At 71.1% G+C, this 50,373-nt stretch carries 35 protein-coding genes; 24 read left to right on the top strand and 11 right to left on the bottom strand.

Features of this window, described 5'->3' with window-relative positions:
• Window positions 1–504: 504 nt before the first annotated feature.
• Together EU555_RS31870 and EU555_RS31865 are read right to left on the bottom strand one after the other, a co-directional pair.
• Entirely contained in the window at window positions 505–2,247 is a 1,743-nt protein-coding gene (locus EU555_RS31870) for a class I adenylate-forming enzyme family protein (protein ID WP_135419354.1), read from the bottom strand.
• A 64-nt stretch (window positions 2,248–2,311) separates the two neighbouring features.
• Window positions 2,312–3,085, bottom strand: a complete 774-nt coding sequence (locus tag EU555_RS31865) for an SDR family oxidoreductase (protein WP_135419353.1) — start codon at window positions 3,083–3,085, stop codon at window positions 2,312–2,314.
• A 245-nt stretch (window positions 3,086–3,330) separates the two neighbouring features.
• Here EU555_RS31865 and EU555_RS31860 point away from each other — a divergent pair, with 245 nt between their 5' ends.
• From EU555_RS31860 to EU555_RS31830, 7 genes are all read left to right on the top strand, one after another.
• Complete coding sequence (locus tag EU555_RS31860) at window positions 3,331–4,533, top strand: acetyl-CoA C-acyltransferase (RefSeq protein ID WP_135419352.1); 1,203 nt, start codon at window positions 3,331–3,333, stop codon at window positions 4,531–4,533.
• Between the two features lie 76 nt (window positions 4,534–4,609).
• Window positions 4,610–6,694 carry a 3-hydroxyacyl-CoA dehydrogenase NAD-binding domain-containing protein gene (locus tag EU555_RS31855; RefSeq protein WP_135419351.1) on the top strand — a complete coding sequence of 695 codons (2,085 nt, stop codon included), beginning with the start codon at window positions 4,610–4,612 and terminating at the stop codon, window positions 6,692–6,694.
• Between the two features lie 233 nt (window positions 6,695–6,927).
• A complete protein-coding gene (gene pimC, locus EU555_RS31850) occupies window positions 6,928–8,136 on the top strand; it encodes a pimeloyl-CoA dehydrogenase large subunit (RefSeq protein ID WP_135419350.1) in 1,209 nt (402 codons plus the stop codon).
• A 243-nt stretch (window positions 8,137–8,379) separates the two neighbouring features.
• The gene (locus EU555_RS31845) at window positions 8,380–9,528 is read left to right on the top strand and encodes an acyl-CoA dehydrogenase family protein (protein ID WP_135419349.1); all 1,149 of its coding nucleotides are present in this window, start codon (window positions 8,380–8,382) and stop codon (window positions 9,526–9,528) included.
• A gap of 118 nt (window positions 9,529–9,646) precedes the next feature.
• On the top strand, window positions 9,647–11,623 hold the full coding sequence (locus tag EU555_RS31840) for a transketolase family protein (protein WP_135419348.1): 1,977 nt from the start codon (window positions 9,647–9,649) through the stop codon (window positions 11,621–11,623).
• A 767-nt stretch (window positions 11,624–12,390) separates the two neighbouring features.
• Window positions 12,391–13,365 carry a CgeB family protein gene (locus EU555_RS31835; RefSeq protein ID WP_135419347.1) on the top strand — a complete coding sequence of 325 codons (975 nt, stop codon included), beginning with the start codon at window positions 12,391–12,393 and terminating at the stop codon, window positions 13,363–13,365.
• On the top strand, window positions 13,362–17,024 hold the full coding sequence (locus EU555_RS31830; protein ID WP_135419346.1) for a glycosyltransferase family protein: 3,663 nt from the start codon (window positions 13,362–13,364) through the stop codon (window positions 17,022–17,024). The genes EU555_RS31835 and EU555_RS31830 overlap by 4 nt, the downstream gene beginning before the upstream one ends.
• 8 nt (window positions 17,025–17,032) lie before the next feature.
• Here the strand turns inward: EU555_RS31830 and EU555_RS31825 are convergent, their stop codons facing one another.
• Window positions 17,033–19,288, bottom strand: a complete 2,256-nt coding sequence (locus EU555_RS31825; RefSeq protein WP_135419345.1) for a TonB-dependent siderophore receptor — start codon at window positions 19,286–19,288, stop codon at window positions 17,033–17,035.
• A gap of 1,177 nt (window positions 19,289–20,465) precedes the next feature.
• On the opposite strand from EU555_RS31825, the gene EU555_RS31820 reads away from it, so the two are divergent.
• On the top strand, window positions 20,466–23,441 hold the full coding sequence (locus tag EU555_RS31820) for a glycosyltransferase (RefSeq protein WP_135419344.1): 2,976 nt from the start codon (window positions 20,466–20,468) through the stop codon (window positions 23,439–23,441).
• 43 nt (window positions 23,442–23,484) lie between these two features.
• Here EU555_RS31820 and EU555_RS31815 read toward each other — a convergent pair whose 3' ends face one another.
• Window positions 23,485–24,438: a class I SAM-dependent methyltransferase gene (locus EU555_RS31815; protein ID WP_135419343.1), complete on the bottom strand. Its 954-nt coding sequence runs from the start codon at window positions 24,436–24,438 to the stop codon at window positions 23,485–23,487.
• A 102-nt stretch (window positions 24,439–24,540) separates the two neighbouring features.
• On the opposite strand from EU555_RS31815, the gene EU555_RS31810 reads away from it, so the two are divergent.
• The 3 genes from EU555_RS31810 to garD all read left to right on the top strand — a co-directional run bounded on the left by EU555_RS31810 (window position 24,541) and on the right by garD (window position 28,159).
• A complete protein-coding gene (locus EU555_RS31810) occupies window positions 24,541–25,434 on the top strand; it encodes a LysR family transcriptional regulator (protein WP_135419342.1) in 894 nt (297 codons plus the stop codon).
• A 99-nt stretch (window positions 25,435–25,533) separates the two neighbouring features.
• A complete protein-coding gene (gene kdgD / locus EU555_RS31805) occupies window positions 25,534–26,481 on the top strand; it encodes a 5-dehydro-4-deoxyglucarate dehydratase (protein ID WP_135419341.1) in 948 nt (315 codons plus the stop codon).
• A 94-nt stretch (window positions 26,482–26,575) separates the two neighbouring features.
• Entirely contained in the window at window positions 26,576–28,159 is a 1,584-nt protein-coding gene (gene garD / locus EU555_RS31800; RefSeq protein WP_245524592.1) for a galactarate dehydratase, read from the top strand.
• 229 nt (window positions 28,160–28,388) lie between these two features.
• Here garD and EU555_RS31795 read toward each other — a convergent pair whose 3' ends face one another.
• Together EU555_RS31795 and EU555_RS31790 are read right to left on the bottom strand one after the other, a co-directional pair.
• Entirely contained in the window at window positions 28,389–29,909 is a 1,521-nt protein-coding gene (locus tag EU555_RS31795) for an HlyD family type I secretion periplasmic adaptor subunit (protein WP_135419340.1), read from the bottom strand.
• Window positions 29,906–32,101 (bottom strand): type I secretion system permease/ATPase, encoded by a 2,196-nt coding sequence (locus EU555_RS31790; protein WP_135419339.1) that lies wholly within the window; start codon window positions 32,099–32,101, stop codon window positions 29,906–29,908. Before EU555_RS31790 ends, EU555_RS31795 begins: the two co-directional genes overlap by 4 nt.
• Window positions 32,102–32,633: 532 nt before the next feature.
• Between EU555_RS31790 and EU555_RS31785 the strand changes: the two genes are divergently transcribed.
• The 8 genes from EU555_RS31785 to EU555_RS31750 all read left to right on the top strand — a co-directional run bounded on the left by EU555_RS31785 (window position 32,634) and on the right by EU555_RS31750 (window position 42,298).
• Window positions 32,634–33,644: an NAD-dependent epimerase/dehydratase family protein gene (locus EU555_RS31785; RefSeq protein ID WP_135419338.1), complete on the top strand. Its 1,011-nt coding sequence runs from the start codon at window positions 32,634–32,636 to the stop codon at window positions 33,642–33,644.
• Window positions 33,641–34,387, top strand: coding sequence for an SDR family oxidoreductase (locus tag EU555_RS31780; protein WP_135419337.1), 747 nt, complete (start codon window positions 33,641–33,643; stop codon window positions 34,385–34,387). The genes EU555_RS31785 and EU555_RS31780 overlap by 4 nt, the downstream gene beginning before the upstream one ends.
• Before the next feature lie 9 nt (window positions 34,388–34,396).
• Complete coding sequence (locus tag EU555_RS31775) at window positions 34,397–35,785, top strand: NAD(P)-binding domain-containing protein (protein WP_135419336.1); 1,389 nt, start codon at window positions 34,397–34,399, stop codon at window positions 35,783–35,785.
• 165 nt (window positions 35,786–35,950) lie between these two features.
• Complete coding sequence (locus tag EU555_RS31770; RefSeq protein WP_245524593.1) at window positions 35,951–37,543, top strand: ABC transporter substrate-binding protein; 1,593 nt, start codon at window positions 35,951–35,953, stop codon at window positions 37,541–37,543.
• Between the two features lie 6 nt (window positions 37,544–37,549).
• Window positions 37,550–38,581, top strand: a complete 1,032-nt coding sequence (locus EU555_RS31765) for an ABC transporter permease (RefSeq protein ID WP_135419334.1) — start codon at window positions 37,550–37,552, stop codon at window positions 38,579–38,581.
• A gap of 5 nt (window positions 38,582–38,586) precedes the next feature.
• Complete coding sequence (locus EU555_RS31760) at window positions 38,587–39,462, top strand: ABC transporter permease (protein WP_135419333.1); 876 nt, start codon at window positions 38,587–38,589, stop codon at window positions 39,460–39,462.
• A complete protein-coding gene (gene nikE, locus EU555_RS31755) occupies window positions 39,462–41,126 on the top strand; it encodes a nickel ABC transporter ATP-binding protein NikE (RefSeq protein WP_135419332.1) in 1,665 nt (554 codons plus the stop codon). The genes EU555_RS31760 and nikE overlap by 1 nt, the downstream gene beginning before the upstream one ends.
• Before the next feature lie 245 nt (window positions 41,127–41,371).
• The gene (locus EU555_RS31750) at window positions 41,372–42,298 is read left to right on the top strand and encodes an N-carbamoyl-D-amino-acid hydrolase (protein WP_135419331.1); all 927 of its coding nucleotides are present in this window, start codon (window positions 41,372–41,374) and stop codon (window positions 42,296–42,298) included.
• A gap of 2 nt (window positions 42,299–42,300) precedes the next feature.
• Here EU555_RS31750 and EU555_RS31745 read toward each other — a convergent pair whose 3' ends face one another.
• The 3 genes from EU555_RS31745 to EU555_RS31735 are packed head-to-tail and all read right to left on the bottom strand — an operon-like array spanning window position 42,301 to window position 43,640.
• Window positions 42,301–42,954, bottom strand: a complete 654-nt coding sequence (locus EU555_RS31745) for an aspartate/glutamate racemase family protein (protein ID WP_135419330.1) — start codon at window positions 42,952–42,954, stop codon at window positions 42,301–42,303.
• A gap of 56 nt (window positions 42,955–43,010) precedes the next feature.
• Window positions 43,011–43,415 (bottom strand): type II toxin-antitoxin system HicB family antitoxin, encoded by a 405-nt coding sequence (locus tag EU555_RS31740; RefSeq protein WP_135419329.1) that lies wholly within the window; start codon window positions 43,413–43,415, stop codon window positions 43,011–43,013.
• A 36-nt stretch (window positions 43,416–43,451) separates the two neighbouring features.
• Window positions 43,452–43,640, bottom strand: coding sequence for a type II toxin-antitoxin system HicA family toxin (locus EU555_RS31735; protein ID WP_135419328.1), 189 nt, complete (start codon window positions 43,638–43,640; stop codon window positions 43,452–43,454).
• A 107-nt stretch (window positions 43,641–43,747) separates the two neighbouring features.
• Here EU555_RS31735 and hydA point away from each other — a divergent pair, with 107 nt between their 5' ends.
• Window positions 43,748–45,154, top strand: a complete 1,407-nt coding sequence (gene hydA / locus EU555_RS31730) for a dihydropyrimidinase (protein ID WP_135419327.1) — start codon at window positions 43,748–43,750, stop codon at window positions 45,152–45,154.
• 68 nt (window positions 45,155–45,222) lie between these two features.
• Window positions 45,223–46,212: an SDR family oxidoreductase gene (locus tag EU555_RS31725; protein WP_135419326.1), complete on the top strand. Its 990-nt coding sequence runs from the start codon at window positions 45,223–45,225 to the stop codon at window positions 46,210–46,212.
• A gap of 16 nt (window positions 46,213–46,228) precedes the next feature.
• Here the strand turns inward: EU555_RS31725 and EU555_RS31720 are convergent, their stop codons facing one another.
• Window positions 46,229–46,627: an MAPEG family protein gene (locus EU555_RS31720; RefSeq protein ID WP_135419325.1), complete on the bottom strand. Its 399-nt coding sequence runs from the start codon at window positions 46,625–46,627 to the stop codon at window positions 46,229–46,231.
• 75 nt (window positions 46,628–46,702) lie between these two features.
• Between EU555_RS31720 and EU555_RS36465 the strand changes: the two genes are divergently transcribed.
• The 3 genes from EU555_RS36465 to EU555_RS36460 all read left to right on the top strand — a co-directional run bounded on the left by EU555_RS36465 (window position 46,703) and on the right by EU555_RS36460 (window position 48,438).
• Complete coding sequence (locus tag EU555_RS36465; protein WP_167858728.1) at window positions 46,703–46,876, top strand: hypothetical protein; 174 nt, start codon at window positions 46,703–46,705, stop codon at window positions 46,874–46,876.
• A 10-nt stretch (window positions 46,877–46,886) separates the two neighbouring features.
• Window positions 46,887–48,056, top strand: a complete 1,170-nt coding sequence (locus tag EU555_RS31715) for a Gfo/Idh/MocA family protein (protein WP_135419324.1) — start codon at window positions 46,887–46,889, stop codon at window positions 48,054–48,056.
• Window positions 48,057–48,294: 238 nt separating this feature from the next.
• Complete coding sequence (locus tag EU555_RS36460; protein ID WP_167858727.1) at window positions 48,295–48,438, top strand: hypothetical protein; 144 nt, start codon at window positions 48,295–48,297, stop codon at window positions 48,436–48,438.
• Window positions 48,439–48,615: 177 nt separating this feature from the next.
• On the opposite strand, the gene EU555_RS31710 is transcribed toward EU555_RS36460, so the two are convergent.
• Complete coding sequence (locus tag EU555_RS31710; RefSeq protein WP_135419323.1) at window positions 48,616–49,836, bottom strand: lytic murein transglycosylase; 1,221 nt, start codon at window positions 49,834–49,836, stop codon at window positions 48,616–48,618.
• Window positions 49,837–50,373 lie beyond the last annotated feature (537 nt).

Genomic DNA, 50,373 nt, shown 5'->3' with positions numbered 1-50,373 from the left:
AGCATCATCCTACTCACAGCCGGCCCTCCCAAGAAGGCCGACCCGCAGGGACGACGCCGTCCACGCTTCTCTTTCTCGTATGCACTTGTCAAAGAGCTGATCGGGCCAGGGGCCAGATCTCGTTCCCGAGAGAACAGACAACAGCGCCAGGTTTGTCCGGCCTCTGCTTGCTCGTCTGTCGGGTAGTGCCTCGGGGCCGAGCCGTTCGTCTCGGCGCCCCGTCGGTGAGCGGTCGTTTAAGGGGAGCCGGCTCGCCTGTCAACACGCCCGAACCGGGTCGGTGTGCGATCGAACCGACTGCCTCGCCGGGGACCTTCCGGTCCCCCTGCACGACCGTCACCGGTGTCGGGAGCCGGCGGGCCGTGAAACGGCCTGCCGGCTGAGCCTATCTGGGGATGGCCGCGCAGGATTCAAGTCTCATGACCGACGACGTTCCTGGTCCGTGCCGGCGGCACCGCCATCGATCGCGCACCAATGGAGGCGTCGGTTCGGCCGAACCGAACCTCAGAACAGCCGCTTCAGCTCATTCTTCAGGATCTTGCCGTTCGGGTTGCGGGGCAGGATCTCGTCATGGAGCAGGATCCGCACCGGCACCTTGAACGCCGCGAGCCGCCCGGCCACGAAGGCGCGCAACTCCTCCTCGCTCGCCTCCTGGCCGCGGGCGATCGCCACCACGGCGCCGGGCTCCTCGCCGAGGGTCGGGTGCGGGAGGCCGACCACGGCCGCGTCGACCACGGCCGGGTGCTCGTGGAGGACGCTCTCGACCTCGGCGCAGTAGATGTTCTCGCCGCCGCGGATCAGCATGTCCTTCACCCGGTCGACGATGGTGATGAAGCCTTCCGCGTCGATGCGTGCCAGGTCGCCGGTGCGCAGCCAGCCGTCGCGAAACACCTCGGCATTGGCGTCGGGCCGGTTCCAGTAGCCGGCGACCACGACCGGCCCCTTGACCCACAATTCACCGACCTCGCCGGGGGGGAGGGGCACTTCTTCCGGGTCCATCACCTTCGCCTCGCAGACAGGCAGGGGAGGGCCGCAGCTGTCGGGGCGGTGGACGTAATCCTCGCCCTGGTGGTGGGTGAAGGTGGCGGTGGTCTCGGTCATGCCCCAGCCGGTCGCCGGCTGCGCTTGCGGGAAGGCGGTGCGCAGGCGGCGCACCAGCTCGGCCGGGGCGGGGGCGCCGCCGTAGCTGATCGTTTCGAGGGAGGAGAGGTCGTGGGTGCCAGCCGCCATCCCGTCGAGGAGCTGGAACGCGATCGTCGGCACGCCACCGGCGCTGGTGCAGCGCTCGCGCTCGATCAGCACCATCGCCCGGGCGAGGTCCCAGCGGCGCATCATCACCAGCCGCCCGCCGCGATAGAGGTTGGTCACCAGCGTGGCGAAGCAGCCGGTGACGTGGAAAAGCGGGATCGAGAGCAGCGCGACCTTCTGGGGCGCCGCCGGGTCCGGCACCGGCACCGCTTCGCCCCGGCGCAGGAAGGCGCGGGCGGCGGAGAAGGGGTGCGCCATCACCCCGCTGGCGCCGGCGCGCTGCGTGCCGATCGCCCCCTTGGAGCGGCCGGTGGTGCCGGAGGTGTAGAACAGGGTGGCGATGTCCTCAGGATCGATGGGCAGGTCGGGCACGCGGCCTTCCGGCAGGGCGCCCCAATCCGCGACGGCACCGATGATGTCGGTCAGGCTCTCGGTGCCGGGCGCCGCCGGCGCGCGGGCGATCAGCACCCGCTCGAGCGCCGGGTAGCCGCCGCGGCGCTCATTGATGCGCGCCCAGCGCTCCTCGTCGACGATGGCGACGCAGGCGCCGGAATCGGTGAAGCCGTGGTCGAGCTCGGGGCCGGTCCACCAGGCGTTGAGCGGGGTCGCGATCGCCCCGGCCAGGATCGCGGCGAAGAACGCCACCGGCCATTCCGGCAGGTTGCGCATCGCGACCGCCACCCGGTCCCCGGGCTTGACGCCGCCGCGGATCAGGTCCTGGGCCAGCGCCAGCGTGGCGCGGCTGAAGGCCTCGAAGCTCGCCCGGTCGTCCTCGTAGACCAGGAAGGTCTTGTCCCCATGCGCCCGCCCGGCCAGGAAGACGTCCCGCAGGGTCGCCGGCGCACTGGCCCAGATCCGGGTCGGCACGCCGCGGATCGGGATCTCCGCGACCGCGAAGGGCGAGCCCGGCGCGGTCAGCCGCGCGGTCGCCTCGGCGAGGGAGAGGGCGGGCCAGGTTTTCTCGGAGTCGGGCTGCGTCGCGGCGGACGGCTCGGTCATCGGCGGACTCGTGACTGAAGGGGGCTTTCCGAGGCGGGCAGGGGAGGCGGTCGGGTGCAGGATCTCACGTGATGGTCTGGCCGCCGTCGATCACGATGCTCTGGCCCGTCATGAAGGCGCCGGCCGGGCTCGCGAGGAACACCGCGGCCCCGGCGATCTCGTCGGGCTGGCCGATGCGGGCGAGCGGCGTGCGCGCCGTGTAGGCGGCCCGCGACTTGGGGTCCTCCCACAGGGCGCGGGCGAAGTCGGTCTGGATCAGGCCCGGCGCGATGCAGTTGACCCGCACGTTGTGGGGCCCGAGCTCGACCGCGAGGTTGCGGGCGAGCTGGAAGTCCGCCGCCTTCGAGACGTTGTAGGCGCCGATGACCCCCGAGCCCTTCAGCCCGCCGACCGACGACACGAGGATGATCGACCCGTCCTTGCGGGCGATCATGCCCGGCGCGCAGAAGCCGATCAGCCAGTGGCTGGCAATGACGTTGTTGTCGAGGATCTTCCGGAACTGCTCGTCGGAGATGCCGCTCATCGGCCCGTAATAGGGGTTCGAGGCAGCGTTGCAGACCACCACGTCGATGCGGCCGAAGCGGTCCTCGGTGCCCCTCGCCAGGCGCTCGAGGTCGGATTTCGACGAGATGCTGGCCGGGATCACATGAGCCCGCTCCTCGCCGTGGCGGGCGTTGATCGCCTCGGCCACGGGCACGCAGGCCTCCGCCTTGCGCGACGAGATGACGACCTTGGCGCCGTGCTCCGCCAGCCGCTCGGCGATGGCCCGGCCGATGCCGCGGGACGAGCCGGTGACGATGGCGACGCGGCCGGTGAGGTCGAAGAGCGGCGTCTGCATGGGGCATCCTCCCTGTCGGCTTCAGCCAAAACAGGCCTTGCTTTTGGGGCGACCTTAGCCCTGTATGGCGATTAAGCAAGCCGTGTTTTCGAAAACGCGGCCGTAGGGAGGGTGGAGCGGGGGCATTGCCCCTCATCCGGACCCGGGTTTTCGGGGCCTTGCGGCTCCATACCCAATCCCCGATAATGCGGCAGAACCCCGCCCCGCCCGAGAGCGGCGGACGGGGCGTTCGGAGGAAACCTGAGATGCGGGAAGCCGTCATCGTCGCCACCGCGCGCACCCCTATCGGCAAGGCCTACCGGGGCGCGTTCAACGATACCCAGGCCCAGGCGCTCGGCGGCCACGCCATCGCGCACGCGGTCCAGCGCGCCGGCATCGATCCGGCCGAGATCGGCGACGTGGTGATGGGGGCGGCGCTCCAGCAGGGCGCGACCGGCAGCAACATCGCCCGCCAGGCGGCCCTGCGCGCCGGGCTGCCCGAGACGGTCGCCGGCATGAGCCTCGACCGGCAATGCGCCTCCGGCCTGATGGCGATCGCCACCGCGGCGAAGGAGATCATCACCGACGGGCTCGACATCGCGGTCGGCGGCGGGCTCGAGTCGATCTCGCTCGTCCAGAACGACAAGATCAACCGCTTCCGCGGCCAGGATCCGTGGCTCGTCGAGCACGTGCCGGCGATCTACATGACGATGATCGAGACCGCCGAGAATGTGGCGGAGCGCTACGGCATCAGCCGCGAGGCGCAGGACGCCTACGCCCTGCGCTCGCAGCAGAGGACCGCGCAGGCGCAAAGCGAGAACCGGTTCGCCGACGAGATCGTGCCGATGACCGCCCGCATGGCGGTGGCCGACAAGGCGACCGGCGCGGTCTCGCACAAGGAGATCACCCTCTCGCAGGACGAGGGCAACCGGCCGCAGACCCGCCTGGAGGACCTGCAGGGCCTCAAGCCCGTCTTCAAGGACGGCCAGCGCATCCAGGAAGGGCAGTTCATCACCGCCGGCAACGCGAGCCAGCTCTCGGACGGTGCGGCGGCGGTCGTGCTGATGGAGGCGCGCGAGGCCGAGCGCCGCGGTTTGAAGCCGCTCGGCGCCTATCGGGGCATGGCGGTCGCCGGCTGCAACCCGGACGAGATGGGCATCGGCCCGGTCTTCGCGGTGCCGAAGCTCCTCGCGCAGCACGGGCTGAAGGTCGAGGATATCGACCTGTGGGAGCTGAACGAGGCCTTCGCCAGCCAGGTGCTCTACTGCCGCGACAGACTCGGCATCCCGGACGAGCGCCTGAACGTCAATGGCGGAGCGATCTCGATCGGGCACCCCTACGGCATGTCGGGCGCGCGGATGACCGGTCACATCCTGCTGGAAGGCCGCCGCCGCGGCGCCAGGTACGGCGTCGTGACGATGTGCGTCGGCGGCGGCATGGGCGCCGCGGGCCTGTTCGAGATCTACTGAACCTGCCACAAATCCGGCTCGCGACGGCGCCCGGCAAGAGGCGCCCGGAGGACGCCGGCAGAGGGACGAAGCCGACATGGCTCAAGAGGTGAAAGACAACCCCGTCTCGACCGCCCGCGAGGGGGCGGTCGCGGTGCTGACGCTGCAATCGGGGCCCGTGAACGCGCTGGGCTCGGGGCTCCGCCAGGGCATCCTGACGGCGTTCGAGGCCGCGGAGGCCGATCCCGCCGTGAAGGCGATCGTGCTGATCGGCGGCGGCCGGATGTTCTCGGCCGGGGCCGATATCAGCGAGTTCGGCAAGCCGCAGAGCGGCATCAGCCTGCCCGACCTCCTCAACCGCGTCGAGGCCTCGACCAAGCCCGTCGTCGCGGCGATCCACGGCAACGCGCTGGGCGGCGGGCTCGAGACCGCGCTCGCCTGCCACTACCGGGTGGCGGTGCCGTCCGCCAAGGTCGGCCTGCCGGAGGTCAAGCTCGGCATCCTGCCGGGGGCGGGCGGTACGCAGCGCCTGCCGCGGGTGGTCGGGCCCCGCAAGGCCCTCGAGGTGATCGTCGGCGGCTCGCCGATCGGCGCCAAGGCGGCGGCCGGCATGGGCTTGATCGACGAGCTGGCCCCGGAGGATTCTCTTCGCGCCCACGCGGTCGCCTTCGCCGAGCGGGTGATCGCGGAAGGCCGGCCGCTCACCAAGATCCGCGACCGAAACGACAAGATCGCGGAAGGCCGCGAGAGCCCAGGCCTGTTCGCGGCGTTCCGCGAGGAGAATGCCCGCAAGACCCGCGGCTTCGAGGCGCCGGAGGCCTGCATCGCCTGCATCGAGGCCGCCTGCCGGCTGCCCTTCGACGAGGGCCTGGCCTTCGAGCGCGCGGAATTCCAGAAGCTCGTCTCCGGCACCCAGTCGGCGGCGCAGCGCTACGTGTTCTTCGCCGAGCGCCAAGCGGCCAAGATCCCGGACGTGCCGGACGACACGCCCGCCCGCCCCATCGCCCGGGTCGGCGTCATCGGCGCCGGCACGATGGGCGGCGGCATCTCGATGAACTTCCTGAACGCCGGCATCCCGGTGACGATCGTCGAGACGAAGCGCGAGGCGCTGGACCGCGGCCTCAAGACCATCCGCACCAACTACGAGAACACCGCCAAGAAGGGGCGCCTCAGGCCGGAGGACGTCGAGACCCGGATGGGCCTGCTCTCCGACACCCTGGAGCTGGAGAAGCTCGCCGAGTGCGACCTCATCATCGAGGCCGTGTTCGAGGACATGGGCATCAAGAAGGAGATCTTTTCGAAGCTCGACCGGATCGCCAAGCCCGGCGCGATCCTGGCCTCCAACACCTCCTACCTCGACATCGACGCGATCGCCGCGATGACCAATCGCCCGGCCGACGTGATCGGCATGCACTTCTTCTCGCCGGCCAACGTCATGCGGCTCCTGGAGGTCGTGCGGGGCGAGAAGACCGCGAAGGACGTCATCGCCACCGCGATGCAGATCGGCCGGAAGGTCGGCAAGATCCCGGTGCTGGTCGGTGTCTGCCACGGCTTCGTCGGCAACCGGATGCTGGCCGAGCGCCAGCGCGAGGCGAACCGCCTGATCCTCGAAGGCGTCACCCCCTGGGACGTCGATCGGGTGATCTACGAGTTCGGCCTGCCGATGGGCCCGTTCACGATGAGCGACCTCGCCGGCCTCGACATCGGCTGGAGCCGGGAGACCAACAAGTCGGAGAGCGTCCGCGACCTCCTCTGCGAGCAGGACCGCCGCGGCCAGAAGACCGGCGCCGGCTTCTACGACTACGACGCCAGGCGCAAGGCGACGCCCTCCAAGGTCACCGAGGAGATCATCGCCAAGGTCGCCGAGCGCCAGGGCGTCAAGCGCCGGGACGCGACCGACCAGGAGATCCTGGAGCGCACCCTCTACCCGATGGTCAACGAGGGCGCGAAGATCCTCGAGGAGGGCAAGGCGATCCGGGCCTCCGACATCGATATCGTGTGGATCAACGGCTACGGCTGGCCGGTCTACCGGGGTGGCCCGATGTTCTGGGCCGACACGGTCGGGCTGCCGAAGGTGCTGGAGCGCCTGCGCGCCTACCAGGCCGAGTACGGCGACGCGTTCAAGCCGTCGGCGCTGCTGGAGCGGCTGGCGGCGGAAGGCAAGGGCTTCAAGGACCTGTAGGCGCGACACCGCCGTAACCCTCCCCCCTCTGCGGGGGAGGCTGCCCCACGGATGCGGGGCGGGAGAGGGGCAGCGCGACGATGCTTCAGGTGGCGCCCTTCAACAAGCGCGCGACCTCTCCGGACACGGCGTCCCCTCTCCCGCCCGGCTCCGCCGGGCACCCTCCCCCGCAGAGGGGGGAGGGGGCGGGCGTCGAGCTTATTCGAGATAATACACGATCTAGGAGGCATCCCATGGACCTTCGCTTCACACCCGAGGAGCGCGCCTTCCGGCAGGAAGTCCGCACCTTCTTCCAGGAGAACCTGCCGCAGGAGATCCGCCAGAAGATGATCGACGGGCGTCATCCGTCGAAGGACGACATCGTCACCTGGCAGAAGATCCTCAACAAGAAGGGCTGGGCGGTGCCGAGCTGGCCCGTCGAGTGGGGCGGGACCGGCTGGGATCCGGTGCGCCAGTACATCTTCCTCGACGAGCTCCAGAGCTTCCCGGCCCCGTCGCCGCTGCAATTCGGCGTCTACATGGTCGGGCCGGTGATCGCGCAGTTCGGCAACGACGCGCAGAAGAAGCACTTCCTGCCCCGCATCGCCAACCTCGACGACTGGTGGTGCCAGGGCTTCTCCGAGCCGGGCTCCGGCTCCGACCTTGCCTCGCTCAAGACCAAGGCGGTCCGCGACGGTGACCACTACGTCGTCAACGGCCAGAAGACCTGGACCACGCTCGGCCAGCACGCCGACTGGATCTTCTGCCTCGTGCGCACCGACGCATCCGTGAAGAAGCAGGAGGGGATCAGCTTCCTTCTCATCGACATGAAGACGCCGGGCATCACCGTGCGGCCGATCCAGACCATCGACGGCGGGCACGAGGTCAACGAGGTCTTCTTCGACGACGTCGAGGTGCCGGTCGAGAACCTGGTCGGCCAGGAGAACAAGGGCTGGGACTACGCCAAGTTCCTGCTCGGCAACGAGCGCACCAACATCGCCCGCGTCGGGGTCTCCAAGCAGCGCATCCGGCGCCTGAAGGAGCTGGCGGCGCTCGAGCGGGTCGGCGACACGCCGATCCTCGAGAATCCGCGCTTCCGCGAGAAGCTGGCGGCGCTGGAGATCGAGCTGAAGGCGCTCGAGATGACGCAGCTGCGTGTCGTCGCCGCCGAGCGCACCCGCGAGAAGGGCAAGCCGGACCCGGCCTCCTCGATCCTCAAGATCAAGGGCTCGGAGATCCAGCAGGCGACGACCGAGCTGCTGCTCGAGGTCGTCGGCCCCTACGCGCTGCCGTTCGTGCCGGAGGACGAGGACGACGGGTCCTTGAGCAACGAGCCGCCGGTCGGCCCGGACTGGGCGGGACCCGCGGCGCCGACCTACTTCAACTGGCGCAAGATCTCGATCTACGGCGGCTCGAACGAGATCCAGAAGAACATCATCGCGAAGGCGATCCTGGGGCTTTGAGGCGCGGTCGAGGCATGGAAGCAAAGCCGACGAACAGGACGACTCGGCCTCTCCAATGCGAGACCTCATCCTGAGGCGTCAGTCGATCCATGATCGACTGACCTCGAAGGAGGGCTCCAGGGGTCTCCGTGATCCCTGGAGCCCTCCTTCGAGGCTCCCCTGGGTCGCACCTCAGGATGAGGTCGCGAGTGGGACAATCGAACAGAGCCGCCATTCGAGACCGGCGAGAACGGAAACGACCCGATGGATTTCGATCTGAGCGAGGAGCAGCGCCTCCTCAAGGACAGCGTCGAGCGGCTGCTGGCCGACCGCTACGACTTCGAGGCCCGCAAGCGCCACGGGAAGGAGCCGGAGGGCTTCTCGAAGGCGATGTGGGCGGCTTACGCCGAGCAGGGCCTGCTCGCGGTGCCGTTCTCCGAGGAGGATGGCGGCATCGGCGGCGGGCCGGTCGAGACGATGATCGTCATGGAGGCGTTCGGCGGCGCGCTCGCCCTCGAACCCTACCTCGCCACCGTGGTGCTCGCCGGCGGCGTGCTGCGCCATGCGGCGAGTGCGGAGCAGCGGGCCGAGTGGCTGCCCGGCCTCATCGCCGGCGAGACCCGCTACGCCCTCGCGCATAGCGAGCGCCAGGCCCGCTACGACCTCAACGACGTCGGCGTCACCGCGCGCCGCGACGGCGATGCTTGGGTCCTGGAGGGGGAGAAGTCCCTGGTCCTGCACGGCGACAGCGCCGACCGGCTCATCGTCTCGGCCCGGACTTCCGGCTCGCGGCGCGACCGCGACGGGATCGGCCTGTTCCTGGTGGAGGCCAACGCCGAGGGCGTCTCGCGCCGCGGCTACCCGACCCAGGACGGGATGCGGGCGGCGGAAGTCTCGCTGTCCTCGGTCCGGGTCGGGGCGGCCGCCGTGATCGGCGATCCGGCCGGCGGCCTGCCGGTGATCGAGCGGGTGACCGACGAGGCGATCGCCGCGCTCTGCGCCGAGGCGGTCGGTGCCATGGACCGGATGCACCGGCTGACGGTCGAGTACCTGAAGACCCGCAAGCAGTTCGGCGTGACGATCGGCTCGTTCCAGGTGCTGCAGCACCGGGCCGCCGACATGTTCATCGCCCTGGAACAGGCCCGCTCGATGGCGTTTCTCGCCACCATGATGGCGGGCGAGGAGGACGCCGAGGAGCGCGCTCGGGCGATCGCCGGCGCCAAGGTGCAGATCGGCCGCTCCGGCCGCATCGTCGGCCAGGGCGCGGTGCAGCTCCATGGCGGCGTCGGCGTGACGATGGAGTACAGCGTCGGCCACTACTTCAAGCGGGTCACGATGATCGACCAGCTGTTCGGCGACGCCGACCACCATCTCGGCCGGGTCGCACGGATGGGCGGGCTGATCGCCGCCTGACGCGCGAGGTGAATCGCGCTCATCTCAGCGCGAGAAAACCTCGTTTGAGTTCCGCCCCGGGGGGCGGTTGGGTGATCGCGCCTCGAGAGCACCCAGCATTCCCCGGGAGGGACCCCTGATGACCGGCACCGATCCGCGCGCCCTCGCGGATGCGATCCGCTTCCTGTCCATCGACGCGATCGAGCGGGTGGGCGAGGGGCATCCGGGCACGCCGCTCGGCGCCGCCGACACGGTGACGGCGCTCTTCACCCGCCACCTCAAGTTCCTGGCCCGCGAGCCCCTGTGGTTCGACCGCGACCGCTTCGTCCTGTCGAACGGCCACGGCTCGATGCTGCTCTATGCGCTGCTGCATCTCAGCGGCTACGAGGGTATCGGGCTTGACGACATCAAGCGATTCCGCGAGCTCGGCTCGCCCTGCGAGGGCCACCCGGAATACGCCCCGGCCCACGGCATCGAGACCACCACCGGGCCGCTCGGCCAGGGCATCGCCAACGCCGCCGGCATGGCGCTGGCGGAGGCCTATCTCAACCGCTGGCTCGGTCCCGATCTCGTCGACCATCGCACCTACGCGCTGGTCGGCGACGGCTGCCTGCAGGAGGGCGTCGGCCAGGAGGTGATCTCCCTCGCCGGGCACCTGCGTTTGGGCAAGCTCACGTTTCTCTGGGACGACAACCGGATGACCGACGACGGCGCGATCGACCTCGCGCTGAGCGACGACATGGCGGCGCGGTTCCTGCTGAGCCACTGGCACGTCCAGGAGGTCGACGGCCACGACAGCGAGGCTGTCTCGGCGGCCCTGCTCCTCGCCAAGGCCGATCCGCGCCCCTCGATGATCCGCTGCACCACCGTGATCGGCCGCGGCCTGCCCGGCGTCGAAGGCACCCGGGCGGCCCATTCCGCCCGCATTCCGGCCTCGTTGAGCGCCGCCGCCCGCGCGGCCCTGAACTGGACCCACCCCGCCTTCGCGATCCCGGACGAGATCCGCGCCGCCTGGCGGGCGGCGGGGGAGCGGAACGCGCCGGCCTTCGAGTCCTGGACGCGCCGGGTCGCCGCTTTGCCGCCGGAGCGCCGGCGCCTGCTCGACCGCCTGCGCGAGGGCCGGCTGCCGGAGGGATGGGAAGCCCCCTTGCACGCCTTCCGCGACGAGGCCGTGCGGTCGGGCCAGGCGCAATCCGGCATCGCCCTGTCGGGCGCGCTGGTCGACCGCCTCGCGGACGCCATCCCCGAACTCCTGTCCGGCGCGCCGGACCTCGAGGGCGCGACCCAGCACAAGCGCAGCCTGAAAGCCTTCACGGCCGAGGACCAGGGCGGGCGCTACGTCCATTACGGCATCCGCGAGCACGCCATGGGGGCGATGATGAACGGCATGGCCGCCCATGGCGGGGTCGTGCCGGTCGGCGTCACCTACCTGGTCTTCTCCGACTACCTGCGCCCGACTTTACGCCTCGCCGCCATGATGGGGCTGCCGGTGCCGTTCGTGTTCAGCCACGATTCGGTCCATATCGGCCGCAATGGGCCGACGCACCAGCCGGTGGAATACCTGGCGTCGCTGCGCGCCATCCCCAACATGCTGGTCCTGCGCCCGGCCGATGCCGTCGAGGCGGCGGAGTGCTGGGAGATCGCACTCCGGAACCGCGAAGGACCGTCCTCGCTGATCTTCGCCCGCCAGGCGCTGCCCGCAATGCGGCGCGACGCGGGCTCGGAGAACCGCTCGGCACGCGGCGCCTACGTGCTGGAGGAGGCGTCCGCCGCCCGGCGGGTCACGCTGCTCGCCACCGGTTCCGAGGTGGCGCTCGCCGTCGAGGCCCGCCGCCGGCTCGAGCAGGAGGGTGTCCCGACGGCGGTCGTCTCGATGCCGTCCTGGGAGCTGTTCGAGCGCCAGGACGCCGCGTACCGCCGCGCCACGCTCGGCCCCGGCACCGTCCGGGTCGGGATCGAGGCCGCGGTGCGCCTCGGCTGGGACCGCTACCTCGGCGAGGAGGGCGGCTTCGTCGGCATGAGCGGCTACGGCGCCTCTGGAGCGGAGGCCGACCTCGCCCGGCATTTCGGCTTCACGTCGGAGCGGGTGGTGGAGGAGGTGCGGGCAAGGCTGTAGGGTCCCGACGTCTCAGGCTGTCGTTCGTCCGGGACGTCGGTCGCGCCCGCATCGAGGTTCCTCCGCACAGGACATCGCTCGCCGGCGCCGCTCTCCGGCGCGACGAGGTGTGCCGTTTCGTCTCGGCTCAGGAGGGACACTTTAACTTTGCGCCGACAGACGCAATTCGCATAAGCAACATTATGGAATGTTCGCGCCGGTCAAGGCCTCCAGGCCGCAACCTCGTGGATCGCGGCCACCGGACGGGGCAAGGCTGCCGGGCCGACGTGATGCCGCGCCGTCCGTTGCGAGCGCTGGCGTGCCGATGCGGGTCCGCGTAAGTCAGCGCCCGGACGCGCCGGGGCCTGCCCAGGCGGCAAAAGACGATGCGCGGCGGCGGGACGACGCAGCTTTCCGGTCAAGGCCGTCACGCGGGGCGATGTCGGCGGCCTGACCCGCGGCCGGGCGGCCTGCCGGGCGTGCCGCCGATCGGGCTTCACGAACGCGCCGCATCCGCTGTTCGATCCCGGCAGTCACCGGGCGCGCTACGACGACGTCACCGAGCGGGTGCGAGACGCCTGGCACCACGACGTCGAGCACGGCGCGGCCGAGCGACGCCCGATCCACCCGCTGCTCGCGCGGCGGCGCCCGTCGAGCCGCGTCCGGGACCGTGGCAGGTCCCTCGGGAAAATGCTGTCGGCGGATTCGCGAGCCGCGCGGCACGCCTTGATCTCGGCGGCTTTTGCGTGTTCGGGATCCGCCGCTCCCTCCACCAGCAGCGGGTCCGCATGGTTCTGAAAGGCGTGTCTCCCGCGAAGGTCCTGGTGGTGAGCACAAGCCCGGACGCGGTGAACCACAACGCGACGATCCGCGACGCCCTGCGCGGCGGCTTCGAGGATGTGCTCGGCGCGCCGGCGGTGCGAGCGAGCCCGCTGGAGCTCGCCGAGGACGCCGTCGCGGAGTTCGGCCCGAGTCTCGTCGTGGCGCTCGGCAGCGTCGCGGTCGATGCGGCCGACCTGCGCGCCCTGGCACGTGGCGTTCGCCGGGCCGGGGCGCGCCTCGCCTTCTGGCTGCACGACGACCCCTACGAGTTCGACTACGCCCCCCGGGCGGAGGATCTCGCCGACCACGTCTTCACCAACGACCGCTGGGCCCTGCCGCATTACCGGCATTCCTCGGTCTCGCACCTGCCGCTCGCCGCCTGCCGGCGGACCCACGACAGGCCGGTGCGGCCGATGGCGCAGCGCGCCCTCGACCTGTTCTTCTGCGGCGCCGCCTTCCCCAACCGGATCGCCCTCCTGGAGCGCGCCCAGGCGAGCCTGGCGGCGCGCCGGGTCGAGGTTCGCGGCGCGGGCTGGCCGGCCTCCCTCCCCTTCGCCGAGAACACCCGCCTCACTCCCTCCGGTATGGCCGACCGGGCGAGCGCGGCGCGCCTCACCCTCGCGATCGGCCGCGACCTCGACATCGCCAACCGGCGCTTCCGGCTGCCCGCCTCGACCCCGGGGCCGCGGGTCTTCGAGGCGGCCCTGGCCGGGGCGCCGCAGCTCTGCTTCGCCGCCGGCCTCGAGATCCTGGACTATTTCGAGGAGGGCCGCGAGATCCTGCTCTTCGACGACGTCCTCGAAATCGATGACGCCATCGCGCGCTCCCATCGCGAGCCCGCCGCCTTCGAGGCGATGGCGGAGCGCGCCCGGGCCCGGGCGCTCGACGCCCACACCTATGCCCACCGCGCACGGACCATCCTGGCGGTGATGGCCGCATGACCGGACCCGTGCCGCACTCCGTGCTCCTCCTCGACACGGAGCCGAGTACCAGCAACGCCTACATCGCCCTCGCGGTCGCGGACGCCCTCCGGCGGCACCCGGCCGTCGGGCGGGTGGTGCGCGCGACCCACGCCGACGCGGCGACGCTGGCCCAGGCAGCGCTGGCGCGAGGCGAACGCTTCGATCTCTTCCTCGCTCTGGGCGGCGCGAGCCGGCACCACGCGCTCCTGGCCCGTCTCTGCGCGCTCGCGCGCGCCAGCGCGCTCTGGACCACCGAGGATCCCTACCTGAGCGCCGCGAATGCCCGCCTCTCGGGTTGCTTCGACCTCGTCTTCACCAACGACCGCGGCTCGCTCGCCCGCTACGGCGCCCATGCCCGGCACCTGCCCCTCGCGGCGACCACGCTGTTCCAAGACCTGCCCGTCCGGCCGGACGACGCGGAGTACCGCTACGACCTTCTCTTCGTCGGCACCGCTTGGCCGAATCGCGTCGCGACGCTCAACCGGATCCTGTCGGCCTTTCCCCGCGACCTGCGGGTGAAGGTCGCGCTTCCGGCGAACGCCTACCTGCCTCGGCCGGTACTGGTGCGCGACGACCTGATCGTCGACTGGCGCTGCGGCAACGCGGATTTCGCCCGGTTCGCCAACCGCAGCCGGGTGGTGCTGACCCTGCCCCGGATCTTCACCGCCGGTGCCGACGAGACGCCCTCGGGCACGACGCCGCCGCCGCGGCTGTTCGAGGTCGCGCTCGCCGGCGGGGCGCAACTCGTCGTCGGCGCCGACCCCGAGACCTTCACCTACTACGAGGCCGACCGCGAGGTCCGCGCCTGCGCCGAGGACGACGTCGTTCCCGCCGTGACCGCCATGCTGGCCGATCCCGAAGGCCGCATCGTCATGGCCGAGCGCGCCCGCGCCCGCACCCGTGCCGAGCACCTCTACGACCACCGGGTCGACGTCATCCTGCGGGCGGTGCGGGAGCTGCAGGCTCCTGCTCCGTCGAGTCGCATCGCGGAGGACGGGACGTGGCGCGGGGCCCGCTCCCCCACGCGCAGGATCTCGCCCGGACCCGCCAAGCCCCGCCTGCTCTTCGTCGCCCACAACCGGGTCGGGAGACGCCAGGGCGGCGGGGTGGAGTTCTACCAGGAGCAGCTCGCCGCGGCGCTCGACGGCTTCGACTGCCTCTTCCTCTACCCCTCCTTCGAGGACGGGGCTTGGATGATGCGCCTCGACGAGGGCGTCGCCTCGGAGGCGCTGCCGATCCCGCCGGCGGAGCGGCTGCTTGCGAGCCCCGAGATCGAGGTCCTGTTCGAGCGCATCCTGGTCGAGCGCCGCATCGACCTCATCCACGTCCACCACCTGCTCGGTCTGCCGCTGAGCCTGCCGACGATCGCCCGGGCCCACGGCGTGCCCGTGGTGATGCAGTTGCACGACTTCTTCCTGATCTGCAGCCGCTACACGTTGATGAACCAGCACGGCGTGTTCTGCGACGTCGTTCATCGCGGCAGCCGGCAATGCGACGGCTGCCTGTCCACCGCCGAGCAACTGCCCGCCGGCGCCAAGGCGCGGCGCGACGGCTTCGTGGCGCGGATGCTCGCGAGTGTCGACGCCTTCGTGACGAGCACGCCGGCGACCGCAGCCTATGTTCGGGCCTTCTACCCCGAGGCGACGGCCCGGGTCGCCGTCATCGAGATGGTGGATGCCGGACCGGCCGACCTGCCGCCGCCAGCGCCCGAGGCCAGGACGCCCGGCCCCCTGCGGGTGGCGGTGCTCGGCAATGTCGTCGACCACAAGGGCGCCAAGACCCTGATCGAACTCGTCCGCATCATGGCGGGGGACGACGTGGTGTTCGAGGTGCTGGGCTACGTGGAGGCCTACCTCGTCGCCGCCTTCGAGGCGCTGGCGGGAGAGCGCCTGCGCCTGCGCGGCGGCTACACCCGGGACGAGGTGCCGGCGCTGCTCGCGGAATGCGATGCGTCGCTCCACCTCTCGCTGTGGCCCGAGACCTACATGATCTCGCTCACCGAGGCGTGGCGGGCGGGCCTGATCCCGATCGTCGCTGATCTCGGCGCGCCGGGCGAGCGGGTCACCGACGGCGTCGACGGGCTCAAGGTGCCGCCCGGCGATTCGGGCGCGGTGCGCCAGGCCCTTCGGCGCCTCGCGCACGACCCCGCCCTCGTCGCCCGCCTGCGTGGCGCGATCCGCCAGAAGACCTTGCCGACGCTGGCCGAGCACGCCGCGGCGGTGTCCGACCTCTACCGCGACCTCATCGCCGCCCACCCCGCACCCCATGCCGCTCCGGGCGATCCGGCGGCACCGTGCACCCTTTCGGCCTTCGATCTGGGCTTTCGTGTCAACCATCCCGATTGGACCAACCCGGCCATGGTCTGGGACGGGGCAACCGAGGCGAGCGTCGCCGTCGACGCCCTGCCGGCGTCGGATGCGGTTCTGCCCGAGCGGACGCTGGCGCCGAGCGATCCCGGCCTGTCCTGGGAGATCGCCGACCTCGTCGCCGACGGCCAGCGCCTGCCCGGCCGCATCGGCGCCATCGCGGCCGTCGAGAGTCTCTCCTTGCGCGGCTGGCTCTGGCGGCCGGAGGCCGGCCGGCCGGCCCGGACATGGCTGCGGCTGCGCTCGGGCCCGGCCACGCGCTACGTCAGCGCCTCCCCCGAGCGCCGCCCCGAACTCGCCGGCCGATTCGGCACCGGCCGGGCCGAGCAGGCCGGCTTCTCGGTGCAGGTCCGTACCGCCGGGCTGCCCGGCGGCTCCTACGCGCTCGACCTGCTCCAGGTCTTCCCCGACCACGTTGCCGTCGCCGCCGACGTCGCGCGCTTCACGGCCCCGGGTTTCGACGCGCCGGGCCCCGTCACGCCGTGGCGGGCCGGCTTGCCGGTTCCGGAGGCCGGTCTACGCCGCATTGCGGAGCGGGCGAGTGTCGCGGCGCACGGGCTGCAACTCATCGAGGGCGTGCCGGTGGCGCGGCAGGGAGGCCTCACCCGCATCGAGGTCCGGCTTCCGGACGGGGCGCGACGCGGCCGGCCCTACCTCGTCCTCGAGGGTGAGCCCGGCACCGCCTGGACCCACGCGGCGTGGCACGACCAGGACGAAGCGCCGCGGGTCGGTGCCGAGGCGCAGGTCCGCGATCTTCCGCCAGGCGATCACCGCCTCCTGGTCCTCGTCGAGCATGACGATGGGGCGGAACTCCGCGAGACAGGCACCACGCTCTTCGTCGCGCCCACCGCCCGCCCCTGCCTCGTCGGCGCCGAGCCGCCGCTCGCCCTGCGCCGGCCCTGGATCCCACGGGCGCGCAGCCGCCCGAGCCTCGACGCAGTCGCGGTCGCGGAGGAGGCGTCGTCCCTGCTCGGTACCCTCGTCACGGTCTCGGGCTGGTGCTTCGTGCCCGGGCGCGGCCGGCCGCTCGCCTGGATCAGCCGCTGGGGGGCAAGGGGCCAGCGCCGGTTCATGGTCGTGGAGAGCGTCACCCGGCAGGACGTGGCCGCGCATCTGAGGGAGGCCGACGCCCTGACCGCCGGCTTCGAGTTCCAGGTGCCGCTCGCCGCGATCCAGGACGGAACGCTGCGGGTCTTCCAGATCTCCGAGCGTGGCGCGATCGCCCTGTCGGGCTTCGTGCGTCACCTTGCGGAGAAGCTCCCGCCGGCCTGAATCCCGCCTCACCACTTGTAGCTGAGGCTCGCGGTGATGCGGCGCTGCTCGCCGTAGAAGCAGGCGGTGACCGACTGGCACGACGAGACGAACCGCTTGTCGGTGAGGTTGGCGGCATTGATCGCGAAGCGCCAGTTGTCGCGGGTGTAGTGCACCACGGCGTCGATCAGCGCGCGCTCGGGCACCCTCAGGGTGTTGTCGACGTCGGCGAACGAGCGGCCGACATAGCGCACCCCGGCGCCGAAGCCGAAGCCGGCCCAGTCGCCGGTCGGGATGGTGTAGTCGGCGAAGACCGAGGCCAGGGTCTCGGGCGTGTTGGTCGGGGTCTTGCCGATCGTGCCGACGTCGCCCTTGGTGATCGCGAGGTTGTAGCTCGTGAACGACGCGACGACGTTGAAGTCCTTGGTGATGTTGGCCACCAACTGTGCCTCGAAGCCGCGCGAGCGAGTCTCGCCGAGCTGGAGCTGGTTGAGAGGGTTGGTCGGGTCGGCCGTGAGGGTGTTGGCGAGGGCGAGGTCGAAGGCGGCGAGCGTCAGGAAGGCGTTCGCGCCCGGGATCTCGTACTTGACGCCGACCTCGTACTGGTCGCCGGTGGTCGGCTTGAAAGGCTGGCTGAAGAAATTCGTGCCCACCTGCGGGTTGAAGAAGGTCGCGTAGCTGACATACGGCGCCAGGCCGAAGTCGAAGTTGTAGATCAGCCCGTAACGCTGCGTGTAGGCGTTGGCCGACTGGCGCGTCGTCGTGCTCGCGAGCCGGTTGTTGACCTCGTTCGAGGTGAAGTCGCCGCGACCCGACACGACCAGGGTCAGCTCAGGCGTGAGCTTGACCTGATCCTGGAAGTACAGGCCGAGCTGCTGGAACACATCGTCATTGACGAGGTAGGGCGCGACCGGGACGCTCGGGCTGCCGTAATTCGGCGTGATGATGTTGAAGTTCGCGACCGGCGTCCCCGCGAAGCCGCCGGTGGCCTGGTTGTCGTTGAGCTGGAAGTTCTTGTAGTCGAGGCCGATCAGGACCGTGTGCTTGAACAGGCCGTCGTCGAACCGGGCCACCGCCTGGTTGTCGACGTTGAACAGGCGCGCCCGCGAGGCCGCCCGGAAGCGGTAGCGCGCGATCTGCGTCTGGTTCGGGTCGGCGTAGCCGAGGCCGCCCAGGAACGCGTCGTCGAGCGAGTCGCTGAAGGCATAGCGCAGGTTCTGGCGAAACGTCCAGGTATCGTTGAAGACGTGCTCGAACTCGTAGCCGATATTCGCTTGGGTACGCCGATAGGTGTTGTTGAACGGATCCGAGACGTTGTCATTCTGCCGGATGCGCAGGCCGAGCACCGTCGGCCGCACCGTCCCGTAATAGGGCAGGAACGCGTTGAGGCGGCCGGTATCGTCGTACTGGACGCTCGACAACAGCGTGAAGGTGGTGGCGCCGTCCGGCCGGTAGGTGAAGGTCGGAGCGATGTAGCCGCGGTTCTCGTCGAGGCGATCGACCTGGGTGCCGCCCTGCCGCCCTATGCCGGTCAGGCGGTAGAACCAGTGGCCCTCCTCGTCGGCCGGACCGCCGACATCGAAGGCGAGGTATTTCTGGCCGAACGAGCCGCCGCCGACCTCGACAGTGTTCAGCGGCGCGACGGGCGGCTTCTTGCTGATGAGGTTGACGAGGCCGCCGGGTCCGCCCTGGCCGAACAGCACCGCGGCCGGGCCGCGCAGCACGTCGATGCGCTCGAGGCCGAACGGATCGACCTTGTAGGAGGCGAAGCCGTAATTGAAGAGCTGCAGCCCGTCCCGGTACAGGCCGGTGTCGTTCGCCGTGAAGCCGCGGATCAGGAAGAAGTCGACGCGCGGGTCGGGCCCGAAGACATTGCCGTAGACGCCGGCCGAGTAGCTGATCGCCTCGCCCACCTGCTGCGGCTTCAAGGCATCGAGCTGCTCGCGCCCGATCACGGTGATCGATTGAGGGGTCTCGATCAGCGGCGTGTCGGTCTTGGTCGAGGTCAGCGTGCGCTTGGCGACGTAGCCCTCGATCGGGCCGCGCGGATCCTCCTGCCGGCGGGCCGTCGCGACCGTGCCCCCGGCGGGCGCACCGTTGCCGGCCACGTCGATCGCCTCGAGCTGGATCGTGCCGCCGGCGGCCGCGCCCTGGCGGGGCGGCGTCGCCTCCTGGGCGGCGGCGCCGGTCAGGGAAGCCAGGGAGACGCCAGCGGCAAGGGCCGCACCGAAGGCGGCGCGGCGGCCGTGGCGACGCAGGGCGGCGAGGTCGGGATGCGAACGCATGTCGGAACCTTCGGGCACGAGTCGGCCTGTCCCGGACGAGGCTCGCCCGGGATGACGCGGCTCTTTAGAATGATACTAAGTTGTTGTTCTGATTAGCTTTTTAGCACGGCGGAGCGAACGGTGGATCCGGAATCCCCCTCTGGGCGGCCGTTGTTAGCGCACGTGGCATATCGGCAACGCCCGTTCGCGACGCTCCGGCGCCACAGGGCCGAGGGGCGACCCGGTCCCTCGCGCCGTGCCGACGCGGCCGACGCATCCCGCCTCCGGCTCCGTTGCACCGACACAGTCGCTTCAAGACTCCGCTCGATTTCAGCTTGAACTCGCATGATTGATATCGTGCTTCGACGTGCCGTATTGTTCTGTAAGTGACACTCGACAATTCCCTCCTTGACAGGTCTGGAAGAGGAAGGCATTGAGCACCGCACGATCCGCCGGTGCATGCAGGGTGACTCAAACTCCGACCCGGTATCGCCAGCGAGTTTGTTTCTTTCCATCGACCGCGTCAGCGACACGCGAGAGAGGCGACGAGCCTAGACGATGCTGTGGAACGACCTCACGCCGCAGATCGGCGGTCTTCGCCGCGGCGGCGTTAAACGCGGTCTGATCGCGAAAAGTCCTATCCGCGCATCGCGGAAACGGGCGCTCGTCCAGGTTCATCATGCCGGCAGTGGAGAACCCGGCCGGTCGGCAGGGCTGCGCACAGACCGCAGCCGTAAGCGGTCGCGGCAAGTCATGTCGCGGCAAGTCACCTGGCGGCAGGTCACTTGCCGGCAGGTTCCCACGGGGCGGATGACGACGAGACGGTCTGCCGCCGCGGTGGCGCGGAGACGAGACCCGTCGGGCGCCCCTCTTGCGCCCCGTTACGCCGCAGAGCGCGATGGGGAAATACAACTTATAGTTTTATCACGCTGGATGGTACGCCTCTTGCCTGCTTCGGCAGCCTCACTGCCGTGCGGCAGTCATATTCTTGAGCCAAGCCCGTGACAGGGTCCTTTCTGGAATCGGCGGGCGGGGACGTCGAGTCCGGCCTCGCCTGTGGGAGATGCCAGCGGAACGACCTGCCATACAGCCGAGAATCGACGAAGCGGCACCGTCTCCGCCAGAGCGGGCATGGTGCCGCACAGAACGCGCCGCTCACGCGCTTCGGGGCCAACGTAATTGAGTGGTTATTTTGACAATGATTAAGAAGTCCTTCCGCAAATGGCTGCCCATCGGCGGAGCCGCCTCCCTCTTCGACGATCAGTTCTATCTCAGGATGAACCCCGACGTCGCCGCGAGCGGACAGAATCCCTTCGACCACTACATGGCGAGCGGCTGGCGGGAGGGGCGCGATCCGTCGGCGACCTTCTCGACCCTGTTCTACAAGGACAAGTACCTCGATCCGGCGGAGCCGCCGGTCAACCCGCTCCAGCATTACGGGGCCTTGCCGGCCCACCAGCGCCGCACCATGCCCACCCACGCGCCGGCGGAGTTCCTCGAGATCCAGCGCCGCGTCGTTCGCGACTACTTCGACGAGGACTTCTATGTCCGGACCTACGACCTCAGATTCGTCGAGGACCCTCTCGGCCACTACCTCGTCAGCGGCTGGCGGCAGGGCTACGAGCCCAATGCCGACTTCGTCACGCAGGACCACATCAGGCGCAACCAGCACCTGAGCTACAGCGACATCCAGCCGTTCTACCACTACGTCTCGACCTATCCCCTGCTCGGGGGGGCCGGCCCGCTCGTGAAGGTCGATCAGCGGGCGCCGGCCGAGCCGGGTCCGCTCGTCAGCGATCTCGACGACGTGGCCGAGGCGATCGCCCCGCATTTCGACGAGAACTATTACCTGTCGAGCTACTCCGACGTGCGCGCCGCAGGCGTCGACGCCCTGCTCCACTACGCCGAGTACGGCTGGAAGGAGGGGCGCAACCCGTCCGAGATATTCTGGAGCGAGTATTATCGGGACCAGTATCGTGACGTGGTCCCGGACGACGTCAATCCGCTCTACCACTACGTCACGACGGGGCGTGACCTCGGTCTGAAGCCCAACCCGTTCGGCGCCGCGCTGTGGCCGGCGGCAACCGCGCCGACGGAGGCCGAATGGGCGGCGGTGAGCCCGGCGACCGACATGGACGCCGCCGAGGTCGTCGTGGTGATCCCGGTCTACAAGGGCTACGAGGAGACCCTGCGCGCCGTGCACGCGGTGCTGGCGCACCCCCAGACGAGCCGCTTCGCGCTCCTCGTCATCAACGATTGCGGGCCGCAGGCGGAGCTCAACCAGGCACTCGCCAGGCTCGCCGGGCAGAGGCTCTTCGTCTACCTCGAGAACGAGACGAATCTCGGCTTCGTCGCCTCCGTCAACCGGTCGCTCGCCGTCTGCAAGGGCAAGGACGTCATCCTGCTCAACTCGGACGCGATCCCGTTCGGCGACTGGATCGACCGGATGCTGTGGCACGCCCGGGCTCATCCGGATGCCGCGACCCTCACGCCGCTCTCCAACAACGCGACGATCGCCAGCTACCCGCAGTTCAACTTCAACAACCGCATCCACCTCGAGCTGACCCTGCCGGAACTCGACGCCTGCGCCCGCGAGAGCAACCGCCATCTCTCGTCGGAGGTGCCGACCGGCATCGGCTTCTGCTTCTACATGCGGCGCTCGATCATCGACGCGATCGGCGACTTCGACGCCGAGACGTTCGGCCGCGGCTACGGCGAGGAGAACGACTTCTGCCTGCGGGCCCAGAAGGCGGGCTATCGCAACCTGCTCGTCCACGACGTCTTCGTCTACCATTCCGGCGGCGCGTCGTTCGACAACACCTTCGCAAAGGACACGGCGCAGATCGAGAAGCGCCTGTTCCGCAAGCATCCGGACTACACCTCCCAGGTGCTGGCCTATGTCGAGGCCGATCCGGCCCGGGAGGCGCGCATCCGCCTCGACCTCTATCGCCTGGCCAGGAGCCTCGGGCCGAAGACCGTCGTGTTCTTCACCCACAACCGGATCGGCGGCATCGTCACGCATATCCGCGACCTCGCGGAGCGCCTCGAGAGCGAAGGCTTCGAGGTCATGATCATCAAGGTCGCGTCGGAGCAGACGATCCGGCTCGACTTCCTGCCCGGGTCGACGCGGGCGATCCCGACCTTCTCGTTCGAGACGCTGCAGATCGACCGGCACGGCGACCTCGTGGCGGCGTTCCTGGGCTGGCTGCGGCCCGTGCTCATGCACGTGCACTCCTTCGTCGGCCTCGACTGGGCCTCGACCGAGCGGATGATGGCGATCATCCGGGCGAGCGGCCCCTACGCGTTCACGCTGCACGATTACGGCGCCCTCTGCCATCGCAACGACCTCGTCACGCCGCTCGCCCGCTTCTGCGGGCTGCCCGAGGCCGAGGCGTGCCGGCGCTGCATCGCCATCGACCACACCAGCCGCGGCGTCGTCGATCCGGCGGTCCGGCGGGAGACCTATGCGGGCTTCCTCGCCGGGGCGGAGGTGGTGCTGGCGCCCTCGCAGGACATCGCCGACAGGATGGCGCCACACCTGCCCGGCACCCGGATCGTGGTCCGCCCGCACGAGGAGCGGCTTCCCGCCGCCCGTCGGCGCCCGGCGCCGGAGGAGCCGATCGGCCCGACCCGCCCGCTGCGGATCGCGGCTCTCGGCGCCATCGGGCCGCACAAGGGCTCGAGCGTGCTGCACGACCTCGCGCTCGATGCCCGCCTGCGGGACCTGCCGATCCAGTACCGGGTGGTGGGCTATTCCAACATGCCCGAGCGGCTCGCCGCGGTCGGCGTGACCGAGACCGGGCCCTACGACAACGACCAGGAGGCGATGGACCTGCTGCGCACCCTGTCTATCGACCTGGTGCTCATCGCGTCGATCTGGCCCGAGACCTACTGCTACACCCTGTCGCTCGCCCAGGCGGCGGGCGTGCCGCCGGTGGTGTTCGACCTCGGCGCCCAGGCGGAACGCCTGCGCGCCCGCGGCGAGGGCGCGATCGTCGATCCGGCCCTGGCGCGCGACCCGAGCGCCCTGAACGACCTGCTGCTCGGCCTCTCGCTGCCCGACCTGTACGAGCGGCGCGGCGAGTACCAGCGGTTCCTCTACCGCGACCTGATGCGGACCTATTACGGCCTCGCCGACCGGGAGGCCGAGGAACGCGCGCGGCTCTCGGCCTGAGGCCGGTCCGGCGGCTTCGAACGCGCCCCGCCGGCAGCCTCCGTCAGCGGCGCGCGACGGTGTCGCGGATCGCCTTGGCGTTGCGGCGGACCATCGGTCGAAGCCAGGCCCCCGACGCCAGGTATGCGGCGGGCCGGACCGGCGCGAGGGCGGCGGCGAGGTCCCGCGCGAGGCCGGGTGCGGCCGGGCGGGGCGCGTCGGCGGGCCCGGCCTGCCGGTACACCACGGTCGTCTCCTCGCGCCGGTAATCGGGGTGGGGCGCCAGCCCGGCGCGGCGGGCGGCGCGATCGAGGGTGTCGCGCACGAAGCCGTGGACGTGCGCGAAGTGGAACCGCTCGTGCGGCGGCTTGCCGGGCGCCGCCATGTTGGGCACCGCAGCGTAGAGCACGCCGCCCGGCGCCAGCCGGCCGGCAAGACGCATCAGGGTGTCGACCGGATGTCGCAGGTGCTCGAGGACGTGGTGCGCGGTGACGACCGCGAAGCGGTCGTCCGGCGGCAGGTCGTCGAGCCGGTCCAGCACCCGCGCGCCGTGCTCGGCCCTCGCATAGGCGGCGTAAGCGCGGCCGGGCTCGATCCCGGTGACGCGACAGCCCCGCGCCCGGGCGGCCGCCAGGAACTCGCCCGAGCCGGAGCCGAAATCCAGGACCCGGGCGCCGGACTGCAGGACGGGGGCGAGCAGATCCGCCCGGAACGCCGCCTCGCGCCGGGACCGGGTGAGATGGTGGCGCGGCGGGCGCCGGCCGAGGGCGAACTGGTAGGCGGCGCGGTAGGCCGAGGCGTAGTAGGCCTCGAGTTCGCCTTCGGTCGGCATCGGGTCGGTGCGGATCAGCCCGCATTCCGTGCAGGCCACCGAGCGCAGCCGCTTCAGCCGCCGGTCGGTCTCGGCCACGACCAGGGATTCGGTCTCGCCGCAGAGATTGCACGCCATCCCCTCGCCCCGGTACGGATAGCCGGTGAACGGGACGGCGTGACGGACGAGGTGGAGCGGCGAGGACATCGGCGGCCTTTCCTGGCGGAGCGCGGCCGGCGGATCGCCCGAGCCCTGATCCGACAACGTGCGAGCGTCCGGATTTCATCCTCCCGGCCCGGAGATCCGCGGATGTTCGAACTGAGCCAGCTGCGCTGCTTCGTGGCGGTGGCCGAGGAACTGCATTTCGGTCGCGCCGCCGGGCGACTGCATCTGACACAGCCGCCGGTGAGCCGCCAGATCCAGGTGCTCGAGCGGGTCCTCGATGTCGCGCTCCTCAACCGCACCAGCCGCGCCGTGCGGCTCACCCCGGCGGGGCGCCGCTTCCTGGTCGAGGCGCGCCGGATCCTGCGCCTGGCGGACGAGGCCGCCGCGACCGCCCGCCGAGTGGCGGCGGGCCAGGCCGGCAGCGTCACCCTCGGCTTCACGGCGGCGGCCGCCTACCGCACCCTGCCCGACCTGGTGCGCGCGGCGCGCGCACGCCTGCCGGAGGCCGAAATCCTCCTGAAGGAGATGGTCAGCGCCGCCCAGGCCGAGGCCCTGGGGGCTAAAGGCATCGACCTCGGCCTGATGCGCCCGCCCCTGCCGCCGGCCGCCGACGGCAGCTTGCGCATCGCCCGCGAGACCCTGGTGGCGGCGCTCCCCGACGACCACCCGCTCGCGGCGGGCGACGCCGTCGCGGCGGCGGCGGTCGCAGCCGAGCCCCTGATCGCCTACGCGCCCGACGAGGCGCGCTACTTCCACGACCTCGTCGCCGACTATTTTTCCGGGGCCGACCTCGCGCCTCGCGCGGTCCAGCACCTGGCCCAGATCCACACCATCCTGTCCCTGGTGCGCTCCGGCCTCGGCGTCGCGCTGGTGCCGGAATCGGCCGCGTCCCTGCAGGTCGCGGGCGTGACGTTCCGGGCCCTGGTGCCTGCGCCCCGGCGGCCGGTGGAACTCCACCTCGTCTGGCGCCGGGGCAACGACAACCCGCTGATCCCGATCCTCGTCGAACTCGCGGCATCGATGCCGGAATTGAATTGAAGCATGCCGACATGGTGCTGGAGAGGCATCGTGAGGCGGCATAGACGTCGGGGCGAGCGGGGGACAGCCCCGGGTCTTCGAGACGAGGGAACACCCATCATGCCCAGCGCGCTCTCGCCCGTCGACCTCGCCCGGCGCCTCGGCGCCGGCCTCCTCTCCTTCCCGGTGACCCCGTTCACGGCCGACTTCGCGATCGACGAGGCGCAGTACCGCAGCAACCTCGACTGGCTGTGCGGCTACGACGTCGCCGGCCTGTTCGCGGCGGGCGGCACCGGCGAGTTCTTCTCCCTCACCCCGGCCGAGGTCGCCCGCGTCGTCGGCATCGCGGTCGCCGGGACCAACGGCCGGGTCCCGGTTCTGGCCGGTGCCGGCTACGGCACCGCCATCGCCTGCGAGATGGCCCGCGCCGCGGAGGCCGCCGGCGCCGACGGCCTGCTCCTGCTGCCGCCCTACCTCGTGGGCTCCGAGCAGGAGGGGCTGTCCGCCCATATCGAGGCGGTGTGCCGCGCGACCGGCCTCGGCGTGATCGTCTACAACCGCGACAACGCGGTGATCGGCCCCGACGCCCTGGCGCGCCTCTGCGAGAGGCTGCCGAACCTCGTCGGCTACAAGGACGGCATCGGCGACATCGAGCTGATGACCCGGGTCTATTCGCGGCTGGGCGACCGGCTGACCTATATCGGCGGCCTGCCGACCGCCGAGACCTTCGCCCTGCCCTATCTCGAGATGGGCGTCACCACCTATTCCTCGGCGGTGTTCAACTTCGTGCCGGACTTCGCCCTCGACTTCTACGCCGCGGTGCGCCGGCGCGACCGGGTCGCGGTGGCGCAGGGCCTGCGCGACTTCATCCTGCCCCTGATCGAGATCCGCAACCGCCGCAAGGGCTACGCCGTCTCGGTCATCAAGGCCGGCATGCGGGCGGTCGGGCGCGATTCCGGCCCGGTGCGCAGCCCGCTCACCGACCTCGCGGCCGCCGAGCAGGCGGAGCTCGCGGCCCTCGTCGCCCGCGTCGTCCCGGCGCAGGCACTGGCCGCGGAGTCGTCGTAAGGAAGCGCGCGACGCGGTGCCGCCCCACGCGGGCGGCGCCGTCTCGGCAAGGATGGCGCACCGGACGCCGCCGACAACGAGAGGGAGGGACCCGATGCTGGACGAGCCGCGGAAAGCCGGGGAGCCCACCAATCCCGAGACCGCCCACGCAGGGCGGGGCGACGCGCCCCGCATCATCCGCCTGCACGAGACCGACAACGTCGCCATCGTGGTCAACGCCTTCGGGCTGCCGGCCGGCACGGTGTTTCCCGACGGGCTGACCCTCCGGGACTTCGTGCCGCAAGGCCACAAGGTGGCGCTTGAGGACATTCCCGAGGGGGACGCGATCCGCCGCTACGGCGAGGTGATCGGCACAGCGCTCAAGGACTTGCCCCGCGGCGCCTGGGTCGAGGAATCGCGGGTGCGCACGCCCACCGCCCCGAGCCTCGACGCGCTGCCGCTCGCCACCCGCGTGCCGGCACCGCTGCCGCCGCTCGAGGGCTACACCTTCGAAGGCTACCGCAATCCGGACGGCTCGGTCGGCACCCGCAACATCCTGGCGATCTCGACCAGCGTGCAATGCGTCGCCGGCACCCTCGAGGTGGCGATCCGGCGCATCAAGAGGGAACTGCTGCCGCGCTACCCCAACGTCGACGACGTGATCGGCCTGACCCATGCCTATGGCTGCGGCGTCGCCATCAACGCGCCGCAGGCGGTGATCCCGATCCGCACGCTGCAGAGCCTGGCCCAGAACCCGAATTTCGGCGGCGAGGTGATGGTGGTCGGCCTCGGCTGCGAGAAGCTCGTCTCCGAGCGGCTGCTGCCGGACGGCCAGGCCGACGGCGTGGTGCGGCTCCAGGACGAGCGCCACGAAGGCTTCGGGATGATGCTCGACAGCATCATGGCGATGGCGGAAGCCCGGCTCGCGGTGCTGAACAGGCGCCAGCGCGAGACCTGCCCGGCTTCCGACCTCGTGGTCGGCCTGCAATGCGGCGGCAGCGACGCCTTCTCGGGCGTCACCGCCAATCCGGCGCTCGGCTTCGCCGCCGATCTCCTGGTGCGGGCCGGCGCCACCGTGATGTTCTCGGAAGTCACGGAGGTGCGCGACGCGATCCACCTCCTCACCCCCCGGGCCGAGACCGAGGCGGTGGCCCGCGCCCTGATCCGCGAGATGGCCTGGTACGACGACTACCTCGCGCAAGGCGGGGCCGACCGCAGCGCCAATCCCTCCCCCGGCAACAAGAAGGGCGGGCTCAACAACATCGTCGAGAAGGCGCTGGGCTCGGTGGCCAAGTCCGGCACCAGCGCGATCCGCGGCGTGCTCGCTCCCGGCGAGAAGGTGCGCCAGAAGGGCCTGATCTTCGCCGCGACGCCTGCGAGCGACTTCGTCTGCGGCACGCTCCAGCTCGCCTCCGGCATCACCCTCCAGGTCTTCTCCACCGGCCGCGGCACGCCCTACGGCCTCGCCGAGGCGCCGGTGATCAAGGTCGCGACCCGCACCGAGCTGAGCCAGCGCTGGTCCGACCTGATCGACCTCGACGCCGGCAGGATCGCCACCGGCGAGGCGACGATCGAGGAGACGGGCTGGGAGCTCTTCCGCCTGATCCTCGACGTGGCGAGCGGCCGGAAGAAGCCGTGGTCGGACCATTGGGGGCTGTACAACGACCTGACGCTGTTCAACCCGGCGCCGGTCACCTGAGGGCGTCCCGCCCTCGTGCCGGATCCTCCAGCCTCTGTGTCATACCGCGGCCGCGCAGCGGAACCCGGGATCCATGACCGTCGACGTTTCCGGACGAAGCGGGACGGCGCCCACCGCGTGCGGAGCCGTCAGCCTTCATGGATCCCGGGCTCCCGGCTGCGCCGAGCCCCCGTGATGACCTCGAGGGTTGTCTCCGCGCGTGACGGATGGACCCACGTGGAGGCGCCCTTCAGCGCTCGTGCCCCGCCGTCGAGGTCGTCTCGCGCACCGGCGAGAGCAGGTAGTCGATCACCCGGCGCCGCCCGGTGCGGATCTCCACCGTCGCGGTCATGCCGGGGGTCAGCGCCACCTCCTTGCCGTCCGCCTTGATGAAGGTCTGCGACAGGGCGACCGTCACCGGGAAGATCAGGTTCTGGGTCTTCGGCATCCCGGTGACCGGGTTGACGCCCTGGCTGCGGGCCACCGACAGTGCGTCGCTGCCCCCGCCCGCCTCGCGGTCGTCGACCGCGTCGCGCGACACCCGCACGACCTTGCCGTCGATCGAGCCGTAGCGGGTGAACGGGAAGGCGTCGATCTTCACCACCGCCTCCTGGTCGGGCAGGACGAAGCCGATATCCTTGTTCTGGACCTGGGCCTCGACCTCGATCGGGCCGTCGGTCGGCACCACCACCATCAGCGGCTGGCCGGCGGTGACCACCTGGCCGAGGGTCGTCACCGCGAGCTGCTGCACCGTGCCGGAGATCGGCGCCTTGAGCTGGGTGCGCTCGCGCTTGAGGGTGGCCTTGACCACGTCCTGCACCAGGGCATCGCGCTTCTGCGCCGCTTCCGTCAGGGCCTGGTACTGGCGTGCCACGGTCTCGCTGGTGAGCTGGGTGATGCGCCGCTGCAGCGAGGTGGCGGCGGCCTTGGCCTCGATGAGCTGCCCGCGGTCATAGGCGAGGTCGGCCGCGACCTGCTCGACCTGCTGCACCGCGTCGATCACCGCCGCGCGGGTGCCGGCGGCCTTGGCCACCAGGGTCTCGCGCATGTCGGCGCGCTCCTTCAGCACCGCCTGCAGCCGCAGGCGGGCCGCGATGCTCTGGGTGAAGCGCTCCTGGGTCGCCACCTTCTCGGCGAGCTGCGCCTCGAACGCCTCGCGGGTGGTGATGTACTGGCCGATCTCGGCCAGCATCGCGCCCTCCTCGCGGGCGCGCACCGCCGGCGGCACCTCCGCCGGGAAGGTCACCTTGGTGGTGGGCTGGTTCTTCTCCACCGCCTCGATCGTGGCCCGCCGGCGGGCGATCTGCGCCTCCAGCGCCGCGAGGTCGCCCTGGCGCGACGACAGGTCGGCCTCGGCCTCGGTCGGTTCGAGGGTGAGCAGCACGTCGCCGGCCTGCACCCGGCTGCCGTTCTCGACCGCGATCGTCTGGACCTTGCCGGTGTCGAAGGGCTGGACCACCTTCGAGCGCCCGGAGGGCTGGATGCGGGCGGTGGCGACGGCGTGGATGTCGATCTGGGCGAAGATGCTCCAGACGAGCGCCGCCCCGAACATCAGGCACATCACCCAGGTGAACACGACCGCGTAGGGCGAGGGCGGGGTGTCGAGGATCTCGAGATGCGCCGGCAGGAACTCCTGGTCGGAGCGGCCGTCGGCCATGCGCCGGACCCGCTCGGTCAGGCCGCGCGGGCTGAAGCGGGCCGGCGGTGGGGGCGCGTGACGGGGGGTCGGCAGGCCGGCCGGCAGGGGAGCGGGTTGCGGGTTCGCGCTCACGCGGCCTCTCCCTGGGCTGAACCGTGGTCGGACTGGAGGCGCCAGAGCCGGCCGTAGAGCGAGGCCGGGCGCTCGATCAGCTCGCGGTGAGTGCCGTCCTCGACGATGCGCCCCTCCTGCAGGGCGATGATGCGGTCGCAGATCCGCACCGCCGCGAGGCGATGGGCGATGATGATCACGGTGCGGCCGCGCACGATGTGCTTCATGTTCTCCTGGATGATGCGCTCGCTCTCGTAGTCGAGGGCCGAGGTCGCCTCGTCCAGGATCAGGATACGCGGGTTGGTGGCGAGCGCCCGCGCGATGGCCAGGCGCTGGCGCTGCCCGCCCGAGAGGTTGGCGCCGCGCTCCTCGATCGGCGTGTCGTAGCCGAGCGGCAGCCGGTTGATGAACTCGTCGGCGCCGGCGAGGCGGGCCACCTGCATCACCTGGGCCCGCGAGAGGCCCGGATTGGCCAGCGCGATGTTCTCGAACACCGTCTTGTTGAACAGGAGGTTCTCCTGCAGCACGACGCCGATCTGGCGCCGCAGCCAGGCCGGGTCGACCTGGGCGATGTCGACGCCGTCGATCAGCACCTGGCCCTTCTCGGGGACGTAGAGGCGCTGGAGCAGCTTTGTGAAGGTCGACTTGCCAGAGCCCGAGGGGCCGACGACGCCGATGACCTGACCGGCCGGGACGTCGAGGCTGACGTCCTTCAGCACCTCCGGCGTGCCGGGCTGGTAGCGGAACGAGAGGCCCCGCACGGTGACCTGGCCCTTGGCCGGCGGCAGGTGGGCCTGGGCCAGCCCTCGGGTCTCAGGGGGACAGTTGAGCACGTCGCCGAGGCGTTCGAGCGACACCTTGACCTGCTGGAAGTCCTGCCAGAGCTGGGACAGCCGCAGGATCGGCGCCGTGACCTGGCCCATGATCATGTTGAAGGCGATCAGGCTGCCGACGGTCAATTCGCCGTTCATCACCGCGTAGGCGCCGAAGAACAGCACGAGCGCGGTCGTGACCTTGTTGATGTACTGGATCGCGTTCTGGCCGAGGCTGGCGACAAGGCCGGCGACGAACGAGGTCTTGACGTAGGCGGCGAGGCGCTCCTCCCACTGGCCCTTGAGGGTGGGCTCGACGGCGAGCGCCTTGACGGTGTGGATGCCGACCACCGACTCGATCAGGAACTGGCTCGACAGGGCCGAGCGGTTGAACCGCTCGAGGGTCTTGTCGCGCAGGATCGGCCGCAGCAGCACCGCCACCAGGATGTAGCACGGGATCGACAGGGTGACGATCAGAGCGAGCAGGGGCGAGTAGAAGTACAGGATGGCGATGAACAGCAGGGTGAACGGGATGTCGATCGCCGAGGTCAGGGCCTGACCGGTGAGGAAGTTGCGCACCGTCTCGAGCTCGCGCACCCGGGCGACGGTCTGGCCGGCGGGCCGGGTCTCGAAGTAGCCGAGCGGCAGGCGCATCAGGTGGTCGAACAGCCGGGCGCCGAGCTCGACGTCGATCCGGCTCGCGGTATGGGTGAGGATGTAGCCGCGCAGGTATTGCAGCACGACGTGGAACAGGCCGAGCACCACGAGGCCGACGGCGACCAGCGTCAGGGTCGAGTAGCCGCGGTGGACCAGCACCTTGTCGATGGTGATCTGGAAGAAGATCGGCGTGATGAGGGCGCAGACCTGGATGAAGAACGAGGCGAGCAGCACGGTGGCGAGCGGCCGGCGGTAGCGCCAGACCGACGGCACGAACCAGGTCAGGCCGAAATGGTGAAGCGCGGTCTGGAGGTTGGCCCGGCGCGCGATCAGCACGATGGTGCCGGTCCAGCGCGGCAGGAACGCCTCGGGCTCGACGTGCTCGGCGGTGCGGGCGACCGGATCGATGATCCGCAGCTTGCCGTCGTCGAGCCGCCGGCCGAGGACGACGAAGCGCCCGTCATCGACCTCCACGATCGCCGGAAGCGGGATGCCGTCGAGGCGGGCCGGCTTCTGATCCTGGAGCAGCCGGCCCTTGAGGCCGAGCCGCCGGGCACCGCGCACGATGTCCGTGGCGCTCATCGGGGTCTGGCCGAGGCCGAGATCGTGGCGGACCTGCGCCGGCTCGCACGGGATCTGGTGGAACGAGGCGACGAGGGCGAGCGCACCGAGACCGGAATCGGGCCGGGCCGCCGGCAGCTCCGCCGCGCCGGGGCCCGCCTGCGCGGCCGCTTCCTGCACCATGTCCCGCCCCCCAACTCCGCGACGCGGCCCCGCCGACGCCGATTCACGCAACGGTCCATTTACAGACCGCGACGTGCACAAGAACACGAACAATCGTGATCAGTCTAGGGCAGCCTGAGCCGGCACAGGCTCCACCCCGCTCCCGCCACGACTGTTGCCTCCCGGCATTTTAGAGAAAAGTCCGCGCGAGGGCGAGTGATGTTTTAATGACAGTCCACGACCATGCGACGGGACCTCCCGTGGCGGCACGGTCGACCGGCCCCGTCCGGGCCGACGCCGTCGAACACGACGCCGGACCTGCGCCGGTCATGAGAGGGCCCGACGCGCGGGCCCGGAACGGCGGGCTCCGGCACGCGCGCCGCGCGTTTCCGAAACCCTGTCCCGTCCGCTATGGTGCGGGCAGGCTTGAGCGCGGCGCGGCGGCCCGCTTCCTGCATCGATGCCCGCCGGATCGCAACGGAGGATACGGCGTGCCGGTTTCTCCCCTCCACGACGAAGCGCCGGGGCCGGACCCCTCCGGCCCCATGCCGGCATGAGCGTCGTCATCCTGGGCGGCGCGGGCTTCGTCGGGCTCAACCTCGCCCGCGCCTTCCTCGACCGGGGCCTCGCCGTCCGGCTCCTCGACCGGGCCGCGCCCCCGCCGCCGCTGATGCGGGCGCTCTCCGCCGCGCCCGGCCGCCTCGCCCTCGTTCTCGGCGACGTGACCGACCCGGCCTGCCTGTCCGCGGCGATCGCGCCGGGCACCGACGCGGTGGTGATGGCCGCCGCGGTCACGGCGGATGCCGCCCGCGAGGCCCGGGACCCGGGCCCGATCCTCGCCGTCAACCTCACGGCCATGGTGCCGGTGCTCGAGGCCTGCCGCCGGGCCGGGGTGCGCCGGGTGGTGAACCTGTCCTCCGCGGCGGCCTACGGGGCCGCGCCCGGAGAGATCCTGTGCGAGGACGGACCGGCGCTCCCCGAAAGCCTCTACGCCGTCACCAAGTTCGCGTCCGAACGGGTGCTGGCCCGGCTCTGCGGCCATTGGGGGCTCGACGGGCTCAGCGTGCGGCTGAGCGCGGTGTTCGGCCCGTTCGAGCGCGACACGGGCTTGCGCGACACCCTGAGCCCGCAAGCGCAGATCTGGCGGGCGGCGCAGGCCGGCACCCCGGCCCTGCTGCCGCGGCCCGGACGGCGCGACTGGCTCTACGCCCCCGACGCTGCCGAGGCGGTGGTGCGGCTCGTGATGGCGGAGCGCCCGGCGCACCGGCTCTACAACGTGTCGAGCCCCGCCGCGTGGCCGGTCCTGGCCTGGGGGGAGCGGCTGGCCCGGAACCCCGCCCTGGCGCGGCCCGGCTTCGTCTGCCGCCTCGCCGAACCGGGCGAGGCCCCGACGATCGCGCTGCACGGCGATCACGACCGGCCGCCGCTCTCCACCGCGCGGCTTCGGGACGAGTTCGGCTGGGAGGCGGCGCACGGCCTCGACGCGTCGGCGGACGCCTTCATGGCTTGGCAGGATCTCTGGCAGGATCTCTGGCAGGATCGGTCGCGGGAGGAGGCTCGGTGAGGCTCGACGGCAAGGTGGCGGTGGTGACGGGGGGCGGCTCGGGGATCGGCGCCGCGACGGCGCGGCTCCTCGCCGAGGCCGGCGCCCGGGTGGCGGTGATCGACCGCGACGGCCCGGCGGCCGGGGCGGTGGCGGCGGAGACGGAAGGCCTTGCCCGCGTCTCGGATGTCGGCGCGCCCGAGGCGGTCGCGGCGGACGCCGCGGCGATCGTGGACGCCTTCGGCGGCATCGACGTGCTGGTGACGGCGGCGGGCTTCTCGGTCGGCGGCACCGTCGAGACCACCTCCCCGTCCGACTGGGACGCGGTGTTTCGCGCCCATGTCGGCGGCACCTGGCTCTGGGCGCGCGAGGCGGTGCCGTCGATGCGGGCCCGCGGCGGCGGGTCGATCGTCACGATTGCCTCGCAGCTGGCGCTCGCCGGCGGGCGGGGCAACAGCGCCTACATCGCCGCCAAGGGCGCGGTGCTCAGCCTCACCCGCACCATGGCGCTCGACTTTGCGGGCGATCGCATCCGCGTCAACGCCGTGGTGCCGGGCGCGATCGAGACGCCGCTTCTGGCCCGCAGCTTCAAGCGCGCCGCCGACCCGGCGGCCGCCCGCGCCGCCTCCCAGGCCCGCCACGCGATGAAGCGCCTCGGGCAGCCGGAGGAGGTCGCCCGCGCCATCCTCTACCTCGCGAGCGACGCCGCCTCCTTCACCACCGGCGCGGCCCTGCCGGTGGAGGGCGGCTGGCTCTCGGCCTGAAGGATCGTGATGTCCCTCGACGCCCTCCACGCCCGCGTCCGCGACGAGATCGCCCGCACCGCCCATCCCCGCGCGCCCTGGCTCACGCCCCGGCCCGGCCCTGACGGAAACCCTGCCTACGACGTGATCGTGGTCGGGGCCGGGCAGTCGGGCCTGGCGGTCGCCTTCGGGCTGATGCGCGCCCAGGTCACCAACATCCTGGTGCTCGACCGGGCGCCGGCGGGGCTGGAGGGCCCCTGGCTCACCTATGCCCGGATGCGCACCCTGCGCAGCCCGAAGGACTTCACCGGGCCCGATCTCGGCCTGCCGGCCCTGACCTACCAGTCCTGGCACGAGGCCCGCTACGGCGCCGCGAGCTGGGAGGCCCTCGACCTGATCCCGCGGGAGGACTGGGCGGCCTACCTGGCCTTCGTGCGGGACGCGACGGGCGTGCCCGTTCTCAACGAGGTGACGGTCACCGGCATCGCCCCGGCGGGCGGGCTCCTCGCCGTCGCGGCGGCGGACGGCACGGTGCGCCACGCCCGCAAGGTCGTGCTCGCCACCGGCCAGGAGGGGGCCGGGCGCTGGGCCCTGCCGGAGGCGCTGGCCGACCTGCCGGCCGACCGCGTCGCCCGCACCGACGACGCGGTCGATTTCGCGGGTCTGGCGGGGAAGCGCGTCGCCGTGATCGGCGCCGGCGCCTCGGCCTTCGACAATGCGGCGACGGCGCTGGAGGCCGGCGCCGCCGAGGTCACGCTGCTGTGCCGGCGCCCCGAGGCGCAGGTGGTGCAGCCCTATCGCTGGCTCACCTTCGCGGGCTTCCTGCGCCATCTCGGCGACCTCGACGACGCCTGGCGCTGGCGCTTCATGAGCGCCGTGATGGGCCTGCGCGAGGGTTTTCCGCAGGCGACATGGGACCGCTGCGCCCGCCATCCGAACTTTCACTTCCGGCCCGGCGCGCCCATCCGCGCCGCCCGGATGCGCGACGGCGCGGTCGCCCTCGACACGCCGCGGGGCGCGATCGCCGCCGATTTCGTCATCGCCGCCACCGGAATCGTCATCGACTACACGGCGCGGCCCGAATTGTTAGCGTTTGCCCACAACATCGCCACCTGGGGCGACCGCTACACGCCGCCGCCCGAGGAGCGCGACGCGCGGCTGTCGGCCTATCCGTATCTCGGCGACGACTACGCGCTCGCCGAGCGCGAGCCGGGCCTGACGCCGTGGATCCAGGACATCCACCTGTTCGGCATCGCCTCGACCCTGAGCCACGGCCCCTCCGGCTCGTCGATCAACGCCATGACGACCGCGGTGCCGCGCCTCGTCTCCGGAATCACCCGCGGGCTGTTCACCGCCGACCTCGACCGGCTCTGGGCCGATTTCCGGGCCTACGACGTGCCTCAGGCGGTCCTGCGCTGACGGGGGCCGAGCGAGGCCCTTGCCCCGGAACCGTCCCTGGTCTGGAATGGGCCTTGCTGGAACGCCCCTTGCTAGCCGCGGGCGGACCAGATGCAGGAAGGGATCGGCGTGACGAAGACCAGCATTCGGACGGGCGGACGGGCGGCGGCGCTCGCCTCCGCCTTCTTGGCTGCCTCCTTGGCCGCCTTCGTCGTGACGGGCCCGGCCCGGGCCCAGAGCCGGGCCGAGACCCTGCGCTACGTCACGGGCGCGGCGGTCAACACCCTCGACCCGACCATGCCGGGCACCACCCGCGAGGCCTTCGCGATCAGCCTGTCGACCTACGACCGCCTCGTCAGCTTCGGGCGCAAGAAGCTCGGCGACAACTGGGTGTTCGACCTCGATTCGATCCGCGGCGAGCTCGCCGAGCGCTACGAGGTCAGCCCCGACGGCCTGACCCTCACCTTCTTTCTCCGCAAGGACGCCAAGTTCCAGGACGGCACCCCGGTCACGGCCGACGACGTGAAGTGGTCGCTCGACCGCGCCGTCTCGGCCAAGTCGCTCGCCGGGCCGCAGCTCCTCACCGGCTCGCTGACCAGCCCCGACCAGTTCACGGTGGTCGATCCCCACACCTTCAAGGTCACGCTGCCGAAGCCCGACCGGCTGGCCCTGCCGAACCTCGCCACCGTCTACGCCATCGTCATCAACTCCAAGGTCGCCAAGTCCCACGCCACGCCCGAGGATCCCTGGGCGCAGACCTGGCTCAAGGATCACGCCGTCGGCAGCGGCGCCTACAGCGTCGACGTGTTCAAGCCCGGCGAGCAGGTGGTCCTCAAGCGGAACCCCGACTGGATCGGGGCGGCGCCGGACAAGCCCGCCGGCTTCAAGCGCATCATCGCCCAGACCATTCCCGATCCGGCGACCCGCGCGAACCTCGTCGAGAAGGGCGACGCCGACATCGTCATCGACCTGCAGGCCAACGACGCGCTCGCGCTCAAGGAGCGGGCCAAGCTGAAGGTCATCGCCACGCCGCAATTCAACGCGCTGACGCTGATCTCCTTCAACACGCGGATGCCGCCCTTCGACAAGGTCGAGGTGCGCCAGGCGCTGGCCTACGCCCTGCCCTACGACGCGATGTTCAAGGCCGCCCTGTTCGGCCGCGGCAAGCCGCTCTTCGGCGCGACCTGGGGCGAGGGCGACCCGCAGCCGGCCTTCCCCGTCGCCCAGCCGGTGACCCTCGACCTCGCCAAGGCCAAGGCGCTGCTCGCCAAGGCCGGCCTGCCGGACGGGTTCTCGACCACCTTCAGCTTCAATGTCGGCCAGGCCGCCACGGCCGAGCCGATGGCCGCTCTGATCCGCGAGTCGCTGGAAAAGATCGGCGTCAAGGTCGAGATCCAGAAACTGCCCGACGCGCAGATGTCGACGCAAGTGAGCGAGAAGAAGCTGCCGTTCTTCACCGAAGGCATCGTCGCCTGGCTGCCCTCGCCGGATTACTTCTACCGCAACTTCTACACCGGCAACCAGCGCTGGAACTACAGCTCGATCGACGATCCCGAGATCAACGAGCTTGCCGCCAAGGCCCGGTTCGAGCGCGATCCGGCGAAGTACGACGACGAGGCCCGCGCCCTCAACAAGCGCCACTTCGCCCTGATGCCGCAGATCCCGATCTGGCAGCCGAACCAGGACGCCGTGATGGCCCAATCCGTCGAGGGCTACACCTACCAGTTCCACCGCCAGGTCGATTACCGCGACCTGTCGCGCAAAGCCGCAGAGAAGTAGGCGCGGATGGCCTCCGCCACCGGCATCGCCCGGCGCACCGGGCGGCGCTTCCTGTCGTCGCTGCCGGCTCTCCTGGGCGTCCTGGTCTTCACCTTCCTGCTGATGCGGGTGCTGCCCGGCGACCCGGCGGTGTTCTTCGCCTCAGGGCCCAATGCCGGCAAGGCGGAGATCGAGGAGATCCGCCGCCAGATGGGCCTCGACAAGCCGGTGCCGGAGCAGCTGGTGCGCTACCTCGGCGACGTGGCCCGCGGGCAGCTCGGCCGCTCGATGACGACCGGCCAGCCGGTGCTGACGGATCTCCGCCAGCGCCTGCCGGCCTCGCTCGAACTGACCGTCACGGCGCTCCTCATCGCCCTCCTGCTGGCGATCCCCCTCGGGATCGCGGCGGCGCTCCGGCCCGGCTCGCTCGTCGACCACGCCGTGCGCTTCCTGTGTGCGCTCGGGGTCTGCGTCCCGACCTTCGTGTCGGGCCTGCTGCTGATCTACGTGTTCTACTACCTGCTCGGCGTCGCGCCCGATCCGACCGGCCGCGTCGACGTCTTCGCGGCGAGCCCGCCGGACATCACCGGCTTCCTGCTGATCGACTTCCTCCTCGTCGGCGATGGGGAGGGCTGGCGCGCGGCGGCCGGCCAGCTCGTGCTGCCGGCGCTCACCATGGCGCTGTTCGTGCTGGCGCCGCTCGCCCGCATCACCCGGGCGGCGATGCTGAGCGTGCTCGGCAGCGACTTCATCCGGACCGCCCGCTCCCTCGGCCTGCCGCGCCGGCGGGTGATCGTCACTTATGCGCTGCGCAACGCGATCCTGCCGGTCCTCACCATCGCGGGCATCGTCTTCTCCACCATGCTCGGGGCCAACGTGCTGGTGGAGAAGGTGTTTTCCTGGCCTGGGGTCGCCTCCTACGCCCTCGACGCGCTGCTCGCCTCGGACTACGCGCCGGTCCAGGGCTTCGTGCTCCTGATGGCGAGCCTGTTCGTCATCGTGAACCTCACGGTCGATGTGCTCTACGGCCTCGCCGACCCGCGCGTCTCGATCGAGTAGCCGCGATGAACGCCGTCACCCCTGCCCTCAGCCCCCCGCCCAGCACCTTGCGCCATGCAGGCTACGTCCTGCGCGAGAACCCGCTCACGGCGATCGCCGCCGCCGGCGCGACGCTGCTCTGCCTCGTCGCCGTCTTCAGCCCCTGGCTCGTTCCCTACGACCCCGTCGCCTCCGACGTGACGGTGGCGCTGCAGCCGCCGAGCGCCGCGCACTGGGCCGGCACCGACCAGCTCGGCCGCGACGTGCTCAGCCGCATCATCGCGGCGACGCGGCTCGATCTCGCCATCGCGCTCTCGGCGGTCAGCCTGTCCTTCATCCTCGGCGCGGTGATCGGGGGGGTGAGCGGCTATGCCGGCGGCCGGCTCGACCGGGTGGTCGGGCGCCTCGTCGACGTGCTGATGGCCTTCCCGCTCTTCGTGCTGGCGATGGCCCTGGTGGCGGCTCTGGGCAACCGGGTCGAGAACATCGTCATCGCCACCGCGATCATCAACCTGCCGTTCTACATCCGCTTCGCCCGGGCCGAGGTGAACGTGCGGCGCGACGCCGGCTACGTCGAGGCGGCGCGGGCCGGGGGCGAGGGCCATCTCGCGGTGGTCCTGCGCTTCCTCCTCCCCAACGTCCTGCCCGCCATGGCGGTGCAGATCTCGCTCAACCTCGGCTGGGCGATCCTCAATGCCGCCGGCCTCTCCTTCATCGGCCTCGGCGTGCGCCCGCCGACGCCGGAATGGGGGATTCTCGTCGCCGAAGGCGCGCGCTTCATCACCACCGGCAAGTGGTGGCTCGTCGCCTTCCCGGGCCTCGCCCTGATGCTGGCGGTTCTGTGCTTCAACCTGCTCGGCGACGGGTTGCGCGACATCCTCGATCCCCGGATGCGGACCTGATGCAGCCCTCCCCCCTGCTGTCGATCGAGGATCTCCGGGTCACCTTCGCGACCCGCCGCGGCCCGGTCGAGGCCCTGCGCGGCGTCTCCCTCGCGGTGGCGCCGGGCGAGAGCCTGGGCCTCGTCGGCGAATCGGGCTCCGGCAAGTCCGTCACCGCCTTCGCGGCGGCGCGCCTCCTCGACCGGGCCGGGCGCATCACCGGCGGCCGGGTGCGCTTCCGCGGCCAGGACGTCACCCGGCTCTCGGCAGCGGACCTGCGGGCGGCGCACGGGTCGGCCATCGGCATGATCTTCCAGAACCCGAGGGCCGCCCTCAACCCGATCCGCACCATCGGCCGCCAGCTCGCCGACGTGCTGACGGCCGGCGGCCTGCCGAAGGGCCAGGCGCGGGAGCGGGCGCTCGAGAGCCTGGAGGCGGTGCGCATCCGCGACGCGGCGCGGCGCCTCGACGCCTACCCGCACGAGCTCTCCGGCGGGATGTGCCAGCGGGTGATGATCGCCCTGGCGCTGGCCTGCCGCCCGGCGCTCCTCATCGCCGACGAGCCGACCACCGGCCTCGACGTGACGACCCAGAAGACCGTGATGGACCTCGTCGCCCGGCTCACCGCCGAGCGCGGCATGGCGATGATCCTGATCACCCACGACCTCGGCCTGGCCGCCCAGTATTGCGGCCGCATCGCCGTGATGGAGCAGGGCCGCCTCGTCGAGGAGGGCGAGCCGGGCACGCTGTTCTCGTCCCCCCGCCACCCCTACACCAAGCGCCTCGTCGCCGCCTCGCCGACCCCGACCTCGACGCTTGCCGACCTGGCGCCGGAGGGCGGCCGGCCGCCCTCCGCGCCCCGCCCGGCGCCGCCCCCCGGCACGCCGCCCCTTCTCGAGGTGCAGGGACTGGGCAAGGCGTTCGGGGGCGCCATGGCGGTCGAGGACGTGTCCTTCGCCTTGCGGGAGGGCGAGAGCCTCGGCCTCGTCGGCGAATCGGGCTCGGGCAAGAGCACGACCTCGCGGATGATCTGCCGCCTCCTCGATGCGAGCGCCGGGAGCATCCTGTTCGACGGCGAGTCGATCGGCACGATCCCGGCGCGCGACTTCCACCGCTCGCCCCACCGGCGCGCGATCCAGATCGTCTTCCAGGACCCGACCGACAGCCTCAACCCGCGCTTCTCGGCCTTCGACTGCATCGCCCATCCGCTGAAGCGCCTGACGCCGCTCCGCGGCGAGGCTCTGCGGCTGCGGGTGATCGAGAGCGCCGAGCGGGCCGGCCTCCCGGCGTCTCTCCTCGACCGGTTCCCGCACCAGCTCTCCGGCGGCCAGAAGGCCCGCATCGGCATCGCCCGGGCGATCGCCGTGAAGCCCCGGCTCCTGGTGCTCGACGAGCCGACCGCGGCCCTCGACGTCTCGGTCCAGGCCGGGGTCCTTCGCCTCCTCGACGACCTGCGCCGCGAGGACGGCCTCGCCTTCCTGTTCGTGAGCCACGACCTCAACGTGGTGCGGATGATGTGCGAGCGCACGATCGTGCTGCAGGGCGGGCGGGTGGTCGAGGAGGGCGTCAGCCGCGACCTCTTCCGGGCGCCGCGCACCGCCTACACCCGGGACTTGCTGGCGGCGATCCCGCATTTCCGGCCGGGCGCGCCGCGGGGGCTCGCGGCCGCGGAGCCGGCGGCGTGAGGCCTCCGGATTCCTTCCCTCCAACCCACGACCTCATCCTGAGGTGCTGGCGATCGGAGATCGCACGCGATCGAAGATCGCTGGGCCTCGAAGGGGGGCTCCAAGTATCGCACAGACTCCTGGAGCCCTCCTTCGAGGCCCGCTTTGCGGGCACCTCAGGATGAGGTCGTGGAGTGGACAAGCGTCCTGTTCACAGAGGCAAGGCGCAGTTTGTCACGTCGAATACAGTCAGTGGGACATCTCCGATGCGCGTGATCCGTACCGCCGCCGCCCAGCTCGGGCCGATCCAGAAGGCCGAGGACCGCGACAGCGTCGTCGCCCGCATGATCGCCCTGATGGACGAGGCGAAACGCCAGGACGCCGACCTGATCGTCTATCCGGAACTCGCGCTCACCACCTTCTTCCCGCGTTGGTACCACGCGGACCGGGCCGAGGCCGACCACTGGTTCGAGCGCGAGATGCCGGGGCCGGCCACCGCCCCGCTCTTCGCCCGGGCGCGACAGCACGGCATGGCGCTCTCGTTCGGCTATGCGGAACTCACCCCCGAGGGCCGGCACTTCAACACCTCGATCCTGGTCGACCGCGACGGAACGATCGTCGGGAAGTACCGCAAGGTCCACCTTCCCGGCCATGACGAGTTCGACCCCGCGCGCTCGCACCAGCACCTCGAGAAGCGCTACTTCGAGCCCGGCGACCTCGGCTTCCCGGTCTGGCGGATGCTCGGCGGGATCCTCGGCATGTGCATCTGCAACGACCGGCGCTGGCCCGAGACCTACCGGGTCATGGGCCTGCAGGGCGTCGAGATGGTGGTGCTCGGCTTCAACACCCCCTCGGTGAACGCGCAGCGCGGCGCCGAAGGCCTGGAGGACCGCCTCTTCCACCACCGGCTCTCGGTCCAGGCCGGCGCCTACCAGAACGCCACCTGGGTGGTGGCGGTGGCCAAGGCCGGCGACGAGGACGGCCATCCGCTGATGGGCGGCACCCTGATCTGCGATCCCAACGGGAAGATCGTGGCGGAACTCCCCGGCGAGGCCGACGGGGTGATCGTCGTCCCGTGCGACCTCGACGAGACCCGGTTCGGCAAGGAGACGATCTTCGACTTCGCCCGCCACCGCCGACCCGAGCATTACGGCCGCATCGTATCCCAGACCGGCGCGGTGCTGCCCGAGTGATGTCAGGCGACCGCCACGATCCCGATCGCCATCGCCACCGCGGCCTGGGTCGGGTCGATGACCGGGATGCCGAGCTCCTGCTCCAGGCCGCGCCGATGAACCGCCATGCCGGCGCAGCCCATCACGATCACTCCCGCCCCGTCCCGGTCGCGCAGGTCGCGGCCGACGGCGATCATCCGGGCGAGCGTATCCGTGCCGCTCGCGGTCTCGGCGACCGTCATCTCGAGCGCCCGCTCACCCGCCAGCCGCTCGCTCACGCCCATCTGGCGCAGGGCCCGCAGGTGGCGCGGGATCGAGCGGCTCGCCACCGCGATGACGCCGAACCGGTCGGCCCGGGCGAGCGCGGTGAGGATGCCGCACTCGGCGATGCCGAGCACCGGCCGGTCGGTCGCCTCGCGGCAGACGTGCAATCCCGGATCGGAGTAGCAGGCGATGACGTAGGCGTCCGCCGCCTCGCGCCGCACGAGATCGCGCAGGGGCAGGGCCACCTGCTCGACATCGGCCTGCGACTGGATGCCGAACGGCCCCTCCGCCAGGGTCCGGCACGCGATGGCGATGCCGGGGCGCGCGAGCGGCGCCAGGGCGCCGTCGAGGCCGCGTGTGACGGTCTCGTTCGAGTTCGGGTTGATGACGAGGATGCGCCGGTCGGCCGCCATGGGGATCTCCTGGTGTGTCGGGCCTTGAGGATTGCAAGTTTCGGGCGCGGAAGCGGTCACGGCCCGGCCGCGGACAGGAGCTCGGCCTCGATGAAGGAGGCGCGCGACATGCCCCGGGCTTCGGCGGCCGCGTCGGTCCGGCGCAGCAGGGTCGCATCGATCATGAGGTCGAGGCGCACCCTCATATCCGGCGCCGGATCCGGCGCGATGATCTGGACCAGGCCGCCATCCAGCATCGCCATGGCCTCGGGATCGGCCGAGAATTCGGCAAAGCTGCGTGGAGCAGGAATTGAGTCTCCATCTGCGCGCATCACGGCGGGATGGCCGGACAAAGCCTCCCGCCCGCCCTCGATGGCGGCCTCGAAGGTCTTCCCGCCCGACACGCAGCCCGGCAGGTCCGGAAAGGTGACGCCCCATTCGGGACCACCCTCGGGAGGATGCAGGAACGCGATGTAATGCATGACACTGTCCTCATCCGGCCGGATTCGCTGGGCGCGTCAGGCGCCCTGAAGACCTGCCGCCTTCCGGATCGACTTCACGGTCTTGGGATGCCTGTCCTTCTTGGGATGTGGCACCGTCACCTTTCCTGGCTTCGTCGGGTGTTTGAAGTGGCGATGACTGCCGGTGGTGGAATGCCAGGACCAGCCGTCCCGCTCCCGTTCGCCGATCAGATCCCCGGAATCCATCGGCAGTCCCGCATCCCGCGAGGCCCGAACATGACACGAGCGGGCAGTCCACCGGAAGGGCCATGGCCCCTCGTCTCCTCTTTCTCTCAAATCGGAGCGTGACGCGTATGTCCGAATCCAGAGACCCGAACCAACCCGCCTTCGACACCGTGATCCGCGGCGGCACCGTCGCCACGGCGAGCGACGTCTTCTCCGCCGATATCGGCATTCGCGACGGGAGGATCACGGCCCTCGGCCTCGGGCTCGCTCCCGGGCGGCGCGAGATCGACGCCAGGGCCAAGCTGGTGCTGCCGGGCGGGGTCGACAGCCACGCCCATATCGAGCAGCTCTCGGCCTCGGGGCTCATGAACGCCGATACCTGGGAGAGCGCCACCCGCTCGGCGGCCCTCGGCGGGACCACGAGCGTCATCGCCTTCGCGGCGCAGCATGTCGGCATGGATCTCGCTCAGGTGGTCGAGGACTATACGGGCCTCGCGGCGCGCGGCGCAGTGATCGACTACGCCTTCCACCTCATCGTCGCCGACGCGACCGAGAAGACCCTGAGCCGGGACATCCCGGCCCTCGTGCGGTCCGGGCACACCTCGCTCAAGGCGTTCATGACCTATGACCGCCTGCGGCTCGCCGACGAGGCCCTGCTCGACCTGATGGCGGCGGCCAAGGAATCCGGGGCCCTCGTCTGCGTCCACGCCGAGAACCACGGCCTCATCGCCTTCGCGAGCCGGCAGCTCCTCAAGGAGGGCAAGACGGCGCCGAAATACCACGCCGCGAGCCATCCGCGCCTGTCGGAATCGGAGGCGTTCGAGCGGGTGGTGCGGTTCTCGCAGTTCCTCGACCAGCCGGTGATGATCTTCCACGTTTCGACCGAGGAAGGCGCCGCGATCCTGCGCCGGGCCCGCGGCGAGGGCGCCAAGGTCTATGCGGAGACCTGCCCGCAATACCTCTTCCTCACCGAATCCGACCTCGACCGGCCAGGCCTGGAAGGGGCGAAGTGGATGTGCTCGCCGCCCCTGCGGGAGGCCCGCGACCAGGAGGCCCTGTGGCGCGCCCTCGACCTCGGCGACCTTCAGACCGTCTCCTCGGACCACGCCCCCTACCGCTACGACGAGACCGGCAAGCTCAAGGCCGGCCCGGGCGCGACCTTCAAGGAGATCGCCAACGGCATGCCGGGCCTGCAGATGCGCCTGCCTCTCCTGTTCGACGCGATGGTGTCGGGCGGGCGGCTCGGCCTGCAAAAATTCGTCGAGATCACCGCGACGGCGCCGGCCCGGATCTACGGGTTGACGGCCAAGGGCTCGGTGGCGGTGGGCCAGGATGCCGACCTCTGTGTCTGGGATCCGTCCAGGCGCGTGACGCTCTCGGACGCGATGGTCGAGGACCGCACCGGCTTCACGCCCTATGCCGGGCGCACGGTGACCGGCTGGCCGGAGACCGTTCTGTGCCGGGGCCGGGTCATCGCCGAGGGCGGGACGGTGACGGCGCAGGCCGGAAGCGGCGCGCCGATCCGGCGGGGCTGAGGAACATCGGCCGGGCCTCCCGGTTGCGCCAGCGGGGACGGATACTCCCCCCTGGCAAGGAGGCCCGCATGACCGACCTGCAGAACGCTGTCGTGGTGCTCACCGGCGCCTCGAGCGGCATCGGCCGCGCCGCCGCCCTCGCCTTTGCCCGCCGGGGCGCCCGGCTGGTCCTGGCGGCGCGCCGCCGGGACGCGCTCGACGAGGTCGCGCAGGCCTGCCGGCGGGCGGGCGCCGAGGTGATCGTGGTGCCGACCGACGTCACCGACCCGGGCGCGGTGCAGGCCCTCGCGGATGCGGCGGAGCGGGACTTCGGCCGGATCGACGTCTGGATCAACAATGCCGGCACCGGGGTGTTCGGGCCCTACCAGGACGCGCCCCTCGACCTCCACCGCCTGACGGTCGCCGTGAACCTGTTGGGGGGCATGCACGGCGCCTACGCGGCGCTTCCGGTGTTTTTACGCCAGGGCCACGGCACGCTGATCACCAACATCTCGCTGGGCGGCTGGGCACCGGCGCCGTTCGCGGCGGCCTACACGGCGAGCAAGTTCGGGCTTCGCGGCTTCACCGCCGCCCTGCGCCAGGAACTGCGCCGGCATCGTCGCATCCATGTCTGCTCGGTCTTCCCGGCGATGGTCGATACGCCCGGGCTCGATCACGGCGCCAACGTCTCGGGCAAGCGGATCGATGCCGGCCCGTTCGTGTATGCGCCGGAGGACGTGGCCGAGACCTTCGTGCATGTCGCCCGCCATCCCCACGACGAGGTCGCGGTCGGCTGGCCGGCCCGGGCGGCGCAGGCGGCCTACGCGCTGGCACCCGGCCCGACCGAGCACCTGATGGGGATCGCGATCCACCGCGCCCTCGACCGCGCGCGCCCGGCGCCCAGGACCCACGGCGCGCTGCGGGTGCCCCTCGACGACGAGAGGCGCACGAGCGGCGGCTGGCGCGACCGCCACGGCGTGCCCTCGGCCCGGCGCCTCAGCGCCGGCCTCGGCGTCGCCCTCGGGGCCGGCGCCCTGCTGCTCGCCGCGACGGCGGCCGTGAGGGCCCGGTCGCGTTAGGCCCCCTCGCGCGGGCTCAGGCGAGACGCAGCAGCAGCGCCAGGGCGGCGACGACCAGCACCGCGAAGGTCGCCAGGATGCCGCCGCCGCGGCAGGCAAATTGCCTGGCTGAGTTCGCCGGCGCCGTCATGCCGAACGGGTGCAGCACCCGGCCGACCAGCAGCACGACGAGCAGGCCGTGCACCAGGACACGGCTCGCCCCCTGCGCCTCGAGCAGGCCGACGAGGAGCAGAATCAACGGGACGTACTCGGCGAAGTTCGCCTGGGACCGCGCCCGGTGCAGCAGCACGGCGTCGCCGCCGTCGCCGTGCAGCACGTTGGCGGAGAGCCGCCGGGCCATCACCCACGCCGAGAGGCCGGCGAAGAGGAGCGCCAGCACGGCCCCATAGGCCGCGGTCAGGGACGGAAACACCATGGCATGGCTCCTTCAGGTGCGGGCCAGTTCTTGTCGCGTCGGTTCTTTTCGATGTGGTTCATGGATCGGGCAACCATGATGCTCGGCCTGGAAATGCGGTCGGGCGCGGGCCGACGGCGCGCGCGCATCCGCACGATCGCCTCGCGCGATCCGATGGATCGGCTGCCGTGCGCCGTCGCCACGGAACCGCCGGGCAGCCGCGCGCTTGGTGGCGCGAGCCCGCCCGTCGTTGAAGGAACCGCCCCATGAGGATCCTCGCATGAGCATCACCGGGAGCATCGCCGGCGCCCTCGGCCTGACCCCGGCCCGCAAGGTGCGCTACGCCTTCGTGGGCCTGGGCGACATCGCCCAGGAGGCGATGCTGCCGGGCGTGGCCCATACCGGCAATTCCGAGGTGGCGGCCCTGGTGACGAGCGATCCTGCGAAGGCCCGGGCCCTCGGGGAGCGCTATGGCGTCGCCGCGACCTATTGCTACGAGCAGTTCGACGTCCTGCTGCGCTCGGGCACGGTCGACGCGCTCTATCTCGCGACGCCCAACTGGCGCCACGCCGACTTCGCCGTCCCGGCCCTGCGGGCGGGCCTCCACGTCCTCGTCGAGAAGCCGCTCGAGATCTCCCTCGCCCAGTGCCGGGTGATCCTCGACGCTGCCCGCGCCTCGCGCGCTCGGCTGATGGTGGCCTACCGGCTGCACTTCGAGCCGGCGACCCTGGCGACCCTCGACCTCGTGCGCTCCGGCCGGCTCGGCGAGATCCTGGCCTTCACCTCGACCTTCACCCAGAGGGTCGCGCCCGACAACCACCGGGCGCGGAGCGGCGTGGCGGCGGGCCCCGTCTTCGACATGGGCCCCTACCCGGTCAACGCCGCCCGCGCGGTGTTCGGGGCTGAGCCGACCGAGGTGGTCTCGGCGCTGGGCTTTCGCCACCCGGATTCCGGCCTCGGCGACTTCGACGACACGGTGGCGGTGACGCTGCGTTTTCCCGGGGACCGCCTGGCGCAGTTCGTCCTGTCCTATGTCGGCAATACGCGCGACACCTATACGATCGCCGGTACCGAGGGCAGCGTCACGGTCGATCCTGCTTTTCTGTACGGCAAGCCGCTCGAGCAGGTCACGGTTCTGGGCGAGGAGCGCAGCCACGCACGGTTCAAGAACACCGATCATTTCGGCGGCGAGCTGAAGTATTTCTCGGACTGCATCCTGGCGGAGCGCGATCCGGAACCGGACGGCGAGGAGGGATATGCCGACGTCCGGGTGCTCGACGGCATCGTGCGGGCGCTCGAGACCGGAGGGTCGGTGACGCTCGAACCCTTCGCCCGCGCGAGGCGGATCGACACCCGGGCGCAGGAGCAGACCCTGTCGGCCGTCGCCTCGCCGCCGCTCGTCAACGCGTCGAATCCAGGCCTCGGCAAGGACCGGGTGCCGAAGAACTGACTGTCTTCGCGGCCGGACCTCTCGTCGAGTTCTTTAGAAGAATCGTCTCACACAATCGGAAAATGCAGCAAAATTGTTCCAAGCGTCCCTGTCTCTTTGGGAGCCGCGTTCATTGACGGTCACGCTGGTGCCGGCTTGAATGTGCGGGAGGGGCACCCCGCCCGGTCTGGAGAGACTCCGCCTCGCGCTGAGCCCTTCCGACCATGCCGCGGGCGCCGCTCGCCGAGGAGCCACATCCATGCCGGCCGCCGTCAAATCCCGTACCCTGATCGACCGCGGCCGCTCCGTCGCCTGGAACGCGCTGACGATCCTCGTCTTCCTGATCCTCACGGCCTATGTGGCGCGGGCGGACGGTCTGGTGCTCGCCTGCGTCTCGCATTGAGCGGGTGTCACGCGCCGCTCGACGCCATGCTTCCCCGAGGAGCGGCGGTGAAGCGGTGGCCAGCCTCCTTGCCGCGCAGCCGCAGGGCCCATCGCCACCAGGCGTCCGGTTCGGGCATCGTGCACGTCGCCCCGGTTGCGATGGCTGCGAGCACCCGGATCGTGCGACGGCGGAGAATCAGTTCCCGGTGCGCAAGCGGTCCAGCAGACCGGAATCGGCGTAGCCGTCCGGCACCTGCCCGGCGCCCGCCTGCCAGGCCCGGATTGCCGCGCGGGTGCGCGGGCCGATCCGCCCGTCGACGCCGCCGACCGGGTGGCCCTTCGCCTCGAGGGCGGACTGGATTTCCCGCCGCTCGTCGGTGCTGAGGGGCCGGTCGTCCCGGGGCCAGGCCTGCACGAAGCCGGGCTCGCCCCGCAGCCGGTCTGAAAGGTGCCCCACCGCGAGCGCGTACGAGAAGGCCGCGTTGTAGCCGAGCAGAACCTGGAAGTTCGGCCTCAGCAGGAAGGCGGGCCCGCGCCTCCCGGCGGGCAGCACCAGACGGGCGGTGTCCGCGTCCGTCCCGATCGCCTGCCCTCCGGCCGGTTTCACGCCGAGATCGCGCCAGGCGGAGAGCGGCCGCAACGTCGTCTCGTCGGCGAGCCGGTAATCGAAGCCTGCCGGCAGCACCACCTCGCCGCCCCAGCTCTCGCCCGGACGCCAGCCCAGGCTGCGGAGATACTGCGCCGTCGACGCGAGGGCGTCCGGCGCCGAGGCCCAGATATCGGCCCGTCCGTCGCCGTCGAAGTCGAGACCGTGGCTCAGGTAGGTCGTCGGCATGAACTGGGTGTGGCCCATCGCGCCGGCCCACGAGCCGGTCAGGCGCTCCGGGGTCGTGCGGCCGAGATCGAGGATGCGCAGGGCCGCCACCAGCTCCTCCGTCCAGGTCGAGGCCCTCGGGCCCCCGGCGCAGGCCAATGTCGCGAGCGAGCGCAGGACCGGCCGCACCTTGCGGGGATCGTCGAGGACGGCGCCGTACCCCGACTCGATGCCCCAGATCGCCACCAGCACGTGCCGGTCGACGCCGTAGGCGGACTCGATCGTCGGCAGGCTCGCCTCCGCGGCGAGCTTCGCCCGCCCGTCCGCCACCACCTCGTCCCGGACCGCAGCGTCGAGATAGGCCCAGACCGGCTTCTCGAACTCCGCCTGCCGCTGCGTCGCCGCCAGCACCTCCGGATCCGCGGCGAGCCTACCTAGCTGCGTCTCCGCCAGGGCCGGCGTCACACCCTGCTCCCGCGCCCGGGCGACGAGGCCAGGCAGGCAGGCCGAGAAGGCCGGCGGCTCCGCCGATGGCGGGACAGGATCTTGCGCCAGCGCAACCGGCGCCGCGAGCAGACACAATAGCGCGGTCGGCAGCCGCATCGGTTCAGCCTCCTCGTGATCCGACAAACAGGTTGAGACCGCGCCCGTCCGGGTCAAGCCGGAGGTTCGGGACGCACCGTCGCTGCCCGACACCGATGGTGGCCGTCATGTTGAGTCCGGGACTTGAATCCTGCGCGGCCATCCCCAGATAGGGCGAGCCGGCAGGCCGTTTCACGGCCTGCCGGCTCCCGACACCGGAGACGGTCGTGCAGGGGGACCGGAAGGTCCCCGGCGAGGCAGTCGGTTCGATCGCACACCGACCCGGTTCGGGCGTGTTGACAGGCGAGCCGGCTACCCTTAAACGACCGCTCACCGACGGGGCACCGAAACGAACGGCTCGGCCCCGAGGCACTACCCGACAGACGAGCAAGCAGAGGCCGGTCAAACCTGGCGCTGTTGTCTGTTCTCTACGGTACGAGATCTGGCCCCTGGCCCGATCAGCTCTTTGACAAGTTGATACGAGAAAGAGAAGCGTGGACGGCGTCGTCCCTGCGGGTCGGCCTTCTTGGGAGGGCCGGCTGTGAGTAGGATGATGCT

The organism is Methylobacterium nonmethylotrophicum, from assembly GCF_004745635.1.
Lineage (GTDB): Bacteria > Pseudomonadota > Alphaproteobacteria > Rhizobiales > Beijerinckiaceae > Methylobacterium > Methylobacterium nonmethylotrophicum.
This window is presented reverse-complemented; position numbering and strand designations above follow the sequence as displayed.

Bases quoted from the DNA above. Each gene is read 5' to 3' on its own strand.
- pimC (WP_135419350.1), top strand. From the start codon at position 6,928: ATGGACCTTCGCTTCACACCCGAGGAGCGCGCCTTCCGGCAGGAAGTC.
- EU555_RS31715 (WP_135419324.1), top strand. From the start codon at position 46,887: ATGAGCATCACCGGGAGCATCGCCGGCGCCCTCGGCCTGACCCCGGCC.
- EU555_RS31870 (WP_135419354.1), bottom strand. From the start codon at position 2,247: ATGACCGAGCCGTCCGCCGCGACGCAGCCCGACTCCGAGAAAACCTGG.
- EU555_RS31820 (WP_135419344.1), top strand. From the start codon at position 20,466: ATGATTAAGAAGTCCTTCCGCAAATGGCTGCCCATCGGCGGAGCCGCC.
- EU555_RS31775 (WP_135419336.1), top strand. From the start codon at position 34,397: ATGTCCCTCGACGCCCTCCACGCCCGCGTCCGCGACGAGATCGCCCGC.
- EU555_RS31720 (WP_135419325.1), bottom strand. From the start codon at position 46,627: ATGGTGTTTCCGTCCCTGACCGCGGCCTATGGGGCCGTGCTGGCGCTC.
- EU555_RS31790 (WP_135419339.1), bottom strand. From the start codon at position 32,101: ATGGTGCAGGAAGCGGCCGCGCAGGCGGGCCCCGGCGCGGCGGAGCTG.
- EU555_RS31745 (WP_135419330.1), bottom strand. From the start codon at position 42,954: ATGGCGGCCGACCGGCGCATCCTCGTCATCAACCCGAACTCGAACGAG.
- EU555_RS31860 (WP_135419352.1), top strand. From the start codon at position 3,331: ATGCGGGAAGCCGTCATCGTCGCCACCGCGCGCACCCCTATCGGCAAG.
- EU555_RS31785 (WP_135419338.1), top strand. From the start codon at position 32,634: ATGAGCGTCGTCATCCTGGGCGGCGCGGGCTTCGTCGGGCTCAACCTC.
- EU555_RS31750 (WP_135419331.1), top strand. From the start codon at position 41,372: ATGCGCGTGATCCGTACCGCCGCCGCCCAGCTCGGGCCGATCCAGAAG.
- hydA (WP_135419327.1), top strand. From the start codon at position 43,748: ATGTCCGAATCCAGAGACCCGAACCAACCCGCCTTCGACACCGTGATC.
- EU555_RS31735 (WP_135419328.1), bottom strand. From the start codon at position 43,640: ATGGATTCCGGGGATCTGATCGGCGAACGGGAGCGGGACGGCTGGTCC.
- EU555_RS31815 (WP_135419343.1), bottom strand. From the start codon at position 24,438: ATGTCCTCGCCGCTCCACCTCGTCCGTCACGCCGTCCCGTTCACCGGC.
- EU555_RS31840 (WP_135419348.1), top strand. From the start codon at position 9,647: ATGACCGGCACCGATCCGCGCGCCCTCGCGGATGCGATCCGCTTCCTG.
- EU555_RS31810 (WP_135419342.1), top strand. From the start codon at position 24,541: ATGTTCGAACTGAGCCAGCTGCGCTGCTTCGTGGCGGTGGCCGAGGAA.
- EU555_RS36465 (WP_167858728.1), top strand. From the start codon at position 46,703: ATGATGCTCGGCCTGGAAATGCGGTCGGGCGCGGGCCGACGGCGCGCG.
- EU555_RS31865 (WP_135419353.1), bottom strand. From the start codon at position 3,085: ATGCAGACGCCGCTCTTCGACCTCACCGGCCGCGTCGCCATCGTCACC.
- garD (WP_245524592.1), top strand. From the start codon at position 26,576: ATGCTGGACGAGCCGCGGAAAGCCGGGGAGCCCACCAATCCCGAGACC.
- EU555_RS31845 (WP_135419349.1), top strand. From the start codon at position 8,380: ATGGATTTCGATCTGAGCGAGGAGCAGCGCCTCCTCAAGGACAGCGTC.
- EU555_RS31740 (WP_135419329.1), bottom strand. From the start codon at position 43,415: ATGCATTACATCGCGTTCCTGCATCCTCCCGAGGGTGGTCCCGAATGG.
- EU555_RS31855 (WP_135419351.1), top strand. From the start codon at position 4,610: ATGGCTCAAGAGGTGAAAGACAACCCCGTCTCGACCGCCCGCGAGGGG.
- EU555_RS31835 (WP_135419347.1), top strand. From the start codon at position 12,391: ATGGTTCTGAAAGGCGTGTCTCCCGCGAAGGTCCTGGTGGTGAGCACA.
- EU555_RS31725 (WP_135419326.1), top strand. From the start codon at position 45,223: ATGACCGACCTGCAGAACGCTGTCGTGGTGCTCACCGGCGCCTCGAGC.
- kdgD (WP_135419341.1), top strand. From the start codon at position 25,534: ATGCCCAGCGCGCTCTCGCCCGTCGACCTCGCCCGGCGCCTCGGCGCC.
- EU555_RS31825 (WP_135419345.1), bottom strand. From the start codon at position 19,288: ATGCGTTCGCATCCCGACCTCGCCGCCCTGCGTCGCCACGGCCGCCGC.
- EU555_RS31765 (WP_135419334.1), top strand. From the start codon at position 37,550: ATGGCCTCCGCCACCGGCATCGCCCGGCGCACCGGGCGGCGCTTCCTG.
- nikE (WP_135419332.1), top strand. From the start codon at position 39,462: ATGCAGCCCTCCCCCCTGCTGTCGATCGAGGATCTCCGGGTCACCTTC.
- EU555_RS36460 (WP_167858727.1), top strand. From the start codon at position 48,295: ATGCCGGCCGCCGTCAAATCCCGTACCCTGATCGACCGCGGCCGCTCC.
- EU555_RS31830 (WP_135419346.1), top strand. From the start codon at position 13,362: ATGACCGGACCCGTGCCGCACTCCGTGCTCCTCCTCGACACGGAGCCG.
- EU555_RS31710 (WP_135419323.1), bottom strand. From the start codon at position 49,836: ATGCGGCTGCCGACCGCGCTATTGTGTCTGCTCGCGGCGCCGGTTGCG.
- EU555_RS31760 (WP_135419333.1), top strand. From the start codon at position 38,587: ATGAACGCCGTCACCCCTGCCCTCAGCCCCCCGCCCAGCACCTTGCGC.